Raw genomic sequence first — 57,671 nt, forward strand, 5'->3', positions numbered from 1 at the left:
ACCGTGGCGCAAAAGTCAGTGGCGCCGATCATGCGCTGGGTCGGCGGCGTGCGCGCCAGGTATCAGGATTTTCGCGCCGTGCTGCACATTCATCTACGCAGCAACGTATGCATCTCCTATCCGCGCTTTCGCCCCGGTTACGACGTGCCCAACCTGCAACCCTTCCTGCCGGTGGGCAAGCATCGCTCGCGGTGTGACGTCACCTTCAACACCACCGCTGCACCCGCACCTTTTCGTTATGTGATGCCGCGCATCAACTACATCATCCAGCCCCAGGACAACTCGGTGGTGCGCCCGCAGAACCAACGTTATTTCGAGGTCGACCCACGTCGCGACCTGCACTCGCGCTTCGATACGCCGGGTACCCGTTATCGCTACCAGATGGAGCAGTTGGCCGAACGCCAGCGCGCTGGCCAATTCACCTACGGCGGCGATGCTGAACCCGGGCGCGACATCACGGCCTTGCTCGGCATGAACGACTGACACCAATGTACGAGGAGTGCTGCAATGGATCTGGGTATTGGCGGACGTATTGCTCTGGTGTGCGCATCCTCTCGGGGACTTGGCAAAGCCTGTGCGCTGGCATTGGCGCAGGAGGGCTGTGAGGTGCTGATCAACGGCCGCGATGCCGAGAGCCTGGAACACACTGCGCAGGACATCTTGCGCAGCACCGGCCGGCTGCCGCGCACCGTGGTGGCCGACCTGTCCACCGCCGCCGGGCGACAGGCGCTGCTGGCTGCCTGTCCGGTGATGGATATTCTGGTGACCAACAACGGCGGGCCAGAGCCGGGTCGTCCGGAGGATTGGGATCATGCTGCCTGGCTGGCGGCCATTGAGGCCAACATGCTCTCGGGTATCCTGCTGATTCAGGCGGTGGTCGTTGGTATGCGTGCGCGAGGTTTCGGCCGTATCGTCAATATCACCTCGGCGATGGTTAAGTCGCCCCGGTTGCCATTGGGTTTGTCCACGGCGGCGCGTGCGGGGCTGACCGCTTTTTGCAAAGCTCTGTCGGTCGAGGTGGTGCGGGACAATGTGACGATCAACAATCTGCTGCCGGAGCGCATTGAGACGGACCGTCTGCGCTTTATGACCGAGCAACTGGCGGAACTTCGCCAGCTCAGTTTTGAGCAAGCACGGGTGGAAATGCTCAAGCCGATAGCCGCACGACGATTTGGCCAGCCGAGCGAACTGGCAGCGGCCTGCGCATTTCTCTGTTCGGCGCAAGCCGGCTATATCACCGGGCAAAATTTGCAGATCGACGGCGGCAGCTATGCCGGATTGATTTAGCCACCCCGGCGTTCTTTCCAGTCGGCGGGCGGCACTTCGCTGGCGTCGAAATCCAACTCCACTTCAACCCCATTGGGGTCCTGGATGAACAGCTGCCACGTGCGCTCGGCGCCGGGCGCACGGATCACTTTGAATCGCACGCCGTGCTCACTCAGGTGTTTCCACATCCTCTGCAAGCCCTGGGCATGAAACGCCATATGGTCAAGCACGCCACGTCGCGGCTCCGGCATTTGTGATACGCCCACCACATGCAGAACTGGTTGTTCCTGGGTGTACAGCCAGAATCCGGGAACCGGGAAGGGCGGGCGTGGCCCCTCCACCAACCCGAGTACTCCAACATAGAAATTTCGTGTCGCCTCCAGTTGGTCGGAGACGATGGTGAAGTGGTCCATGCGCAGGATCATCGCAACGCCCTTAATCGGCTTTTAGTGATATTTAGACGAATTGTTATTTATTGTTCATATTCATGCTTATGATTCTATATTCGGAATACTAATCTATCTATGGAATTTATCGCCGATCGCTTAGGGTAACGCCATGGATTCGTTCTGCAGCTCTGCTGCAAAACGCTAAGCGCAGAAGAAGACAGGTGCTGAATGAGCCAGGCAATCCTCGAAGGAATTCGCGTCATCAGTCTGTGTTCCGGCATTGCCGGATCTGCCGCTGGCATGCATCTTTGCGAAGCGGGTGCCGAAGTGGTGATGATCGAGCCACCCGCCAACCGTGCCAGAGAGAAACAGGCGCTGTTTGCTGTGCTTAACCGTGGCAAACGAAGTGTCATCCTCTGCCTGGAAAATGCCGCAGATCGCCAGCAACTGAACTCGTTGCTAGCCAGCGCCGATGTGCTGCTGCATGACTTCACCCCCGCGGTAGCGCAGGCCCATGGTCTGGCAGACGCGCAGCTCACTGCAGACTTCCCTCGATTGGTTATCTCAGCGATCAGCGGCTGGCCCCATCGGCATGCACTGGCGAATTCCATTCCCCGGGAAACGCTTATCCTGGCGCGCCTGGGCCTGTTGGACGAACAGCCGGCGCATCGCCCCGGCCCGGTGTTCGTACGCATGCCATTTGCCAATTGGCTGGCCAGCTGGCTGTGTGTGGTCGGGGTGATGGCGCGGTTACTGGCGCGCGACCGTGACGGCTGCGGCGGCATCGCTCATACGAGTTTGGCTCAGGCAGCCTTGGTGCCAATGACCATGCATTGGAACCGCGCACAAACACCGACCCCGGCCTTTGCCAAAGGTCTGGATAAACACATTCCAATTCCATTGCACCAGTGCGCTGATGGCCGCTGGTTGCATGTGCATTATTCGCCGGACAAATCCCCTTGGATGGCCGCGGCACTCAGTGAGTTCGGCGAAACCGAAGTGGCTCGCTTGAACGCGCTGTGGCCATCGAGCCATGTGGCGCCAAACTTCGGCGCCAACAAGGCGATCATTGCCACACGGTCGGCACAGGAATGGGTCGAGCATTTCTGGCAGCACGACGTTGCTGCGCAAATTGCCGCTCCATTTGGCGATATCTACTTCGACGAACAAGCACGCCTGAATGGCTATGTGGTTGAAGTCGACGATGTGCAGTTGGGCAAAACACTGCAACCAGGCCCTGCCTGGCAGGTGCAGCCACCCGCACGAGTTGGCGGTAGCGCACCTCTGGCAGGTGAGGGGAACGCCGGACTGTCTGGCGCCGATGCTGTGATCCCTTCGCAACTGCCCAGGTCGAGTCCGGCGCCCTTGCCTCCGCTGCACGGTCTGAAAGTACTGGATCTGGGCGCCTATCTGGCCGGGCCGTTTGCCTGCATGTTGCTGGCGGACCTGGGGGCAGAAGTCATTAAAATCGAGGCGCCCAAGGGCGATGCCATGCGCCGCCTGGAGCGGATTTTCAGCGGTACCCAGCGTGGCAAATTGGGCGTCGCGTTGCAGTTGGGCGATCGGCAGACCGAGCCCGCCGTAGAGGCGTTGGCACGTTGGGCCGATGTGGTACACCACAACATGCGGCTTCCCGCCGCACGCAAGCTCAAGGTCGACTACGAGAGCCTCAAAGCGCTCAACCCGCAGCTGGTGTATTGCCATGTCAGTGCCTACGGACCGACCGGACCGCGCACGGATTGGCCGGGCTTTGACCAACTGATGCAGGCCTCTTGCGGCTGGGAAGTCGAGCAGGGCGGTGAGGGCCAGGCGCCCATGTGGCTGCGCTTCGGCGTGGGTGATTTTTTTGCCGGTCTGTCCTCGCTCTACGCCTTGCTCCTGGGGTTGTATGAGCGCAACCGCAGTGGCGTCGGACAAATGGTCAGCTCGTCATTGCTGGGCGCCACGATGCTGTCGATGAGCGAAGCGGTGGTGCTGGAAGACGGCAGCCTCACACCAATCGATCATTTGGACGCGCAACAGACCGGTCTGAGTGATGCCCATCGTTTGTATCGGTGTAGCGATTCCTGGCTGGTGGTGGCAGCGCTGCAACCGGATGAGGTGCAACGTTTCGAGAGGCTGGTGGATGATCAGCCCGAAACCTGGTTTGCCGATCAGACCCGGCAAGCGGCGCTCGCCTCATTGGTCGCAGCGCAGGTTCCTGCACAGGCAGTGCTGGAAGCGCAGATGGATGCCTTTCTCGACAGCCCCGAACACGCCGAAGCGGGTCTGCACGCTCATTACTCACATGCTGTTTACGGTGACCTGCAACAGATCGGCGCGTTCTGGGACTTCGGCAACTTGCCGTTATCGCTGCAGCGTCCGCCACCCGCCCTCGGCCAACATACCCGGCAAGTTCTGGAAGGCCTCGGCTTTACCGGCAGCGAGCTCGAACGATTGGCCTCGGTTGGCCTGGTGGCGCTGTAACGGTGGGCCTATTGCCCGACAGGATTTTTCGACAAGCACAAGGAATACCCATGTACGAGTTGGATTTCAGCGGTAAAACCGTGCTGGTAGTTGGCGGGTCCAGTGGCATCGGCAATGGCATTGCGCAGAACTTTCGCCTGCGCGGTGCCGAGGTGCATGTCTGGGGTACGCGTGCCTCGGCGGCGGCCTATAACGACTCACCTGACTCTAATCTTGAAGGCCTGCATTACGCCCAGGTAGACGTCGCGGATGCGGCATTGATCGAAGGGGTCTGTGTGCCATTCACCCGCCTGGATGTGTTGGTGCAGGCACAAGGCACGGTGCTCTACGACCGTCAGGAATTTCTCACCGAGGGTTTCAAGCGAGTACTCGACGTCAACCTCACCAGCCTGATGGTGTGCGCGCAGAAATTTCACCCACTGCTGATGCAGGCCAAGGGTTCGATGATCACTGTCAGCTCCGCTGCCGCCTTCCACTCCACGCGTGGCAACCCGGCCTACAACGCCTCGAAAACCGGTGCTTTCGGACTGACTCGCACCCTGGCCGAAGCCTGGGCACGTGACGGCATCCGGGTGAATGGCATTGCCCCCGGTTTGGTGGAAACCAAGCTGACGCGGGTGACCACCAGCAACCCCAAGCGCCTCGAAGGCGCATTGCGCGCCATTCCTCAAGGGCGCTTGGGCACGCCCCAGGACATGGCCAACGTGGCCCTGTTCCTTGCCTCGCCGCTGGCCAGCTATGTGCTCGGCCAAACCCTGTTGGTCGACGGCGGCATGCTGCTGGCCTGATCGCTATTTGCTAGGAGACACACCATGGCCTGGGACTTTCAGACCGACCCCGAGATACAGGCGGAACTGGATTGGATCGAGCAGTTTGTACGGGAGGAAGTCGAGCCCCTCGATCATGTGCTGGGCAGCCCGTGGAATATCCACGATCCGTTGTTCAAGCAACTGGTCAAACCGCTGCAAGCGCAGGTGAAGGCTCGCAAGTTGTGGGCGTGTCACCTGGGCCCGGAACTGGGCGGGGCAGGGTATGGCCAGGTGCGCCTGGCATTGATCAATGAAATTCTCGGCCGCTCGCTGTTCGGCCCGATTGTGTTTGGCTGCCAGGCCCCCGATTCAGGCAACGGGGAAATCCTCGCCCATTACGGCACCCCGGCGCAGAAGCAGCGCTACCTGCAACCGTTGCTCGATGGCGATATCGTGTCCTGCTTCGCCATGACCGAGCCGCAAGGTGGCGCGGATCCTGCCGTGTTCACCACCGAAGCGGTGCGCGATGGCGATGACTGGCTGCTGAACGGCGAAAAATGGTTCGCCTCCAATGCCCGCTACGCAGCGTTCTATATCGTGATGGCGGTCACTGATAAAAGCGTATCGGTGTATGAAGGCATGTCGATGTTCATCGTCGCCGCTGACGCGCCCGGGGTGAGCATTATCCGTAACGTCGGTATCGCCGATGACCCCGCCGCCACCCATGCTTACCTGTCATTCGACAAGGTGCGAGTGCCTGCGGGCGACATGCTCGGTGCGCCCGGCCAGGCATTTGTCGTGGCTCAGGTGCGGCTCGGTGGTGGCCGCGTGCACCATGCCATGCGGGTGATCGGCCAGGCGCAAAAAGCCCTTGATGCACTCTGTGAACGATCCCTGTCGCGTAGTACCCAGGGCAGCCGCCTGGCGGACAAGCAGATGGTCCAGGAAAAAATTGCCGATTCGTGGATCGAACTGGAGCAGTTTCGCTTGCTGGTGATGCGTACGGCGTGGCGCATCGATCAGTATCAGGACTACAAGCGGGTGCGCAAGGACATCGCTGCGGTGAAAGCCGCCATGCCCAAGGTGTTGCATGACATCGCCGCGCGCGCCCTGCATGTACATGGCTCGTTAGGGGTATGCGAAGAAATGCCGTTTACCGGGTACATCGTCCGCTCCTTCCAGATGGGGCTGGCCGACGGGCCCACCGAAGTGCACAAAGTCACGGTGGCCAAACAGCTGCTGCGCGACTATCAGCCCTGCGACGAGTTGTTCCCCGATTACCATCGGCCCACCGCCGCGGCCCGCGCCCGGGAAAAATACGCCGGCGTGCTGGCCAGTCTCGGCGAGCGCGACGTATGAACGATTGGCAGGATCTGGTCGACCTCGAGCGCCTGGCCGACTGGATGGACACCCAAGACCTGGAAAGTGGCCCGATCAAGGCTGCGGTACGTTTAGCCGGCGGCACGCAGAATCTGCTGCTGCGCTTTCGGCGAGGCGTGCGTGAATTCGTGTTGCGCCGGCCTTCCCTGGAACTGCGCGAAGTCGGCGGTAAAACCATCGTCCGTGAAGCGCGCCTGCTCAAGGTATTGGCCGGATCGCAAGTGCCCCATGCCGGTTTGATCGCCGACTGTACTGACCAGGCCGTTCTGGGCTCCAGTTTTTATTTAATGGAACCAGTGCAGGGCTTCAACCCCAATAGCGCCGCAGGATTGCCAGCACCCCATGCTGAACGGCCGGCGCTGCGCAGGCGCATGGGCTTTGCCATGGTGGATGCGCTATTGCGTCTGGGCGACATTGACTACCAGGCGGTGGAGCTGGCGGACTTTGGCCGCCCGGACGGTTTTCATCAGCGTCAGGTCTCACGCTGGCTGGCACACTTGGACAGCGTCAAAGACTACCCCGGTTGGCCGGGGGCGAGCAGCCTGCCGGGACTTGCACGTTTGGCCAATTGGCTGAGCGATCATTGCCCGCAGCAGTTTGAGGCCGGTATTCAACATGGCGACTTTCACCTGTCCAACGTCATGTTCCGGCATGACTGCGGGGAGTTGGCCGCGGTCGTCGATTGGGAGCTGGCGACCATCGGTGATCCGTTGCTCGACCTTGCCTGGCTGGTGGTCACCTGGCCCTGTGCCGACGGTCGTGGTGCCGGCACCATCGAAGTGCATCCCTGGGACGGCTTTTGCAGCAGCGACGAACTGGTCGCCCATTACCACGCCGGCAGCTCGCGCTCGTTGGCGGACTTCACCTGGTACCTGGTGTTGGCGGGTTTCAAACTCGGCATCTTTCTCGAAGTCAGTTACGCCCGTGCGTGTGCGGGTAAAGCCTCGATGGTCACGGGTGAAAAACACCACGCCTCAGCGTTGCATCTATTCGCTACGGCGTTGCAGCGCATCGATCAAACCGCCTGATAACCAGAGGGAAAGCCCATGCAACTGGCCGGTAAACGAATCATCGTCACGGGAGGCGCCAGGGGTATCGGCGCGGCAGTGGTCAAAGCATTTGTGGAGGAGGGAGCCTATGTCGTCAGCCTCGACCTGGGCGAAGCCGCCTTGATGACGGGGGACGGTGGCGGGTGGGCGCATACACGAGTCTGCGATATCGCTGACAGCCAATCCGTGGATGCCGCTTTCGCCTGGGCCAACGAACGGCTCAATGGTCTGGATGTGCTGGTACATGCTGCGGGTATCGCGCCGAATGCCAGTGCCGACAGCATCACGCTGGACGAGTGGGAAAAAGTCTTTGCGGTGAATACCCGTGGCACATTCCTGACCAACCGCGCGGCCTATGAGCTGCTGAAGGGCAGCGGTGGGCGGATCATCAACTTCGCCTCTGCGGCAGGCGTCATCGGACAGCCCGGCAAAGCCCATTACGCGGCCAGCAAGGGGGCGGTGCTGGCGTGGACGCGCACGGTGGCGCGGGAATGGGGCCCCTTGGGCATTACCGTCAACGCTATCGCCCCGGCGATGTGGACGCCGATGTACGAGGCGACTCGCGCGAGCATGAGCACCGAGCAATTGCAGCAGCACGATGCCTACATGACAAGGCAAGTGCCCATCGGCGGACAGCTGGGTGAACCGACCCGGGATCTGGCGCCTGTGCTGGTATTTCTTGCCGGAGACGGTTCGCGATTTGTCACCGGGCAAACGTTGATGATTGATGGCGGCATGCTGATGCTCAGTTGAGTTGAAGGTGGGGCGCCTGGCGCCTCTCCTAGCGACCGCGGATCAACTGCAAAAACTCCTGGCGGGTGTTGTACGACTCGCGGAACGCGCCGAGCATTACCGAGGTGCTCATCACCGAGTTCTGCTTCTCCACACCGCGCATCATCATGCACATGTGTTTTGCCTCGATCACTACCGCCACTCCGGCGGCATCGGTCACTAGGGAAATCGCGTCGGCAATCTGCCGTGTCAGGTTTTCCTGAATCTGCAAACGGCGAGCGAACATATCGACAATGCGGGCCACTTTCGACAGCCCCAGCACCTTACCAGTGGGAATATAGGCGACATGGGCCTTGCCAATAAACGGCAGGAGGTGGTGTTCGCAGAGTGAGTACAGTTCGATGTCACGGACGATGACCATCTCATCGTTGTCCGATTCAAACAACGCGCCGTTGACGATCTGTTCGAGGCTTTGCTGATAGCCATGACACAGGTACTGCATGGCTTTCGCCGCGCGTTTTGGCGTGTCCAGCAAGCCTTCTCGCTCTGGATCTTCGCCCACTCCGTGAAGAATCTCCCGGTAGTTTCTGGCCAGCTCTTCGTTCATGGGTCGACCTTATTGTTTTAGCCAACTTCCCGGGCGGCATCGCATGCAACCCGGGTCCTGGCACCTGGCCCAGGGCCGGGATATTTACAGTTGAGTGATGGCGATTTTGCCGGTGACCTGGCTGGCATCGTGAAACGTGACACTCGGACCATTACGCCATTGCTCAAGCAATTGCGCCTGGCGCTTTTCGGCGTGGCCGAGGAAACGCTCTTTCACCGGACCATAACCGCGAACGCTGTCTGGCAACTCCGCCAACTCCTGAGCAAGGCTCAGCTTGTCGGCCGTCAAGCCAGTGAGTACTTCATCGAGGACGCGTTCGTAACTGGCCAGCCAGTTGCGTTCCACCTTGCGTTCATGGGTACGACCGAACGGATCAAGCCAGGTATTACGCAGGAACTTGAGCCTGGCCAGCAGCTTGAAGCCTTGCAGCATCCACGGGCCGAAGCTGCGTTTTTTCGGTTCGCGACCGGAGCCGTTATCGTTCAGCAGCGGTGGTGCCAGGTGGAAGCGCAGGCGGTAGTCGCCCTCGAAGCCGGCCTGGATTTTTTCCAGGAATTGTCCATCGGTAAACAGGCGCGCCACTTCGTATTCATCCTTGATCGCCAGCACTTTGAAGTAATATCGGGCGACACTCGCCGACAGCTTGCCGGGTTGTCCGAACAGTGCGGTTTCCGCCTTGATGAATTGCTCGACACGAAACCGGTAGCGTTGGGCATAGGCGTAGTTCTGGTACGCAGTGAGAAACTCCATGCGCCGTGCCAGCGTTTCTTCCAGGCTTTGCGACAGTAAGCGGTCCGGGCTTTGCACCTTGCCGGCTTCCAGTTTGCGTAAAACCCGTGGCAAGTCATGGGCGCTGCACCGGCCCCAGTCAAAGGCCGAGAGGTTGAAGGGCACCGCGGTGCCGTTCAGTTCGATGGCCTGTAGCAGCGCCGCTTTACCCACCGGCAACCAGCCTTTCTGGTAGGCATAGCCGAGCATGAAGGTGTTCGTGGCTATCGAATCACCCAACAACGCCGTGGCAATTTTGCTGGCGTCGACAAAGTCCGCCTGGTCGGAGCCCACTGCTTCGACAATTTGTGCCGACATGCTCTGGGTCTGGAATTTCGGGTCCGGGTGTTTGAGCAAATCACCACTTTCCGCTTGCTGGGCGAAGGTGCGCACAAAAGCGCTGGTAATGCTTTCCTCGCTGTTGACCACGGCATGGGTGACGCCGTGACGCAGCTTGGACAAGGTTTCGGTGTTGGCACTGACCACCAGGTCGCAACCCAGCAGCAAGCCCGCTTCACCCTCGGCAATCCGCGGTGCAAACAATTGTTCCTGGTGCGCGGCGATGCGGATGTGCGACCACACCGCGCCGCCTTTTTGCGCCATGCCGGCCATGTCCAGATTGAGCGTGCCTTTACCTTCGATGAACGCCGCCATCCCCAGCAGGGCACCGATGGTCACCACGCCCGTACCGCCCACGCCAGTGATCAGGATGCTGTAAGGCTCATCCAGCGCGACGGTCGCGGGCGTCGGCAAATCCCACACGTCATCCTTCGCGGCCGCCAAGGCCTTGGGTTTGCGCAAGGTGCCACCTTCGACCGTGACAAAACTCGGGCAAAAACCGTTGAGACACGTGAAGTCTTTGTTGCAAGAGGACTGGTCGATTTCACGCTTGCGGCCGAACTCGGTTTCCACCGCCACCACCGACATACAGTTGGATTTGCTGCTGCAATCGCCACAGCCTTCACACACTGCTTCATTGATTACGACACGGCGTGCCGGATCCGGAAACTTGCCGCGCTTGCGACGCCGACGCTTTTCCGCAGCGCAGGTCTGGTCATAGATGATTGCGGATACGCCCTGGAACTGGCGCAGCTGTTCCTGCACTTCGTCCATCTGGTCGCGACGCAGCACCGGCACGCCGTCTGCCAGATCATGGATGTGCTGATACTTCTCGACATCTTCGCTGACCACCACCACACGCTGCACGCCTTCTGCAACGAGTTGCCGGCTGATTTGCGCCACGCTGAGGCTGCCGTCCACTGGTTGGCCGCCGGTCATGGCCACGGCGTCGTTGTAGAGAATCTTGTAGGTGATCTGCACCTTGGCCGCGATGGCAGCCCGAATCGCGAGAATGCCGGAGTGGAAATAGGTTCCGTCACCGAGGTTGGCGAACACATGTTGAGTAGTGGTAAACGGTGCCTGGCCGATCCACGCCACGCCTTCGCCCCCCATCTGACTGAACGTCTGGGTCTGCGGGTAGATCCAGGCGGCCATGTAATGGCAGCCGATGCCGGCCAATGCGCGACTGCCCTGCGGGACTTTGGTCGAGGTGTTGTGCGGGCAACCGGAACAGTAGTGGGGCACGCGTTCCATCAGGTTACTGAACTGGTCTTTGCTCGCCAATTGCGCATCCAGCACCGCCAGGCGCACTTGCAGCGGGCCACTTTGATGCAGGCGCAAAATGCGTTTGGCCAGCGCCCGGGCGATCATAGCCGGGGTCAGGTCGTTGATGGCGGGTAGCAACCAACCCGTGTGCGGCAGGCTCCACTCACCCTTGTCGTCAAACTTGCCGACGATGCGCGGGCGCACATCCTCGCGCCAGTTGTAGAGTTCTTCCTTCAACTGGTACTCGATCATGTGGCGTTTTTCTTCCACCACCACGATTTCTTCCAGGCCCTCGGCGAACTGCCGGACGCCTTCAGCCTCCAGCGGCCAAACCATGCCGACCTTGTAGACCCGCAGGCCAATCTGCTGGGCGAGTGTTTCGTCGATGCCGAGGATTTTCAGTGCCTGGCAAACGTCGAGGTACGATTTGCCTGACGTGATGATGCCGATGCGCGCTTTCGCTGAGTCCATCACGACACGGTCGAGGCGGTTGGCCCGTGCATAGGCGAGGGCAGCATATAGCTTGTGTTCCAGCAGGCGCTGTTCCTGTGCCAGGGGCGGGTCCGGCCAACGGATATTCAAGCCACCTTCGGGCAGCGGGATATCGGGAATGATCGGTTGTACGCGATGAATGTCGATGTCGACGACGGCCGCGCTCTCTACGGTATCGGCCACCGCCTTGAGGGCGACCCAGCAGCCGGAATAGCGCGACATGGCCCAGCCATGCATGCCGTAGTCGAGGTATTCCTGCACCCCCGATGGCGCCAGCACCGGCATCATCACCGCTTTGAAAATGTGTTCGGTCTGGTGCGGTAGCGAGGAGGAGCGTGCGCCATGGTCGTCGCCGGCAATGGCCAGCACGCCGCCAAATTTCGAGGTGCCGGCGGCGTTGGCGTGGCGGAACACATCGCCGCAGCGATCGACGCCCGGACCCTTGCCGTACCACATGCCAAACACGCCATCGTAGGTGGCGCCTTCGAAGAGATTGACCTGTTGCGTACCCCAGATTGAGGTAGCAGCGAGGTCTTCGTTCATGCCTGGATGGAACACCGTGTGGTGTTCCTTGAGGTAGTCGCGCGCCTTCCACAATGCCTGGTCGAAACCACCCAGCGGCGAGCCACGGTACCCGGAAATAAAACCGGCGGTATTCAAGCCATTGGCCAGATCGCGTTGGCGCTGCATCAGCGGCAGACGCACCAGCGCCTGAATCCCGGTGAGCAAAACTTTTCCAGTGTGCTGGACGTACTTGTCATCCAGAGACGGGGGCGCACTCATGTTCATCCTCCAGGCTTTATTGTCATGGCGGCGCCAGGAGAGCGGCGTTGCCTAGTTATTGGCTGGAGTCTAGGGAGCAGTTTTGCCATCGTAAAATCACAAAAACAATGGGGCGGTATCGGATATTCAAATACCGCAACGCACACTGTTCTTCACGCTGTTGTAGATAAAGCCGGTTATCGGTCTGGTGTCATTTCACCTTGTTTCGGGCTTGATATCCCCACAGAAAATATCCACGTTGCCATCGGCCGGAGTGGTCCTTATTACTAAGTAATATCCACCAGAAAGCAGCTCTGCCAGCGTCACTGGCGCACTTCGTGAATAGGTCCAGCCGCGCGTTGCAGAAATGCGATTGGTGTTGATCCGGTCATTCATTGCATAGGCGACAGTCCCGGGGCGCTCGCAGCTGCCTTTGTTGATAAAGGTGTAGAGATTCAAGGGCCGAAGGGTGCCGCTTGGAACTCCACTGACGACAAAGGAAAACGCTGTCTCATTGCCCTGAACGGCCAGCGTTGCATTGGCGATCTGACCGCCGTTGCGTGGTGTAGCGTTCAAGGGAACAGTCACTGTCTGGCTTGATGAAGTCGTACAGCCGACGATCATCGCAGCGGCTAGGAGTGTCGCTGTCCGGGTTCCCGATTTCATGGTCACCTCCTGTACTCAAAAAGTACGATCCAGGACCTTTGAGTATAGGTCGGGAGTATTTGACCAATACCAAAATGCATTTCAGCAATACTCCCAATCGTTGTCTCGAACCTCCCCGTCCCGTCTACTTCAGTCCATACCGAAAGCCCACAGACGAGCGCTCATTGGCGCGGTCCAGACGGCCCAACGCTTCGGCTGCCAACAACAATAAAAAGTAATGGGAGTGTTGATGATCGACGCAAAGCTAAAGCCGTTAAGCCTGGCTGTCTGGTTCAGCGTGACCGGGTGTGCCTTGACTGTTGGCGCTGTGCAGGCCGCCGAGTTTGATACCGGCAATCCGGACTGGACCGCGCGCTGGGACAACACCGTACGTTACAACCTGGGCATACGGGCCGAGGGGCGCGACTCCGCGTTGGCCAATAACGCCAGCTACGACGAGTCCGACGCCAAGTTTGATCGGGGCGATGTGGTGACCAATCGTGTCGATTTGATGAGCGAAATGGAGGTCGCGTACAAGCAGTACAACGGCTTTCGCATCAGCGGCGCTGGCTGGTACGACCAGGCATATGAAAACACTGATGTCGAAACCAGCCCCGGCAATGTTTACTACCCAGGTGCGTTCCCCGGTACCAGCACGCCGAGCTACAACAACGGTAAATACTCCAGCTTCACCAAACGCTATCACCGTGGCCCTAGCGGCGAGTTGCTGGACGCCTTTGCGTTTACCCGCTTCGACCTGGGTGAGATTCCGGTCAGCGTGCGTGCCGGCCGGCATACCGTGTACTGGGGCAACGGCCTGCTGATTGCCGGGCATGCGGTGTCCTACTCGCAAGCACCGTTGGATGGGCGCAAGGCGGTGAGCAACCCTGGTACCGAGACCCGTGAAATCTTCCTGCCGCTGACGCAGATTTCAACCCAGGCTCAGGTCACCGACAAGTTGTCGCTGGCAGCGCAATACTTCTTCGAATGGGACACCACGCGCGCGCCTGAAGGCGGTACCTATCTGGCCTCCGCCGACGTCGCCCTGGAAGGGCCGGACCGTTTGCCATTGTTCAGCGGTGTTTCGCGGCCGTTGATTGATCCGGTCAAACCCAAGGACAGGGGCAACTGGGGCGTGATGGGCACCTACAGCTTCGACTTCCTGCATTCGGAGGTCAGCGCGTTCTATCGCGAGTTCGATGACTACAACCCGTGGGGCCTGCAAGTAGCGCCGACCTTCGCCCGTTACGTGTACGCCGAGAACGTCAAGCTCTATGGCCTGGGTTACTCCGCAGGTCCGGTATTGGGCGGAGGTTCCCTCGGCGTCGACCTGTCGTATCGCCAGAACACCTCGCTGGTCTCCAGCAACATCAGCACTGCCGACAATCAGGGCGCTCGCGGTGACACGTGGCACATGGTGGTCAACGGCCTGTGGTTGCTGCCGCGCACCGATTACTTCGACACCGGCAGCCTGATCACCGAAATGGCGTTCAGTCATGTGCAACGGGTGACCAAGCACGAGGAACTGTTCAAAGGAGAAGGCTATGGCGGCTGCCCGGCGGGGCAGGACAAGCATTACGGCTGCGCTACCAAGAACTATGTCGGCCTGGCCGTTAGCTTTGCGCCGCAATGGCTTGGGGTGTTCCCTGGCTGGAATATTTCCACGCCCATGAGTGTGGATTACGGCGTCAACGGCAATGCCGCCACGGGCGGTGGCAACGAAGGCAAATACACCTGGAAAGCAGGTGTGAAGGGCACCTACGACGAGCGCGTCGACGTGACTCTGTCGTACATCGGCTACGGCAGCGAACGCAAATATGCAGACGTTGCCGGCGTCGGAAAAACCGTCGTCGGGGGCACCGGCGACGTCGGCCTGACCGACCGCAACTGGGTCTCGCTGACCCTCAGCACTGCGTTCTGAGCCGCGCCTGAACTGCAATGCAGTGATCACCGGACTCGGCGATCACCCATCTGAATGGAGAACGTTATGACGGTTAATGCATATGCGATGGGCCTTGTGGCCATTGCTTTGGCGGGGGCGGCTGTGGCCGATGAGGGCGCTACCACCGCCGACCTGGGCGGTAAGCTCACGAGCTTTGGCGCGATTGTGGCGGGTAACGCGGCAGGCACTATTCCGCCCTACGACGGTGGCCTGAAAGTGCCCGCAGGGCTGGTGCCCGGCGACGGCAACTGGCCCAACCCGTTTGCCAATGAAAAACCCCGCTTGCGCATTACGGCGGCTAACGCCGACCAGTACGCCGACCAATTGGCGGCCGGACAGCTGCAACTGCTCAAGCAGAACCCCGACACTTATTATCTTGAGGTGTACCCCACCCACAGGACGGCAACCTTTCCGGCGAATTTCCTGGCAGCCACCCAGCGCAACGCCAGCCGCAAGGACTGCAAAACCGAGAACGACGGGCTGTCGATCAGCGAAGGGTGCCGGGGCGGCCTGCCATTCCCGCTGCCGCGAGATGGCCGGGAATTGATGTGGAACTACATCCTCAACTATCAGGGCGTGAATGGCTGGGACTGGAACCACAGTGCCTACGTGGTTAATGAAGGCCACGCGACGCTAACCAACACCAATCGGTCCACCGGCGAAAAACCCTTCTACCAGATGGATGTTCCCGGGCGTGATCCGAAAATCGCCCAGCGTATCTGGTCGCGCATCGTCGCGCCGGCCCGTACGGCCGGCCAGGCATCCGGGTATTGGGATTATCTCGACCCGGTCGCCGACTCCCGCTACGCCTGGAGCTACAGCACCGGCCAGCGCCGCGTGCGCAAGGCTCCGGAATTCAACTACGACACCCCCAACTCGGCGTTCGGCGGGGTGGCGTTCTACGACGAAATCTTCCTGTTCTCCGGAAAGATGGACCGTTTCGACTGGAAGCTGGTGGGTAAAAAGGAAATGTTCATCCCCTACAGCAACTACACGCTGAAATGGGGTTGCGACATGGACAAGAAACTCATGCCCAAACACATCAATCCCGCGTGTGAACGCTGGGAACTGCACCGTGTCTGGGTGGTGGAAGCGACCCGCAAGGACGGCGTCCGCCACGCGCAGAAAAAACGCCGCTACTACATCGACGAGGACACCTTTGGTGCTGCGGTCTACGACGCCTGGGACGACAGCGGCGCGCTGTTCCGTACCGGCTCGCAATACAACATCGAGGCGTATGGCATTCCCAATAACCCGCAACAGGATTCCTACTCGTTGTACGACTTCACCCGTGACCAGTACGGCATGTTCGGCAACGGCCCGACGCGCTACCGCCAGGAACCGGTCGCCGAGCGTGAAGCCAATCCGCAGACCATTGCCGGTGGCCAGACCCGCTGACCTCATGCTCCTTTTCGGCGCTTGTCACAGGCGCCGATTTTTTTATCCGTCCCGAGACCCTTTTATGAGCGAGATTGTGCAACGTTTAGACGGCAAGGTCTGCGTCATCACAGGCGCCGGCAGTGGCATCGGCCGCGCCTCGGCACTGCGTTTTGCCCGGGAGGGCGCCACGGTAGTGGTCACCGACCTTTTCGCCGAATCGGCGCAGGCCGTGGCAGCTGAAATAGGTGCCAAGGCAATGGCCATGCAAGTGGATGTTGGTGAGGAAGGCGCCTTGCGGGAGATGGTCGAGCAGACTGTCGAGACCTTCGGTCGTATCGACGTGTTGTTCAATAACGCCGTGTACAGAAACCCGGCCACCACCCGCGATATCGACTTCATCAACTTCAACACCGAGCTGTTCCACAACTGCATGCGGGTCAACGTGTTGGGTGGCGTGTTGGCGTGCAAATACGCCTTGCCGCACATGCTCGCCCAGGGCAGCGGTTCGATTCTGTTCACCTCGTCCACCAGCTCGATTGCCGGCGAAATTTCTCAGTTCAGCTACGGCGCCTCCAAGGCCGCGCTCAACTGGTACGTGCAAAGCATTGCCGCCACCTTTGGCAAACGCGGCATTCGTTGCAACGGCATCCTGCCGGGAGTGATTCGCACGCCAGCCATGGAAAGTTGGGCCAACGAGGCGATGAAGTCGGCCTTTCTCGACCTGCAAAACGTACCGCAACTGGGCGAGCCGGAAGACATCGCCGCCATGGCCGCTTTCCTCGCCAGCGACGACGCCGCCTATGTCAACGGGACGCTGATGCGCGTGGACGGCGGTATGAGTTGCGGCACACCGATGGTGCCGGTGGTGCGCAACTTCCTGCTGCCTCAAACCTCGGTCTGATCCCGATCCATTCACTGCACTGGAGCCCGTTTCATGGCACTCGAACAGGAACGCTTCATCCTCGACATGCTGGCCGCCTGGGGCGATGGCAGCGACGGCAGCCGCCCCGATATCGAACGCATCATGGCCACCTTCGCCGACGACGCCGTCTGGCAACTGTGGGTGCCCGGTGGTCCCGTGATCCGGGGGCGCGATGCGTTACGCCGGGAGATAGAGCGACAGATGAGTTATGTCACGCATAACCGTTGCACCACGCGCCACATCGTCTCTTCGGAGCGCGTGGTGATGACCGAACGCGACGATTACTGCGTCAGCAACGGCGTCCCCATGCCGCACTCGATGGTGGCGGTGTATGAGCTGGACGAACACGGACTGATCTGTGCCTGGCGCGAGTACCTGGACACCGCCGACCTGGCGAAGAAAAAGGGCGTGCCGCTGGAGCAGGTAGGCGGGCCGAACGCTGGTAGCACCAGCACCCATTGAGAGCGGCGCTGGACATCAGCGCCTGAGGAAGACCCCGTATGCCAACAACAATAAATACGACTGTTGATTCGGTCGAAGAAAAGCTGCGCACCTTTGTCGAAGGGCTGCTGGGCGGAAACATCACGGCCATGCAACGCCTGCTGCGCTGGCGTCCGGCGTGGAACCTTGAACTGCAACGCGATGGCGAAACCCTTCAATTGCATATTCGTGGCGAGCGAGGTGGTGATGTCAGCCCATTCCCGGATCTGCGCCGGGAGGCGGATATTCTCACCTTGCTCGGCCAGCAAGGTGTGCCGGTGCCGCGTATCTACGGCTTCTGCGAAGACCCGCAAGCCATCGTGATGGAGTTAGTGCCGGGCAGTCGTGATATCAGCACGGCGATCAGTGATGCCGAGCGCCATGCTGTCGCACGCCAGTGGGTCGACGCCATGGCGCGCATGCACCAATTGCCGTTGCAACCCTTCATTGAGCAGGGCATTCACCTGCCGACCAGTGCCGAGGACATTACCCTCGCAGGTCTGGAAGCTTACTACCCGCTGTATGCACGCAATAAAACCAGGCCTCAGCCGCTGGTTGAATTCGCCCTCGGCTGGTTGCGCCGCAATGTGCCGCAGCACCGTATCCGGCCTGCTTTCGTGCAGTACGATTCAGGGCAATATCTGTTCGAGAGCGGACAGGTACAGGGTCTCTACGATTTCGAATTTGCCATGATCGGCGATCCCTTGGCCGACCTGGCGTCGGCGCGCATGCGTGACAATTACGAGCCGCTCGGGGACAGCTTCGCCGCCCTGTATCGCTACTACCAGCAAGTAACCGGCGAACCGGCGGAGCCCGATGTGGTGCGTTACCACACGGCACTGTTTGCCACCGTCAGCACGATGCAGTTCTCGGCGTCGGTGGCCACGCCACAACCGGGCGACCCACATGACACCTACACCGAGTTTGACATCGCCCTGCGCCGGGTGGTGGTGCATGCGCTGGCCGAAGCCATGGGTGTGCCTCTGCAAACGCCGAAACTGGACATGGTCAGCAGCGGCCCGAATGCCCAGTTGCTGACCATGCTCGCCGATGCCCTGGCGCAGGTGGAAGTCGGCAGTGACTTCCAGAAAACCAAGCTGCGCGCCGTGAGCAAACTGGTGGAGTACCTGGGCCGTGGCGATGCCATGGAATTGCACTTGCGCGAGCTGGAACAACAGGAGGCGCAAGTCCTGCTGGACCGCACCTTCAGTGACTACAGCGAGATTGATGCAGCGCTGGAAGCCTTTGTCAAAAGCGCCGGGCCTGAATACGACGGGCCTTTGCTGCGCCTGTTCATGGCGCACATCGAGCGGCGCGTCCTGGTCTACGGCAGCACCGCCATTGGCGCCTCCGCCCGCCACATCGACCTGCCACCCGTGGCCTGACAGGGTGAAACCTTTCTCGCCCGGTGGCTGGTCGCCGGGCCTTCGTATTCGGAGTGTTTATGTCTGTTCCTGATAATGCCTTCCTGCATCGGTATGGTCCGTGGGCGGTGATTGCCGGTGCCTCCCATGGTGTGGGCGCGGCGTTTGCCCGTGCCCTCGCCGAGCGTAGCCTCAACTGCGTCCTGGTGGCGCGCCGTGGCGACGCCCTGGCGCAATTGAAAGGCGAATTGGAGCAACGTTACGCCATCGAAGTGCTGGTGGTAATCCAGGACCTTTCTCAGCCCGATGCCTGTGAGCGATTGCTCGCGGCTGTCGGTGAACGTCAAGTTGGTCTGTTTATCTACAACGCGGGTGGCGATCCCTACATCACGCGCTTCCTCGATACCTCGACCGAGGACTGGGGCGCGTTGCTGCGCCTCAATTGCTTGACCGTGATGCAATGCAGCCATGCCTTTGGTGCCGCGATGCTGGAGCGCGGGCAGGGCGGCTTGCTGTTGGTGGGTTCCCAGGCTGCATTGGGGGGTATTCGCAAACTGGCGATGTACACCGCCACCAAAGGGTTTGCGCTGAACCTCGGCGAATCGTTATGGGCGGAGTGGAAAGACCGTGGCGTCGACGTGCTCAATTTGGTCATCGGCACTGTCGACACACCCACCATGCGCGATGCCATGGTCAAACTGAACATTGCCGACGCCCTGACCATGACCTTGCCCAAAGCAGATGACTTGGCGCTTCTGGCGCTTGAGCAACTGGGTAATGGCCCGACGCTGATTCACCCCGAAGACACCCTTGTTCAGGTCGAGACCGCACCTGGCCCGGCACGTCGTGCCCAGGTACTGAGCAAGAGCGCGCAAGCGGCTGTGTTTATTGGCAACGACTGAGGTCACACACCATGAAAGGCTTTGATAACGCAGAATTCAAACGCGGCTGGCGGGTGCTGATTCTGGCGCTGGTGGGCGTTGCCACCAGTTCCAGTTCGTTGCTGCTGTACAGCTTCAGCTCCATGGTGATTCCGCTGGAACAGGCCATGGGCTGGGGCAGGGCGGAGTTGCAGGCGGCGATCACCGCGTTATCGCTGGGCACCATCGTCGCGTCGCAATTGGCCGGCTGGCTCAACTCGCGCTACGGCTTGCGCCGGGTCACGTTGCTGTCGCTGCTCGCGTTGTCCCTGAGTGTCTTCACCCTGACCTGTATCAATGGCTCGATCTGGACCCTCTACCTTGGCTTTTTCCTGGTGCCGCTAGCCGGGCTGGGTACGTTGCAGGTGACCTGGTCGCACCTGGTGAACTTGTGGTTCGAGGAAAACCGTGGTCTGGCGCTGGCGATCATCCTCAGTGGCTCCGGACTGGCGGCCATCATGCTTCCGCTGATCACCGCCTGGGCGATCAGCCGGTGGAATTGGCAGGCGGGATTCCTCGCGCTGGGTGTATTGCCGGTGCTGCTGGCGTTGCCCTTGGCCTTACGCTGGTTGTTGCCGACCACCAATGTCAGCCACAACTCGACGCAACTCCCCGCCACCAGCGAACAAACCGGCGGTCTACTGCTGCGCGAGGCGATGCGCTCCTGGCGTTTCTGGGTGTGCAACCTGTCGATGACGTTGGTGGTGTCGTGCGTGGTGGGCATGGTCACCAACATTGTGCCGTTGCTGCAGGACCGTGGCCTGAGCGCCCTGCAGGCCAGTCAGATTTTCGCCAGCTTCGGCGTGTCGCTGATCCTTGGCCGACTATTGGTGGGCTACCTGATTGACCGGTTGTGGGCGCCCGGTGTTGCCTCTGTCGCGCTGCTGATGCCGGCATTTGCCTGCGGCATTTTTGCCTATGGGGATTCCAGTATTGCGATGTACACCCTCGCCACGTTGCTGGTCGGCGTGGGTGCCGGTGCCGAGTTCGATATCGCTGCTTTCCTGATCGCCCGTTACTTCGGCATGCGCGACTACGGCCGCTTGTTTGGCGCGCACCTGGGCTTGATTACCGCAGGTGCGGCGATCTCGCCGTTACTGTTCGCCGGGTTGTTCAAGCTCACCGGTGGCTACTCGGCCATGCTGCTGTTCAGTTTTATCTGCTTTGTCGTCGGCCCATTGCTGCTGCTGACATTGGGTGGGTATCCGCGATATCAGTCCGAGCCATTAGTTGCCAGTTAGAGAAGCTGCCGAAGTAAATATAGACAAATAACAGAATAATGTTCAATTATTGCCTCGAGTGCAGCCTGACAATAAAACAGACAAGGAGAATGCCATGCGTGCAGCAATCATTTCCGAGCGCAATGCGCCGCCGGTAGTGGGCGAGTTTCGTGATCCGCAGCCGCTAGACGGCTCGGTGCTGATCGATGTCGATACCGCTGGCCTTGGTGGCTGGGATGTACTCGGCGCCTACCGTCTGGGTGTTGAATATCCCTGTGTCATTCGCGGAGAAGGCGTTGGCCGTGCGCCGGATGGCCGCCGGGTGTATTTCGGCGAGCGCTCGGTGTTGCCGTTTGGTGCCTGGGCAGAGCGCACCCTGGTGCCGCAAGCCGAAGTATGGAATGTGCCGGACGACGTGGACGATAAAACCGCGATCAGCATGGGCATCGCTGCGACCGGCGCCATCGTGCCCCTGGAAAAAGCCGCGATTCAGAAGGGTGAGAAGGTGCTGATCCTGGGCGCCACCGGCACGCTCGGCCAGATCGCCCTGCAACTGGCGCGCGGTCTGGGTGCAGGCAAAGTGGTCGGTGCTGCCCGGTCCGCTGAAGCACTGGGGCGGTTGAAGTCGCGAGGCCTTGCCGATGAAGTGGTGACCCTGGGTGGCAGCGATGACGTCGCGGCGCTCAAGGATGCGGCCGATGGCGGATTTGATGTGGTGCTCGACCTCGTGTGCGGTCAACCGATGTTGACGTCGCTGAAGGCCACCAACTGGGGCGCACGGATCATGACCATTGGCACGGGAGCCGGCCGCCAGCTCAATCTGGATATTGCCGATCTGTTGTTTCGCAATCTGTCGTGCATCGGCACTGGCCAGCGCCCGCCCGCAGACCGTGAACAGATCTGGCTGCGTCTGCTGAAGATCGCCAAAGAGCAGCAGATTCAGGTGGATTACCTGGATTTTACCCTCGATCAGGCGGCTGAAGCCTGGGCCGCGCAGGTCAATGGGCCACACGCCAAAATCACCGCCACGATTCGTCGTTAAAGCCCGTATTGCTGGAAGGCGCCCTTGTCCGGGTGCCTTTCAGCGCTGGCGCTGGTGGCGAAATTCCTCGGGTGTGACACCGAGCTCTTTACGGAAGGCCGCGCTGAAAGCGGCGGCGTTGTTGAAGCCGGCCTGATAGGCCACTTGTTTGATCAGCAACCGTGGGTCAGCCAACAGCGCCACGGCTTTTTGCAAACGGGTTTGCGCGGCGTACTGGCGCAAGGTCATGCCGGTGGTGTTTTTGCAGCGACTGGACAGGGTCCGCAACGGCAGTTCGCAGGCCCGCGCCAAGTGGCCCAGTGAGCGGCCTTCGTCACTGGCGCTGTCGAGCAATTCACGCAGGATGTTGAGTTGACGATGGCTGAGTTTTTCAGCGCAGTGTGAGGAACAAGTGGCATCGTCGGGCGCGTCGATAAATTCGCGGCGCAGGTCCAGGGCAATGCTGGTGAGCAGGCACTCGGTGTGCAGCTCGCTGGCGAAGCCGGGGTTGGCGACTTCTTCGGCCAGCCGTTGCAACGAGGCGTGCAAGTAGCCGCTTTGCAGGTTGAGCATGGCTGCGCTGACGTTGTCCTGCCAGTTCCAGCGATAGCTGCCCAGGACGCCGAGTGAGGAGGGGTCGAATAGACACACAAGGGCCTTTTGCTCTCCGGCATCGTGACGCAGGTGGAACTCGGTGCCATGGGGAATGAACAACAGCTTGCCCAGGGGTTGGAATTGAGGCGCACCGTGGCTGGAAAAACCGCCGCAGTTAGGCTTGATCTGCGAGCTGGCCGGCAGCATCAAGCGCAACAGGCAACTGTCGCCGGTTTCTATCAAGGCAGTGCCAGTGTTGGACCATTGCGCGTGTTCAACCCGGATGTCGAAGCCTTGCCTGGCCAATGAAGCTTCGGTCAGGAAATTACCTGACGCTTCACAGTCGTACTCGCTGTAGTGGATCGCGTTCATTTTTCAACCTTCAGCCATTTTTATTATTGGCGCTGAAATTCGAAGGATAACGATACGTCAGGGCAGCTACCCGGTCTCGAGTGTAACCAGCCCGTGGACCGAGCTGTTTCATATATTCAGGCGGCAGGTATCAGAAAATCAGATGACGAAAGGCAAAGATATTTCCATGCGCCAACTGCGCTATTTCGTTGCCGCCGCCGACGCCGGCCAGTTTTCCCAGGCGGCGCTGAAGGCGCATGTATCGCAGTCGGCGATTACTGCGGCGGTGTTGCATCTGGAACAGTCCTTGGGCGTCAGCTTGTTCGACCGCTTGCCCCATGGCGTGGCGCTGACCGCTGAAGGCAACAAGTTTTCCCAGCATGCGCGGCACATTCTCGACACGCTGCAGGACGCTCTCAGTGAACCGCTGTTTCTCGGCCATGCGATGCAAGGAACCGTGCGTGTGGGTGCCTCCTACACGGTGCTCGGTTACTTTCTGCCAGCGCTGCTGGCACGCTTCAAACGTAGCTACCCTCAGGTAGAGATCGACCTGATCGACATGGACCGCCAGAGCATTGAAGCGGCCCTGAGCAATGGCGACCTCGACTTGGGCCTGGCAATTGTCTCCAATACGCCGAACTTGCACGGTTTCGCTCACCATGTGCTAATTCGTTCGCGCCGCCAACTCTGGCTGGCAAGTCAGCACCCATTGATGTCTGCCACCTCGATCAATCTCGAAGACGTCGCCGAGCATGCCTATATCCTGGCCACGGTCGATGAGGGGGAGACCTCGACCATGCGCTATTGGGAATCCCGCGGACTGGCACCCAAGGTGGCTTTTCGTACCTCATCCATGGAGGCATTGCGCGGGCTGGTGGGGCATGGTTTCGGTGTGACCATTCTCTCGGACATGCTGTACCGGGCCTGGTCTCTGGAAGGCAAGAAGATTGAAATCCGGCCGCTGGTGGATGTGATTCCACCCATGGAACTGGGGCTGATCTGGCTGCCGGATAACTGTTTGTCGGCACCGACCCAGGCATTCCGACAGTTTCTGATCATGGCCTGCGCCTCTTGATCCCGCTACTGGCGCACGTTGTTGTCAGGCGGCCAGGTGCCGTTGTTCATCAGGCTGTCGAAGGTTTCGGTCATTTCCCGCGCCGGGTTCGGATAGTCGTGGCGCACCCACCACAACCACAGCCCCACCAGGGCACCGACGAAACAGCGCACGGCGGCCTCGCCACGCAGTTGATCGATTTGGTACAGGCCCTGTTTCCGGTAGTGTTCCCGGACCTGGATGATCAGGATATTTTCCAGGTGCGCGAGAATCACGTTCTGTCCCGGGCCGCTGAAGAACGCCGTTGTCAGTGCCGCATGACGTTCGGTGGCGCTGAACAGCCAGGCCGAAACATCCAGCAGGACACGGCGGTCGCCATCAACTTCGGTGACCTTGGTCGAGGGAACGCCAATGGCTTCGTACCCGGCGACGATCAGGTCCTCCTTGTCGCGAAAGTGCGCGTAGAAGGTGGAGCGCGCGACCCCTGTACTGTCCAGTAATTGCTGGACCGTAATTCCTTCGTAGCCCTTTTCCAGCGCCAGGCGATACATGTGGTCCAGCAACAATTCCCGGGTGCGTTGGGAACGCAAGGCGTGGCGTTGACTGGCGTGATTTTTATCGGCTGTTTGCACGGAAGCTAGGTGAGACATTCTTAACCTCGGCAGCGCTTTTTATTGGTTTCATGACGGCGGGTACAAGAGCTTCCCGGCGGTGATCAGAACACAATGACAGAGGATTTTTTGCACCAGCAGGATTATTTTTAGAACATATTCGGCGAAAGTGTTAATTAATTCCGTCTATGCCGTACAGATTTGCGCTTCTGTTCGTTGTGGCTTTGCGTCTGCGGCCTTACCGTTTCTCCAGTCCGATAGAGACCTGGAGAACAATAATGAATAACGCTCCTGAAACGCCTGCACCTGTTCCTGCGCACATTCCCAAGCACCTTGCCCGCGATTTCGATCTATGGGCAGAGCTCACCGCCCACGGCGAAAACGCCTATCAACCAATCCGGCTGCGTAGGTCATGCCCGCTGCAACAACGTCGCGCCCGCGCTCTATCCACTCGATAACAACGGCTACATCGCCAGCAACGGCTTAAGTGTGCCGATTGGGCAAGAGCGGCTGGCAACCCGCGGTGCCCGTGCCTGCCCGGAACGGGTCATCGAGGTTCGCGATACATCCGACGAACACCGGTGAGTGCCGCCTTGGTAATGGAAGACTTTCAGCAACCCGCAAAAGAAGAACAACAATGAGCAAAACCTACGACTACATCATCATCGGTGCGGGGTCATCCGGCTGCGTCCTGGCCAATCGCTTGTCTGCCGACACGAACGTTTCGGTGCTGCTGATCGAGAGCGGACCGGATCACACCAGTCCGTTGATTGCCATGCCCCGTGGCATTGGCAAACTGCTCAGCCCCGGCAATCCGCATGTGTGGAGCTACAAGGCTGCACGCGGTGAGGGTATGAGCGATGAGCAATGGCTCAAAGGCAAAACGATTGGCGGCTCCAGTTCGGTCAACGGCATGGTCTATGTACGGGGAGCACCCGCTGATTATGATCATTGGGAAGCGCAAGGCTGCGCGGGCTGGGGCTGGAAAGACATGGGCCGGCAGTTTGTCGCCCTCGAAGACCACCAGTTGGGCAAGAGCCAATGGCGCGGAGTCGGTGGCCCGCTCAAAGTCACGGTGCACCCATCGGGCCACGCCCTGTGCGATGCCGTCATCAGCGCGGCCGGTGAGCTGGGTGTGGCGCGCACTGAAGACACCAATCATATCGACTCGGTCACTCAGGGTGGCTTCGGCTATCAGCCGCAAACCACCTGGAAAGGCCAGCGATTCAGTGCCGCCAAGGCCTTTCTCGATCCGGTGCGCGCACGTCCGAATTTGACGTTAATGACCGGCACGGATGTTCAACGCATCGAGTTCAGCAATCACCGTGCCTGTGCCGTGCAGGTCAACAACAGCGCCGGCAAGGAACGCTTCGAAGTGCGCCGCGAGGTGTTGTTGTGCGCCGGTGCCATTGAATCGCCGAAGCTGTTGCAACTGTCTGGCATCGGCCCGGCCGCACTGTTGAACTCGCTGGGTATCAGTGTGCTGCACGACGCCCCCGAGGTCGGGCGTAACCTGCGTGAGCACGTGTACATGGCCATGCAGTATCGGGTCACCCGTGGCAGCTTCAATCACTGCTTCCATGGGATTGGGTTACTCGGTGCAGTGGCCCAATACTTTTTGCGCAAGAAAGGACCGATGACCCACGCCGCTCACGAGGCCGGTGGTTTCATCAAGACGCGCCCGGAGCTGGATCGTCCGGACGCGCAAATCGGCGTCAGCCTCTATTCCATGGATGGCGACGGTAACAAGGTCGAAATCGACAAGGAGCCCGGCCTGACCATCGGTGGCTATTTCCTGCGTCCGCAGAGCCAGGGTGAGGTGCGCATTCAATCGGCGGACGCCACGGTTCCACCCCGGATCAACGCCAATTATTTGAGCGCCGAGATCGATCGCACTTCCGCAATTGCCTTGTTTCGCTGGTTCCGCCGTCTGGCTGCACAGCCGGTGCTCAAGCCATTCATTGTCGGCGAGCTGACACCGGGACCGGAGGTAGAAAGCGACGCGCAAATTCTTGCTGCGTTCCGCCGCTTCGGCCAGACCGCCTATCACGTTTCCGGGACCTGTCGCATGGGTGCCGACAGCGCGTCGGTGCTCGATCCGCAACTGCGTGTGCGCGGCGTCGAGGGCCTGCGTGTGGTCGACACTTCGGTGATGCCGTGCCTGGTTTCCGGTAACACCAATGCCCCGGCCATGGCCATTGCCATGCGCGCTGCAGAAATTATCACCGGCAAAGTCTCAGGAGATCCAACACCATGAGTGTTCCCTTTACCCAGCTGGACAAGCTGTACATCGATGGCGCGTGGGTGGATGTTGACGGTCCGCGCGAAGCAGTGCTCAACCCGGCCACCGAAGCGGTCATCGGTCATGCACCGAATGGTGATCTGCAGAGCGCCGACGCAGCCATCGCCGCCGCACGCAACGCCTTTGATAACGGCCCTTGGCCCTGGTTGAGCATGGCCGAACGGGCCGGGTACATGCGGCGGATGCACGCAGCTTTGGTGGCAAAAAGGGAGGAAATTGCCGCGCTGATTATCGCTGAGGTCGGCTGTTCCCAAGGCGTGACTTATGCCATGCAGGTGGACATGCCGCTGGGCCATGTGCTGACCGCGATCGAGCAGTCTGTGCACAGCGACAGCTTGCAGATTCCGGTGCAGGCCAATCCCAATCCGTTCAACCCGGCAGGGCCGATGATTCTCGGCAGCGGCACGGTGGAGCGTGAGGCCATCGGCGTGGTGGCCGGCATCACCGGCTATAACTTTCCGTTTCTTCTTAACCTGGCCAAGGTGTTTCCGGCCTTGCTGGCCGGCAACACCCTGGTGCTCAAGCCTTCGCCATTTACCCCGTACTCGGCGCTGTTGTTCGGTCAGATCGCTGAAGAAATCGGCCTGCCCCAGGGCGTACTCAACATTGTCACCGGCGGTATTGAAGTGGGCGGCTTGTTGAGCAGCGACCCGCGGGTGGACATGGTCTCGTTCACCGGTTCGGAAACGGTCGGCATGAGCATCATGAGTCAGGCGGCGCCGACCCTGAAGCGCGTGCATCTGGAACTGGGCGGCAAATCGGCGTTGATCGTGCGCGCCGATGCCGACATTCAGGCCACCGCGCTGGGAGCTGTCGCCGGGCTGGCGGTCAACGCGGGGCAGGGCTGTGCATTGCTCACCCGCTTCGTTGTGCATCACTCGGTACGCGAGCAATTCGTGCAGTGCGCCAAAGCCATTGCCGGGCAGTGGAAGGTCGGTGACCCGGCGGACCCGAGCGTGATGATGGGCCCGCTGATCCGCGAGTCGCAGCGCGCCAAGGTCGAGCATTTCATCGCCAGCGGCCGCGACGCCGGGGCCACGCTGGTCTGCGGTGGTAGACGACCTGCGCATCTGCGCCAGGGCTTCTTCAGCGACATCACCCTGTTCGATGACGTAAGCAACGACATGCTCATCGCCCAGGAGGAAATCTTCGGGCCGGTGGGGGTGGTGATCGGTTTCGACAGTGATGACGAGGCGGTTGCCATTGCCAACGATTCGCGGTTTGGCCTCAACGCCGCTGTTTCCTCTGCAGATGCCGCCACCGCCTATGCCATGGCTCGACGAATTCGTGCCGGCAGTGTGTACCTCAATGGGGGTAGCGGCAGCTTGCCTTATGCGCCCATCGGCGGCTTCAAACGTTCAGGACTGGGCCGTGAGTTCGGGCCGAACTGGCTTAAAGAATTCACCCAGGAGAAATCCATCATCTACCCCATCGGCCGCTAGCCATGACACCCCGCGAGCGGGGAGCAGACAAAACGACTGACAATAAAAACAAAAGGTGGTTTGCATGAAAAAGATGAGCAAACAGGGACGCATGCGAGCCCAGCGGGCCATGGTACTGCTGGCGGTAGGGAAAATGGCGTTTGGTTACGGTGGAGCGGTGATGGCTGCGCCGATCGAACTGGCTAATCCAGACTTTCATCTGCGTTGGGATAACACCCTGCGCTACAACCTGGGGATGCGAACGGAGGGGCAAGACCGGCGCATCATGAACAACCCTAACTACGATGAATCGGACGGCAAGTTCGACAAGGGTGACATCGTCACCAACCGCATCGACTTGCTCACTGAACTCGATTTTGCCTACCGTAAAGACTGGGGGGCACGCCTCAGCGCCGCCGGCTGGTACGACCAGGCGTACCACAATGACACGGTGCGCAGTCATGTTGCCGGGTACCAGACCAGCTACGACAACGACCACTACAGCTCTGAAGTGAAGCGTTACGTCGAAGGCCCTTCAGGGGAAATCCTCGATGCCTTCGTCTGGAAAAACCTGCGCCTGGGCGATGCTTCGGTGAACGTCAAGATCGGCCGGCATACCAATTACTGGGGCGAGGGGCTACTGTTCGGTGCCCATGCGATTTCCTACTCGCAAGCGCCTCTGGATGGTGCCAAGGCAGTGACCAGTCCTGGCATTGAAACCAAGGAAGTGTTCTTGCCCATCGGGCAGATATCCGTCAAAGCTCAGGCCACCGACAACCTGACACTGGCCGCTCAATATTTCTACGAATGGGACTACACGCGCATTCCGTACGGCGGCACCTACTTCGGCGCAGCGGACCCGTTCTTCGAAGGCCCGGACCGTTTGCCTGTAGCACCTGGTTTTTCCTTTAACCGGGAGAAGTCCAAATACGGTCGTGACTCCGCCAACTGGGGCGTAATGGCCAAATACGACGTCGAGGCGATTCAATCGACGGTGGGCGCTTACTACCGCCAGTTCGATGACTACCAACCCTGGTTGGCGCCAGAAGTTTCGGCCGCTACCGGCAGCTACCGCCTGGTGTACCCGCGCAGCGTCAAACTGGTCGGCCTGAGTCTTTCGACCGTGCTCGACACGGTGTCGATCGGCAGCGAGATCTCCTATCGCAAGGGCGGTGCGTTGAACGCGGTCGGCGTTGATCCTTCCGACAACGAAGGACCGCGTGGCGATACGTACCACTTCGTCGCCAACGCTGTGTATGGCGTGCCGCGTAACTTTATCGCCAACAACGCCACGCTGATCGGCGAGTTCGCCTACAGCCACCTGCGCAAAGTGACCGAGCACGAAGAGCTTTATCTGGGTGAAAACAACAATAACTGCGTTGACCCCCGCGTCGGCACACCCGGTTCAGGGGACAAGCGCGACGGTTGTTCGACCCGGGATTACGCGGCCATCGCCGTCAATTACACACCGCAATACCTGTCGGTACTCCCGTCCTGGGACATGACCGTACCGTTGACCGTCAATTATGGCCTGTCGGGCAACGCAGCCAGTGCCGGCGGTGGTAACGAAGGCGCGCTGACCTGGTCTGCCGGCGTGCAGATGACGTATGCCCAGCGTTATGAATTTGGTTTGCGTTATTCCGATACAGACGCTCAAACGAAGAACATTCCCGGGGACACCGTCGGGGGCAACGGCGCCGTGGGCGGAACCGACCGTGGCTGGCTGGCCTTCACCTTCAAAACCTCCATCTAAAAAAGCCAAGAAGCGGAGTATCTGTTTATGAAAGGACAATTTGCATGGGCGGTGGCGCTGTTGAGCATCGCCACCGCCAGCCTGGCTGCGGCACCGGCCGACCAGGTTGCACAGATCGGAAAAACCCTGACGCCGTTCGGCGCAATTATCGCGGGCAATGCCGATGGCAGCATTCCTCCCTATACCGGCGGCCTGACGCAGAGCCCGCCAGGCTTCAAGCCCGACAGCGGCTTCTGGGCCGACCCCTTCGAGGATGAAAAACCGCTGCTGCGGATCAACTCGAAAAACATGGAGCAATACGCCGACCGCTTGAGCGGCGGGCAAAAAATGCTGCTGAGTAAATTTCCCGACTACTACCTGGATATTTACCCGACCCACCGGACCGCGGCGTACCCGCAAGCGTTGCTCGATGCCTCTGTGCGCAACGCCAGTAACTGCCGCACGACCAAGGACAACCTCGCAGTCGATCCGGCATGCCGAGGCGGGCTGCCGTTCCCGCTTCCGCAGAACGGCAATGAAGTCATCTGGAATCAACAACTGCGCTACAAGGGAACGGGTTACACCACCACGGCTTCGTCCAACAGTTGGGTAGTGGATTCTCAGGGTTCGGTGACCAAGACCGCCGAGTCCGCGACCATGGAGGAGGCGCCGTACTACCAGACTCAACAGACCGATCGCGATCCGCAGTTGTACTACCGCGCCTGGGCACTGGACAGTTATCCGGCCCGCAGCGCCGGGCAACTGATCATCCTCGCTGACTACCTCGACCCGCAAAGCCAGCCACGGCGTGCCTGGAGCTACACCCCAGGCATGCGCCGCATCAAGTTGGCGCCGGAGTTCGCCTACGACACGCCGGTGCCCAACCAGGGCGGTGTGAACCTGTTCGACGAATTGCAGATGTTCTCCGGTAGCCAGGACCGTTTCGACTACAAACTGGTGGGCCGCAAGGAGATGTATATCCCGTACAACGCCTACAAGTTCTACTTCAGTTGCGGCCAGGAAGAACAGTTCAAGCCGCATCATGCCAACCCGGCTTGCGAGCGCTGGGAACTGCACCGGGTGTGGGTGGTGGAAGCGACTCTGAAACCGGGCAAACGCCACGTCTACAGCAAGCGCACCTACTACCTCGACGAAGACACGTTTGGTGCCGGCCTGTATGACGCCTGGGACCAGGGCGGGGTGCTGTATCGCGCGCTGTTCCAGAGTGGCGTGCAGCTGTACGACAAAAACCTGCCGTACACGGTAAAAAACGTCAGCTATGACTTCAACAAAGGCATGTGGTCTTTGCTCAACGATGGCCTCAAGGGCGGATATCGGGTGCACGACACGCCGTTATCGGAGCGTGACATGAAGCCTGAGTCGATTGTTTCTCAGGAGACCCAACGCTGATTTCATCGGTTGAACACGCATTTGCGGCCTGAGAGGGCCGCTTTTTTTTGTGCGGATTTTATAAAAGGTAGCCCTGCGACTCATATTTAAATGAACACATATTAGAAATGTGTTTATATTATTGAGGGTGCAGTTATCCCTTAAATTGATCCGGATGCCCTGCGAGCGGGTCGTTCGGTCTGCTGGCTAATTACAACAAGGAGAACGCCATGCTGATTGATGTCCACGCCCACTTGCTGACTGAGGGCATGCTGAACCGTCACGAGTTCTGGGGGCCATTCATGAAAGTGCAGGGGCTGACCGTGGGGCATTTTTCCCTCGGCACCAAGCAACCGGTCAAAGCCGCGACGGATGCCGAAGCGCAGGCCAATATCCTCGCGCGCATGAGCCACGCCAGCCGTCGCCAGCTGATGGCCGAGCGGGGTGTCGACAAACTGGTGATGTCCACGCCGTCTCATTGCTTTATGTATTGGGCGGGAGATTTCGCTAACGAATACGCGCGCATCTGCAATGACGAGTTGTCGGCATTTTGTCGGGCTGATCCCGACCACTTCGATTTCTGGTGCCACGCCAACCTCGCGGATCCGCTGAATGCGGCCAAGGAAATTGAACGCGCAGTGACTCAGTTGGGCGCCAAGGGTGTGTGCGTCGGCGGGGCCAACTTCAATGGCCTGGAGGCTCACGACGAACGCCTGTTCCCCGTCTGGGAAAAACTCACCCAGCTGGATGTACCGATCATGGTGCATGGCTTCAATCAGTCGATTTACTGGGGCGAAAAACACACGGACGACAAGTTTGAAACCACCTCCATCGTCGGTGACTGCGTCGATGAAACACTGTTCTTCTGGTACCTGATCTGCGGTGGCGCGCTGGATGTTTTCCCGACCTTGAAAACCTACATCACCCATGCCGGTGGCATGGCGGTTTTCCAGTTGGGGCGCCTGAGCGAACTGAACCGGGCCATGGCACCGGACTCGCGCAATCAGCGTCCGTTGATGGATTACCTGCAGAACTTTTACTTCGACCTTGACGTTCATGCGCCGGGCTTGCGTCGTGGCGTTGCCGAGGTGGTGGGGGCGGAGCGCCTGTTGTACGGCACTAACTTTGGCGGGGCCTACGACCATGGCGATCTGACCGAAGGCATCGGCTTGTCCGCTGAAGAGCGCGAGCGGATTCGCAGCGGTAACGCGATCGAACTGCTCAAGCTGAAGGTGCCGGCCAACGCTGGTCGGGTGCTGACGCCGTGACGGATAGCTCGCTGGGGCGGCCCTACCCGCAGCGCAGCGGACGGTTGCCACGGCACCTGAGCGAAATTACCGCAGCCTGGCTAACTCAGCTATTGCAGCCGCGTTATCCGGGCGTCGAGGTGCTGGCGTTAACGGCAGTGGAAGTTCGAAACGGTCACACCACCAAATTCCGCGTCAGGCTTGAGTTGAATGAGGTCGGTCAGCACGCGGGTATTCCTGCGCACGTGTGCCTGAAGTCGAATTGGTCCGAGGGTTTCGAGAGCGGCGATATCTGTGAGCTGGAAGCGCGCTTTTATCATTTGGCGCACGGCTGGTCCGATGCGCCACTGCCAGACACCTATCTCACCGACTGGGACGCCGATGGCGGCGGTCGAGGCGTGGTGATGATGGAAGACCTTGGTCTGGCCGCCGGGAAATTTGGCCATAGCACCGATCACCTGGGCGTGGATGGCGTCGCTCGGGGGCTGGAGTCACTGGCGACGTTGCATGCTGCCACCTGGAACAGTCCGCAGCTACGGGGCCAGGGCTGGCTGCCGGTGTCGATGGCCAACCCGGTGGACTGCGACGGCCTGCTGCGTATGTACAACTACATCAAGGTCAATCTGCGCAAACCGGAGTACCAACGCCTGTTGCCGAAATGGATGTATGAGACACCGGAGTTGTTCAGCCATGCGTTTGATGAATTGGCAGCTTTCGAGCGCGAACAGTCGTCACCCAGCTGCCTGATCCATGGTGATTCGCATCAGGGCAACAGTTTTTTACGCAGCGACGGCCAACGTATCTGGCTGGATTGGCAACTGTCGAGGCGTGGCCGGCCATGGCGCGATATCGCCTATTTTATGCTGGGGGCCTTAACCGTCGAGGAACGGCGCGCCGATGCGCAACGCCTGCTGCGGGTGTACCGCGAAAAACTGATCAGCCTCGGTGCCGAAGGCGTGCTTGACCAGGACGCTGCCTGGGAACAGTTTCGCCGTTGGCCGGTTTGGGGGATGCAGACCTGGATGTCGAATATGGATGACTGGGGGCAGGACGGTTTGCCGATGGTGGAACGTTTCTTCGCCGCTGCAGAAGATTTTGATACCGTGCGTTTGCTCACACATGGGCGTAAGCCTCGCCGTACGCCGACACTGGGGCAGGGCGCGCGTCCGTTAACGCAGGCCTATCAACATCTACTGGAGGATTGAGAATGGTCGGGCAGGAAGAGTTGCGCTTGCAGGGTGCGGATAACTTTCGCAGCCTCAAAGGTATTCCCACCGGTTGTGGTCGTCGTATCGGCGACCATTACCTGTTACGGGCAGAACAGCTGGATCGACTGACCGCTGAAGACTGGCAGACCTTGCGGCGGATCGGCCTGACAACCGTCTGCGATTTACGCAGCGCCGCAGAGCGTGAGCGTTACCCGAGCGGCGTACCCGATTCGGCTATCGCGCAACTCCACCTGGAGGTGCTTGGTGATGTTCGTGCCGACCCACGGATTGCCGCCATGCTCGCTGATAATCCAGAGACTCAGGGCGCGCGAAACATGATGTTGGAGGTCTACCGGCAACTTCCGCACCTGTTGGCGCCGTTGTTGCCAGCGCTGTTCGAGCTGTTCTCTACCCGCAATGCATCGGTGCTCATTCATTGCACGGCGGGCAAGGACCGCACCGGGGTCGCGGTGATGTTGCTGCTGCACGCACTGGGCGTCGCACCGGAGCACATCATGGCCGACTATGTGCTCTCGGCACGTCGCTTCAGTCAGCTGGAGGTGGCGCGTCAGCAGGCCATGAGCACCACGGTGAGCCACCTGGTCGGCCAAGCGGTCAGCGAGGCGGCCATTGATGCAGTGCTGGATGCCCGTCCCGAGTACTTGAATGCTGCGTATGCAGTGATCGACGCCGAGTACGGTGGACTGGATCTTTACCTGCAGCGCTTCAGTGGTTTGAGCCAGAAAGGCTTGCAGACATTGCGCGATACCTTGCTGGTCGCCTAGGTCACGACTTCGGTCACTACCCGCGCGGGTTTCCATTGCGCCAATCCAATTCCCAGTAAAATCAATCCGCCTCCGACCGCGTGGTACAGGTGCAATGTTTCCCCCAGCAACACAATCGCCAACACCGCGGTAAATAACGGGACCAGGTTCATCAGCACGGCGGTTTTTTCTGGCCCCAGGGTTTGCAAACCACGCATCCACAAGCCGGGCGCCAGCGCTGAGGCAAACAGACCCGCGAACAACACCAGCGGGACATTTGCGGTTGTCAGGGCTATCGAAGGGGCCAGCACAAAGGGCGGCACCAACAGCAGGGTGCCGCAGATTATTTGCACGTAAAGGCTTTCCCAGGTCGGCAGGGGAATCTGCCAGCGCTTGACCAGCACGCAGTACAACGCGTACGACAGCGAGGCCAGCAACATCATCAATTCCCCTTGGCCAACCCCGTGTGCCCAGAGCGAGGGCAGGTCGCCTGCGGCCAGCAACCACGTCAGCCCGGCAAACGACACCAGAGCACCGACCAATAACGTCGCGGTCGGTTGGGTATTGAGCAGGGGAAAGGCGAGCAGCACGGTGAGCAGGGGCATGGTCGCCAGGATCAGGCCCATGGAAGTGGCGCTGACAGTGTGCGCGGCGAAATAGGCCAGCGACTGGTACAGCGACATGCCGAGCAAGCCCAGCAGCCACAACTTGGGCAGGTGCGGCCGAATCTGCTGCCGCAACCGCCAGACCTTGGGCAACATCACCGGTGACAACACCAGCAACGCGACCAGCCAGCGGTAAAAGGAAATGGCTGCGGGGTCAATCACCCCAACCGAAAGGCGATTGACCACGGTACTGGCGGCCCAGATCAGCGTGGCAAGAACAGGGAACAGCAAGTTCATCACGGGGGCGCCAACGTTGAGGGTGCGCACTACGCACCGGAGAGTTTGTCGATATGTTTTGGTGTTATTCGCTGGCAGCGTTACGTGCCGCAATCGTCGCGGCAAAATCGCGTTTGAGGGTTGGAAAGTAGGCAATCTGCCCACCCATGCCGCCGGCAATGTCAATCGAGGCGGCGCTGATGAAGCTGGCATATTCACTGGCCAGGAACAGCGCCATACCGGCAACGTCTTCAGGTTTGCCATAACGCCCGAGCGGTACCACCTTCATCACCATGGCGTCGAACTCCTCGCGACTGACGCCAGGTCCCATTTCCTTGTAGTGACGATCCCATTGACCGGTATCGATCCAACCCATGTTCAGGCTGTTGACCAGGATATTGTCTTTGGGCAGTGACATGCCCAATGAGCGGGAGAGGGCGATGCACGATGCGCGATTGATTACTGAGGGAATTCCGTCGGGCGTCGGAATCACCCCGGCCAAGGCGTTGATTTCGATGATCCGTCCCCAGCGCTGTTCACGCATGAACGGCACCACCGCCTGCACGAATCGGAAATGCCCCATCTGCAGAATGTTGGCATGTTCGAGGATGACTTCCGGAGTGAGGGTGTCGAGGTTGCCGCCACGGCCTTGACCGGCGTTGTTCACCAACACATCGACCCCGCCCCACGCGTGTGCAACTTCAGCAACAAACGCCTTGACCCCCTCACTGTCCGTCACGTCGACAGCCCGGGCAATCACCGCCTGGGCGTGTTCCGCAAGTTGCGCGCCGACTTCCCGGACGTCTGACGCACTACGGGCGCATATCGCTACCCGCGCCCCTTCAGCTGCGAATGCCCGGGCGATGGCCAGACCAATGCCCCGCGAAGCGCCCGTGATGATCACGCGTTTGGCACTCAAATCAATATTCATGGTGGCTCCTCTTGTTTTTCTTCTGGCGGTTCACTGCCGTTTTACCCGCGCAACGCCAGGCGTTCTGTGGGATGGCAGGGGCTATTGAAAGCCCAAAGCACAAAAGCGTCAAAGTTTATTTGAACGTTTATCTGTTTTGTGTGCAGTATTTACCGGCGAAACGCCTTTGCTGGAACGATTCTTCACCTTGACGGGTGTGAAATTCTATATGGAGAATGCAAATCTTTATGTGGAATTTTATTTTGTGATCCGTTACGGTGACTTTCAACTGAGGAGGAAAGTGGGTCTGGATGCGTGCCAGACCTCTTCAGCGGACTGTCCAGGCGAGACATTCAACGATATTGTGGGGTAGCGCATATCGCTGGAGCGACCGTTTGAACGCACATAGCGACTGAAAATAACAATAAAAGGTAGTGTGTATGAATCATAAGACCAAGCAGAGTCGGCTGGTACTGGCTCAAGGTGCGCTTACGCTGATGATGGTTGGCGGCTCTCAAGGCGTCATGGCGCTCTCTTTCGATCTGCCGAACCCTGATTATCGCCTGCGTTGGGACAACACGGTCCGCTACAACCTGGGCATGCGGACTGACAGTCAGGACAGTCGCATCATGAACACGCCGAACTTCGACGAGTCCGACGGCAAGTTCGATAAAGGCGACATTGTTACAAATCGTCTCGATGTGTTGAGCGAACTCGACTTTTCCTACCTCAACGAGTGGGGTGGACGCCTCAGTGGTGCCGGCTGGTTTGACCAGGCCTATAACGATCACGATGTGAAAAGTAACGTTCCCGGCTACGCCACCAGCTATCACAACAATCGTTACAGCGACGAAGTGAAGCGCTACATGAACGGCCCGTCGGGAGAGATTCTCGATGCCTTTGTCTGGCGCAACTTCAACATCGGCGACACACCGGTCAACGTGAAAGTCGGTCGTCACACCAACTATTGGGGTGAAAGCCTGTTGTTCGGCGCTCACGCCGTGTCCTACTCCCAGGCCCCCAGCGATGGCGTGAAAGCCTCGACCAGCCCGGGTATCGAAACCAAGGAAGTGTTTCTGCCGGTGGGGCAGATCTCGGCCAAGGCCCAGGTCACTGATCACCTTTCGGTTGCCGGTCAATACTTCTACGAATGGGAGCCCACGCGCATTCCTTATGGGGGTACCTATTTCGGCGCGGCCGACCCTTTGTTCGAAGGTCCGGACCAACTGCCGGTAGCGCCTAACGGAGCGACGTTGCAGCGTCAGGATTCGCGCTTCGGTCGCGATGGCAAAAACTGGGGCGTGATGGCCAAACTCAACGTTGAAGAAGTCGAATCGACGTTCGGCGCCTACTATCGCCAGTTCGACGACTACCAGCCTTGGCTGGCCCCACAGGTCAAGGCAGCGCTGGGTTCGTACCGGGTTGTTTACCCGCGTGGCGTGAAGCTGGCAGGCGTCAGTTTTGCTCGGGTTTTCAACACGATTGCGGTCGGCTCTGAACTGTCCTACCGCATGAACGGTGCCTTGAATGCCACTGGCGTCAGCGCGCTGGACGACGAAGGCCCGCGCGGCGACACCATTCACTTTATTGCCAACGCCGTTTACGGCGTGCCGCGTAACTTCATTTCGAACAACGCGACCCTAGTGGGTGAGTTCGCCTACAGCCACCTGGATCGCGTGACTGAACACGAAGAGCTCTATAAAGGTGTCGGAAAAGCCGCTTGTACCAATGCCAGAACGCCAGGTATCGCCGGGTCCGGCAGCGAGTCGGATGGCTGCTCCTCGAAAGATTATTATGCGGTCGCGGTCAACTACACTCCGCAATACATCTCGATCTTCCCCTCCTGGGACATGGATGTACCTCTCACCGTCAACTACGGCCTGCATGGCAACGCACCAACAGCCGGTGGCGGCAGCGAAGGCGCGCTGGCTTACTCCGTCGGCGTCAAACTCACTTATGCCCAGCTGTATGAGTTCGGCCTGCGTTATGCCGACACAGCGGCCCAACCGAAGAACCTGGCCAATGGCACCGTCGCCGGTAACGGCAACGTAGGCGGTGAAGACCGCGGCTGGCTGGCTTTTACCTTCAAGACCTCCTTCTGATAAATCAAACAAGAATCGGAGAACGTGTTCATGAAACGTCCACTTGCATTAACTGCCGTCCTGATGAGTTTTGCGACCTGTAGCCTCACAGCCGCCGCTGCTGGCGACGCCTCGGACCTGGGTAAGAGCCTGACGCAGTTCGGAGCGATTCAGGCCGGTAACGCCGATGGCACGATCCCCGCTTACGAGGGCGGCCTTACCACCGCTCCGGCGGGTTTCAAGCCCGACAGCGGGTTTTGGGTTGATCCGTTCAAAGATGAAAAGCCACTGTTTCGCATTGACGCCAAAAACGTCGACAAGTATGCGGACAAGCTCAGTGAGGGGCAGAAAACCCTGATCAAGAAATACCCGACTTACTACATCGACATTTACCCAAGCCATCGCACGACTGCCTATCCCAAAGCGGTACTCGATGCCACCGTGCGAAACGCCAGCAGCTGCGCGATCCAGAAAGATGGCCTGGCCGTTGATCCATCTTGCCGTGGCGGCCTGCCGTTCCCGATTCCGAAGACCGGCAATGAAGTGATGTGGAACCAGCAGGTGCGCTACAAAATCGGCACCGGCTACTCGACCACGACTTCGTCCAACAGCTGGGTAGTCGACGCCAACGGCTCGATCACCAAGACCGCTGAACAGGCGACATTCGAAGAAACCCCGTACTACCAGGTGACTCAGGCGGATCGCGATCCACTGATGTACGCACGAGTGTTCTCGCGCAACGACTATCCGGCGCGGCGCTCCGGTGAAGTGGTGGTGCTCACTGACTTCCTCGATCCATTGGCGAAGGCCCGTCGTTCGTTCAGTTATTCCCCAGGCCAGCGCCGGGTAAAACTCGCACCGGAATTTGCCTTTGATACACCCGTTGCCAGCCAGGGTGGCGTGACGCTGTTCGACGAACTGCAAATGTTTTCCGGGAGCCAGGACCGCTTTGACTACAAGCTGGTCGGTCGCAAGGAAATGTACATCCCGTACAACGCCTACAAATTCTACTTCGGCGTCGGCAAGCAGGAAGACCAGTTCATGCCGCACCACGCCAACCCGGCGAACGAGCGTTGGGAGCTGCATCGGGTGTGGGTCGTGGAAGCCACGTTGAAGCCGGGTATGCGCCACGTCTACAGCAAACGCACCTACTACCTGGATGAAGATACTTTCGGCGTCGGCCTGTATGACGCCTGGGACAAGAGCGGCGCGTTGTATCGCTCGATCTTCCTCAGCGGCGTCCAGCTCTACGACAAAAACATTCCCTATAACGTGAAAAACGTCGTGTATGACTTCAACAAAGGCATGTACGCGTTGCTCAACGATGGTTTGAAGGGCGGCTACAAGTTCATCGACAAACCACTCTCCGAGCGTGACATGAATCCTGAAGCCATTGTGGCTCGGGTCACCCAGCGCTGATGTGATTTCGCCTGTCCTGCCTGCCGGTTTGCGCATCAAGCCGGGCAGGCAGAACAGGTGTGTTTGCCACGCGGGATGGTTAAGGAATAAAAATAATGACTAGCCCTTGCCCTGCTTCTTTTCTTCTCTGCACTTCGCGTCTGCTCCTGGCAGTCGCGTTTGCGGTCGGCGCGAGCTCATTGCTGACGACGCCTGCCTACAGCGCCGTCGCGTTGTCGGCCGATTCGCTCGACGTGCCGGCGCAGCGGATCGATGAACACCTGCCCGCACCCTTGCTGTCGGTCGCCACAGCGGGCGACGCGATGATTGGCGTCGGCCTGCACGGGTTGATCCAGCGCTCCATCGATGAGGGCCGCACCTGGCAACAGGTCGATAGCCCGGTGTCCAGCGATCTTGTGCAAGTGCGGTTTCGCGACGAGCGTCATGGCTGGATCGTCGGTCACGATGCGGTGGTCATGCACACCACCGATGGCGGTCAAAGCTGGCAAGTGCAGCTCGACGGGCGCCGCTTGTTGACCTTGCTCAACGCTTACTACGGCCCACGGGCCGAACAAGGTGATGAAGCCGCAGCCCAGATGCTTAAGGAAGTGGCTATGGCCGCCAGTACCTCGGCGACGCCGGACGTGTTGGCCGCACCCTTTCTCGATGTGATGTTCGATGAGCACGGCAACGGATTTGCCGTGGGTGCCTTCGGCATGTTGTTGCACAGCACGGATGACGGCCAGAACTGGCAGCCGTGGACCGAGCGCAGTGATAACGATCGGCGCATGCACCTGTATGGACTGGCGGAACAAGCGGGCACTTTTTACATCGGCGGGGAGCAGGGTTTGCTGCTGCGTCTGGATGGTCCGCAACAACGTTTCGTGAAAATCGATACGCCCTACACCGGCACTTACTTCGGCGTCCGCGCCTTCGACGGTCTGCTGCTGGCGTACGGGCTGCGCGGCAACCTGTTTGCCAGCCGTGATGACGGCCAGCAATGGCAGCCTGTGGCAACCAATCTCAATAGCAGCCTGGTCAGCATTGTCGAGCAGGGTGATGCCTTGATCGTCGTGAGCCAGGGTGGGCAACTGGTCAGCGTTGACCGGCAGAGTTTGCAGGTCACCCCGCTGGCAGATGCGCGGGTAGGCGAGGTGTATGCAGCCAGTGCCACCAAACAGGCTGGGAGCCTGCTTGTCACGCGCTTCAGCGGCGCCAAGGTCATCGATATCGCCCAGGCCAACTAAAGCCCCCGGCACGATTCCCCTACGAGAAAGAAAAAATGGTCGAGCAAAAATTCAACAGCGGGATGCCAGTGATTGCCAACCTGGAGGACTTTGACAAAAACTCCGGTGGCTGGTTTGAACGGGTCATATTCCGTCATCGCATGGTGGTCGTCGTTGCCTGCTTGCTCGCCACTGTGGTGCTGGGCTTCTTCGCTACACGGCTGCAAGTCAATGCCAGCTTCGAAAAAATGATTCCCAGCTCCAGCCCTTACATCAAGAATTACCTGGCGTATAAAAACCAGTTGCCAGGCCTGGGCAACAGCATTCGCGTCGTGGTGGAAAACAAATCCGGTGATATCTACGACGCCGACTATCTGCTGGCGCTGCAAAAGGTCAACGACACCCTGTACCTGATTCCAGGCATCGACCGCTCCTGGATGAAATCGCTGTGGATGCCCATCGTTCGCTGGAAAGAAGTGACGGAGGAGGGCATTGATGGCGGTGCGGTCATGCCATCGGATTACGACGGCAGTGACAAATCGATCACGGCCTTGCGCCGCAACATTATGCGTTCCGGGATCATTGGCAACCTGGTGGCGAACGACGGCCGGTCGAGCATGATTGTCGCGCCGCTGCTCGATACCAATCCGCAGACCGGACAACCCCTGGATTACGGTGATTTTTCCAAGCAACTGGAAGCGCAGATTCGCTCGCTGGAAAGTGACAAAGTGGGCATCCACATTGTGGGTTTCAGCAAGCTGGTGGGCGACCTGATCGACGGCCTGTATTCGGTCATGCTGTTCTTTGGCGCATCGGTACTGATCGCCGGGTTGTTCGTCTATTTCTATACACGCTGCCTGCGCAGTACCTTGCTGCTGGTGAGCGTGGCAGTGGCGGGGGTGGTGTGGTTGCTGGGTTTGATGCAACTCCTCGGCTACGAACTGGACCCTTACTCCATCCTGGTGCCGTTCCTGATTTTTGCCATCGGGATCTCCCACGGCACGCAAAAAATGAACGGCATTCTTCAGGACATTGGCCGTGGCACCCATAAATACATTGCTGCGCGCTATACCTTCCGCCGCTTGTTTCTCACTGGCTTGACTGCGCTCCTGACCAATATCGTTGGTTTTGCCGTGCTGGTGATCATTGATATTCCGGTGATTCGCGACCTGGCACTGACCACCAGCATTGGTGTCGCCGTGCTGATTTTCACCAAGTTGCTGCTGATTCCGGTGGCGTTGTCGTACCTGGGCGTCAGTAAGAAAGCCGCGCGTATCGCCATCGCCAAAGATCAGGCCGGCGCAGAAAACCGCGGTTTTCTCGGGCGTCTGTGGAGCGGCCTGGATCGCTTCACCGAACGGCCGATGGCCACGGCGGTGATTGCCGTATCGCTGGTGGTGACGCTGATTGGCAGCGTGGTGATGATGCACCTCAAGGTCGGTGATCTGGATCCCGGTGCACCGGAGTTGCGTGCGGATTCGCGCTATAACCGCGATAACGCCTACATCACCAGCCACTACGGACTTTCCAGTGACCAGTTCGTGGTCATCATGAAGACCAACGAAGACAGCTGCCGTCTGTACCAGTCGCTGCAAAGCATGGACAAACTGGCCTGGCGCCTGCGCCAGACGCCTGGTGTACAAACCACCCAGTCGCTGGCCGAAACCGTGCGCATGATCAGCTCCGGCATGGCTGAAGGCAGCCCGAAATGGTTGAGCATCAGCCGCGACCAGGCGATCACCAACTCGGCGGTGGATGCCGCGATGATTTCTGCACCGGGCATCACCAACCAGCAGTGCTCGGTCACTCCATTGATCGCCTACCTGGCTGATCACAAAGCCGACACACTGAGCCGGGTGTTGAAAGTTTCTGAAGAGTTCGCCAAGGAAAACAACACACCCGCTGGCGCCGAGCAGCCTGTGGAATTCCTCCTGGCTGCGGGTAATGCCGGGATCGAGGCCGCCACTAACATTGAGGTAGAGAAGGGCATCATCACCATGTACCTGGCCGTGTATGGCGCTACGGCCTTGCTCTGCCTGCTGACCTTCCGCAGTTGGCGCGCAACCCTGGTGGCGCTGATTCCTTTGCTGATGACTACGATCATCTGCAAGGCGCTGATGGTCTGGTTGGGGATCGGCCTGAAAGTAGCCACCTTGCCGGTAATCGCCGTGGGTGTCGGTGTCGGCGTGGACTACGCGCTGTATCTGCTCAGTGTGCAACTGGCGGTGCAGGAACGCGGTGGAAGCCTGGCGGTTGCGTATCGCCGCTCGCTGGATTTCACCGGTCGGGTCGTGGCGCTCGTTGGCCTGACCATGGCCGCCGGGGTGATTACCTGGGCCTGGTCGCCGATCAAGTTCCAGGCGGACATGGGCATTCTGCTGACCTTCATGTTCCTGTGGAACATGCTCGGTGCGCTGGTGCTGATCCCGGCCCTCTCGCATTACCTGCTCAACCCGAAAGGCAACTCCAAGGCCGGCGTGACCCTCGATCTGGAGGACGCGCGCGCCCAACAGGAACCGCGCAAACCCGCGGCCAGCGCACCTGCACCCCAATTGACCGAGCTCGCCTTACCCCGGCGTGTCCGCTGACTAATAGCCGGGCACAGACCTGGCTGGCAACTGCAAGGAGAGAACAATGTTCGAGTTATTGATGAGTGCCGACATGATGGTTCCGGACCCGGACGGCATGACGGAAATGTTGGTCGACAAGCTCGGCATCTACAAACACGAACGCTGGCGCCAGGCGTTCGATAATCACCCGTATATTGCGCATTTCCTGCGGGTACACAAATCCCTCGCGGTGTCGCCTACGCGCATCGAACCGCAGTGGCACCTGGATCGGCCGAACCCCGGTGATCCGTTGTTCCATGACTTTCTGGAAAGCCTGAAGGATTTCCAGGGGCATCATCGGCCGATGATCACGCACTCCATCGTGCTGGCCCTGCACGGGGACAAGTTCGACGCGCTGGTAGACAAACTGATGCGTCGTCGCTTGCCTTTCCGCATGGCGCAGCGCACCCCGGAAATGCCCTTCGACCGCTTATGGCTGGGTGCCACTCCCGAGCAACCGTATTACCAGCCCACGGTGGATGGCGGTTTGTGCATTGAGATCATGCCGACCGAGCCTTTGCAGATGCCGCCGGAAACGTATCAGTTGCCACCGATGCAGCCGCGTGATCTCAAGCCCGGCGACATGGTCCGCGTCACCGCCCGTGGCTTCCTGGTACGCGACCTCGATGAAACCCTGCGTAAGGTCTCGACCAACCTCGATTGGGAACCGAGCGGGCCGGTCGAGAGCATCGGCAGCGAAGGTTACCGCCGTGCGCGTATGGGTTTCACCGTGCCGAACAGTGCCACCCTCGATGTCCTCGAGGCGACCTACTGGAACACCGACGCCGGCCACTACGTCAATAACTGGGGGCCGGGTCCGTACTACATCCGCATCGGTGTCAACGATCTGGCTGCCAAGGCCGAGGATCTGCGGTCACGCGGCACGCGGTTCCAGTGGATCGAATCCTCCGAGGCCGTCGGCGGCCGTGCGTTGATCAAGATCGACCCACAAGAACTCAATGGCCAGGTCTTCGAGTTCGAGGAGTGCCCTGTATGAGCACAGCGCAAGAACCGCAGTCTCCCGTTTTGATCAACGATGCGGTGCGCCTTGAGCGTGATGCCATGGTGGGTTGGGTGGTACTGACCCGGCCCCGGCAGATCAACGCCATCAACGACGATATTCGTCAGGGCGTGCCGCAAGCACTGGCGCTGTTGCAGCAAGACCCGGACATTCGCGTGATCGTGATTCGCGGGGAAGGTGAGCGAGGCTTTTGTGCGGGTGCTGATATCAAGGAGCGTCGTGGCCCGGAATCGAGCCTGCAAGTGCGGCAGCGCATGGAACAGGTGCGCTGGATCGAAGCGCTGGATGGCATCAGCAAACCGGTGATCGCTGCCATTCATGGTTATTGCATGGGCGGTGGGTTGGAACTGGTGCTGGCGTGTGACATCCGCTTCGCCGCGCCCGATGCCGTGTTCGCCCTGCCGGAAACCGGCCTGGGGCTGATTCCCGGCGGCGGCGGTACGCAACGACTGTCCCGAGTGGTGGCGCCGGGTCAGGCATTGGACATGTTGCTCACCGGTGACCGGGTGGGCGCCGAACAAGCGCAGCGCATTGGTCTGGTCAGCCGCCTGGCCAGCGACAACGCCAGCCTGCTGGACGAAGTACGGGCCTTTGCTCAGCGCATCGCCGTCAAACCACCCACCGCGTCGGCGTTTGTCAAACAGGCAGCACGGGCGGCGCTGGACATGGACCTCAAACGTGGCCTGGACCTGGAGCTTGATCTGTTCGCCTTGCTGGCCCCGACCAAGGATGCCCGCGAGGCGGCCCAGGCGTTCAGTGAACGGCGCGAACCGCGATTTACCGGCGAGTAAAGCGCCACTCAAAACAATAAGGAACAGAGCATGAGCACAGGAAAACTGGCAGGACGAGTGGCCATTATTACCGGCTCCGGTGGCGGCCTGGGCGCTGAGTGCGCACGGGTGCTGGCGTCGCATGGTGCAAGTATTGCGGTGGTCGATATCAATTTCGAGGGGGCCACAGCTGTGGCCCAGTCACTCCTCGCCGAGGGGCATCAAGCCTTGGCGATCGCCACCGACGTCTCCTCGGAAGACGCCGTGCGCGCGATGGTTGCTCAGGTTAAACAGCATTTCGGCCGTATCGACATTCTGCACAACAACGCGGCGATCCTGAACGCCGAGCAACGTCAGCTAGACCGCGATTTCGTCAACCTCGACATGCAGGCCTGGGACCGCGCCATCGCCGTCAACCTGCGTGGCGCGGTGCTGTGCACCAAGCATGTGATTCCGGTCATGCTGGAGAACGGCAAGGGCTCGATTATCTTCGCCACCTCGGGTCTGGGCATGCAGGGCGATATGTCCCTGACCGGCTACGCCACCTCCAAGGCGGGGCTGATGATGCTGCCGCGCATGGTCGCCTCGCAATACGGCAAACAAGGCATTCGCGGCAACGCCGTGCAGATCGGCCTGGCGCCTTCGGAACACGCCATGCCTGAACCCTTGCTCGACATCCTGCGCGACAACCACTGCACTGCCGAGCTGGGCACGCCTCGGCAGATTGCCGATGTGGTGGCGTTCCTGGCCAGTGACGAATCCTCATTTGTCACGGGCACCACGCTGGTCGCTGATGGTGGTTTCAGCAGCCACACCCCCTCCCTGGTGGCGATGCGCGCGCTGTTTGCGCAGATGGGCCGCACCGGCATGTAACCCTTGCCCGGCGCATCCCGTGCGGTGCGCCGCGGCTGATCTTTGCCGCCATAGCCGCCGCGCGCCGCTGTGGTTGAACTCGACTTGGAATTAATTGATGAACCAGAACCAAAATGCGAGCACTACGGATTTTGATGTGATCATCGTCGGCGGTGGCACCAATGGCCTTTCGGCTGGCTGCTACCTGGGCCTGGAAGGCAAGAAGGTGCTGGTTCTGGAGGCATTGGACAAGGTCGGCGGGATGGCCTCCTCGGGTTACCTGATACCCGAAGCGCCGCAGCATCTGGTTCATCCCTGTGCCCTGGACATGATGTCGATGCGCGTGCATTCCCATGTGCCAGCGGAGCTGGGACTTGATCGACACGGTTTCAAATCGATAGAGCTTGCGCCGGGGTATGTGTACTTGCATCCGGATGGCCAATCTCTGATCTTCTGGCGCGATCGCGAGAAAACCGCCGCCGAGATCCGCCGGTTCAGCAGCAAGGATGCCGAGGCGTTTCTGCAGTTCATGAAAGTCATCGACATGTTCCTCGATATCGCGCTGCCGATGATGCGTGTCGACCCGGCCAAAACAAACCTCGGCGTGAAGCTGAAAATGCTTGGCACCGCCATCAAACACAAAGCGCTGAAACCCGAGCTGATGGCGCTGATGACAGGCTCCGCGTTGCAGGCGGCACGTGAGCGCTTCGAGCATCCGGTGACCATTTCCGCGATGTGTGCACTCACTGGGCTGGCAGGGGATATCAGCGCCGATGGCGGTGGCATCTATTACGCCTTGCTCGGTTTCCTTCATCGTTTTGGCGTGGGCCGGGTATTGGGTGGCATGCAGCAGTTGAGCAATGCCATGCAGACTCGACTGGAAGAGCTGGGCGGGCAAGTGCTGGTGTCGGCCAGCGTCAGTGAAATCGTTGCCAGGGACGGTCTGATCAAAGGCGTGAAACTGGCTGATGGTCGTCAGTTCACCGCACGTGCGGTCATTGCCGGCTGCCACCCCAAGCCGGCGTTGGACATGGTTACCCGTGGTGAAATCCCTCAACACCTGCTGACCCGTATCGCCATGGCACCTGCTAACGGCAGAGGGTCGGGACCATTGAAGGTGGATGTTGCCCTGCGTGGGCAGATTTCTTTGCCGCGTTTTGCTGCCATTCGCGGCGATGGCGTGGATTTGCGTAAAACCGTCATGCTGATCGGCACCGAAGAAGCCGTGCTGGAAAACTTCGCCGCCTGCGCCCGTGGTGAAGTACCGAAGTTGCCCTATATCACCGTGGCCGCACCCAGTGCGGCCGACCCTTCACAAGCGCCAACCGGGCAGGATGTGTTGTACATCTATCCGCCGGTGATGCCGGTGAATCCCAATGAAGGTTGGGACGCGCTGCGTGAGCGGGTGGCCGACCAGGTGCAGGAACAGCTGTATGACTACATCGATGGGATCGAGGGGCAGGTGATTGGCCGACATATCGAGGCTGCTCCGGATTTTACTGCGCGCTTGAACACGGTGAATGGCTGCGTGGTGCATATCGACACCACCTCGATGCGCTCGAGCACCATGCGCCCGGCGTACGGTTTGGGAGGCGATACCTTGCCGGTGGCGGGACTGTATTTAGGGAGTGCCGGCATTCATCCGGGCGGTGGGGTAAACGGCATGGCCGGGCGGTTGGCGGCCAAGCGGGTGAGCAAGTATTTGCGTAAAAAGGCTGACTGAAGCGGGTCGCTGATTCCAAGCCCCTAAGCAACCCCCCCCTGTGGGAACAAGCCTGCTTCCACAGGGAAAGCTCATTGGGCGAGAGTGTGTGAACGGTGCTTAAACGCCGTCGACGTTTTTTTCTGCGCCCAGCGAAATACTCGCCAGCACAAAATCCGCCGAGTACTGACGCCAGGTGGCCATGCCTTGCTCCGAGTCCGTATCCAGCCCGGCAAGTGCCGACATCGAATAGCGGTTGGTGAACCAGCCAGTAGTCACCAGCGAAGCGCTGGCCAACAACAGGCGCGGGTTGATGTCTGCGCGAAAATCACCACTGGCCGCACCCCGCAACAAAATCGCGTCGAGCTTGGCGATCAGCTTCGGTGCCATTTCCAGAAAATGGTTGCGAGGTGTTTCGTGGGTGTCATGGTAGCGAATGCCTTCCAGCGCCAGGCTGCCGAGGAAGGGGTCCAGACGGTACTGGTCAAAAAAATGGTTGAGCACGGCGCGCATCGCCACTGGCGGTGAAAGCTCTTCGACATTGAGGTTGACCAGCTCGGACATGATGTTGTCCGAAGACTCATCCAGTACCGCTACAAACAGGCCTTCCTTGGAGTTGTAGTAGTGGTAGACCAGCTGTTTGGTAACGCCGGCTTCCCGGGCAATTTCTTCCACGCGCGCACCGGCCAGGCCTTTTCTGGCGAACTCCACGCGCGCTGCCGCGAGCAGGCGATTCATCGTATTGCGTTTGCCCTGTTCGCCACCTTCTCCTGCCTTTACCGCCACCTCGTCCTCCTCATGCCAGTTTTGGCCAGGTTATTCACACCTTGAAGCATTTCCCCGGGGGCCTTCGTTTGACCCCAAGTCAAACGAAGCGGACTACCGGCGCAGACACAACCACATACCATGGGTCGGCAGCCGGACAATCTTGGTGTGCAAGAAGAATAAAAACAAGACAGGAGCTCCTGATGAGCAACGAAAGCGCAGCACTGGACCTGGCAACCGCATACTCCGCTGTGTCGGAAATGTATCGGGGCACCGACCTGGATATTCACGCGGTGTGCCGCGAGCAACGGCTGAAATCGCCCATCTATGAAGGCGACTTCATCACCCAGTTTGGCGTGCCGACGAATGCCGGCACCCAGCAGGGCACTCGCCCGACCTTCGCCTTGTTCAAATACCAGGATGTAATGACTGTCCTGCGCGATGGTGCGACCTATACCAGCGGTTTTATTGCCGAAGGTCTTGGCGCGTTTTTCGATGGTTTGATCATTCTTGCCATGGACGGTGACGAGCACCGTAAGGTGCGCGCCTTGCTGCAACCGGCCTTTATGCCGGAGACCGTGAACAAGTGGCGCCCGCAGATCGATCAAGTGATTCGCGAGGAGTACATCCAGCCGATGTTGCCGGCAAAGAAGGCCGACTTGATGAAGTTCGGCCTCGAGCTGCCGATTCGCGTCATGTACGCTTTGATGGGCTTCCCCTCGGATGAGCCCTCCAAGTACAAGCAATACGCCGCGTGGGCCTTGGCCATTGTCGGCGGCAACCAGATTGACCCGAGCAAAATGGTTGAAGCGCGACGTCAGGCCGGCATCGCTGTCAAAGGTCTGTACGACGCGCTTGCCGAGGTGGTGGTGCAACGTCGTGCCGAGGGCAGCCAGGGCGATGATGTGGTCGGGCGTTTGCTGCGCGCGGAGTACGAAGGGCGCACGCTGGATGACCACGAGGTGATCACCTTCACTCGCTCGCTTTTGCCAGCCGCGGGCGAAACCACCACGCGCATGTTTGGCTCGGTAATGACTTTGCTCTTGACCACGCCCGGCTTGCTGGAACGCGTCAAGGCCGACCGCTCATTGATCGGCAAGCTGATGGACGAAACCACGCGCTTTGAACCCGTGGCCACTTTCAAGGTGCGCGAAACCGCCCGGGAAGTGGAATTTCACGGCGTGAAAATCCCCAAGGGTTCGTTCGTCCAGTGCATGGTGGTGTCCGCCAACCGCGACGAAGATGCGTTTGAAAACCCTGAGGTATTCGACATTGATCGCAAGCCAAAACCCTCCTTTGGTTTTGGCTTCGGCCCGCACATGTGTATCGGTCAGTTCGTCGCCAAAGTGGAAATCAGCTGCGCTGTCAACGCCATCCTCGACCTCTTTCCCAACTTGCGACTCGACCCGAGCCAACCCGTCCCGCAGATCGGCGGAGCGCAATTGCGAGGCGTGTCCACGCTCCCGGTGATCTGGGACTGAATCACGCTGTAATCCCGTTTCCCTGCCTCAACAAAAACAACAGAGGGCATCATGAGAACGTTTAAAACCATTCCAGAACGCGGTGATTTCGGCTTTCAACAACTGGTTGGGCCGCACAAGGTCACCGGCGCTTCGATGTCAGCCGAACGCGGCTTCTTCGGCCTGCACCTGAGCAAAAGTTCGCCGTTCGGTTCTGTGCGCGATGAGCAAGGCAACATTTACTCATTCGTACGGTCGCTGATGGCGCCCAATGGCACCCCCAACCCAACCAAGTTCTTCTACCTGAACAATCACGTCGATAACGTCAACCTGCGCATGGACCACGAAAAAATGGCCCGCCAGGCGCTGACACCACTGCCGGTACACAGCCTGGAAGGCGATGTCGCACGTTGGGCCAGCCACCCGGGCGAACCCGGCAACTCTTGGGAGATCACCGCCAGCAGCGAACGCCTGACCTGGAAGGAAGAAGGCCTGTTTCACCTCGAAGGCCGACTGCTTGGCCCAGGTTTGCAGTGGTACCTGCCAGGCGTGGAATGGGGCACCTTTTATGTTTCGCAGTTGTGGGATATCGCCGGTGTCTGCGAGGGGCGTCCGGTGAAAGGCGCCATGGCGCTGGACCAGTTCTACATGGCCGAAGGCGGCGCCATTCACTTCAAGAAAGACTTGGTGGTGAACAACAACAAGCATGTGATCTGGTGGTCCTTCGTCACCGTTTATAAAGATGGCACCTGGGATACCGGCTCTTTCATGGTCGGTCACGACCACTTGGGCTACGCCATTTTCAACAATGAAAAAGGCGAGGTTCGGGTCACCACCGATATCGAAGGAAACACCGAACACAAGGACGGAAGCTACTTCCTCAAATCCGCGAAAATCGTGCTGGAAGGCAAGGAAGAGTGGGAGTTTTTGCCTGATGAGAAGGGCGAGATGATCGACTTCGTCGGTGGCTTCCCGATCACTGCGCAGCAGGAAGGCCGTTGGCGTCGGGTTGGCGATACCCGTGAGCCTTCACACTGGCTGGGCTGGGGTGAATCGGACCGGCGTAATGGCTCGGCCCGCAATGTGCCAGGCAAAGACCTGTAAACAGTTGACCGAAACCTTTACCCCTGTAGGAGCTGCCGAAGGCTGCGATCTTTTGACTTTGACTTTTGAAGGCAAGATCAAAAGATCGCAGCCTTCGGCAGCTCCTACAGGGGAGCGTACGCGTTGTATCAGTAGCCTCCACCAATAACAACAATGAGGAATCACGATGAAATTCCGCGACAAAGTCGTGCTGGTCACCGGTGCAGGTCGAGGCATGGGTCGCGCCATTGCCCTGGCCTATGCCCGAGAAGGCGCCAAGGTGGTGGTGTCGGCACGCACCGCTCGATACGGTGAAGAAACGATCGCACAGATCAAGGCCCTGGGCGCGCAAGCCTGCCTGGTCGGTGGCGACATCGCCGACCGCGAGGCGATCAAGTCAATGGTGCAAGATGGTGTAGAGCACTTTGGTGGCCTGGACATCGTGGTGCATTGCGCTGCCGATACCAGTCACGGGCTGATCGCCGAAATGGCCGATGATACGTTTGATCACATCGTTCGCAGCAATATTCAATCGTTGTTCTGGTTGGCCAAGGACTGCGCACCTTATCTGTCGAAAGCAGCCGACAAAGGCCGGCTGATTTTCATCTCGTCCGGCGAAGCCAACCGCAAATACACCCCTCGCCTGATTGCCTATGGTTCCAGCAAAGCCTTCATGAATGCCTTCGCCCGCGGCCTGGCGGTGGAATTCGGTGCCATGAATATTCTGGTCAACGTCGTCGAGCCCGGACTGATCGGCACTGATCACATGCTCGAAACCCTGGGCAATGAACTGCCGCATAAACTCGCTGCACATTTCCCGGTAGGGCGTCTGGGCGAGTCCGCCGACATTGCCAACGCCGTGCTGTTTCTGACCTCCAACGAGGCTTCCTATATCACTGGCACTTCGCTGCTGGTGGATGGCGGCGCCACCATGATCGCGCTGCCCAAGGTCGAAGAAATCCTCAAGGGCCATTAATCAACCCGCACGTCCGCGATGGGAGTCAGGTCATGACATCGGATACACGCAGTAGCAACACCACGGCCCACGCCGGCAATGATTTTTCCGAGTTCAAGCGCGGCTGGCGCGTGGTTGTCCTGGGCCTGTTTGGCATCTGCACCAGTATTACCGCTGCGTTGCTGTACGCCTTCGGCACCCTGGTGATTCCGCTGGAACAGGCGTTCGGCTGGAGCCGGGGCGACTTGCAGGCCTCCATCACCTTTCTGTTCGCCGGTGTGGCGATTTCCACGCAACTGGTCGGCTGGCTGTACCGTCGGTTCGGGCTGCGCCGGGTAGCGATTGTTTCGATCGTGCTGCAGATCGTCGGTTACTTTGCGATCACGCGGATTGAGGGTTCGATCGGCTGGTTGTACCTGGCGTTTTTCAGCATGCCGATCATTTGTGCCGGAACCATTGCGATCACCTGGACGCAACTGGTCAACCTCTGGTTCGAGCGTAACCGTGGTTTGGCGCTGGCCGTGATTCTGTGTGGCACCGGGCTGATGGCGATGATTCTGCCACCGCTGTTGTCGCGGCTGATTGCCGCCTACGGTTGGCAAGCCGGGTTTATTGCGCTGGGGGCGATGCCTTTGTTGTTTACGTTGCCCTTGTCATTGATGTGGCTGCGCATGCCGGCGCTGCTCGCCAGTCCTGACGCGACAACGCAGAAGGAACTTCCGGAGCTGTCCGGCATGTCCTTCAAACAAGCAGTGCGCTCAGGGATGTACTGGGGCTTTAACGTTGCATTGATATTGTCGGTGTCGTTGACCGTCGGCATGGTCACCAACATGGTGCCGATGCTGCAAAGCAAGGGCCTGAGTGCGCAGCAAGCCAGTCAGATCTTCAGTACCTTTGGTATTTCCATCATCGGCGGGCGCTTGTTGGTGGGTTATCTGCTGGACCGCTATTCACCTTCAGTAGTGGCCGCCGTGAGCCTGGCGCTACCCGCATTGGGCTGCGCGATCTTTCTCTTTGGCGGGGCGCAAAACACACCGTTGCTGGTGCTGGCGACCCTGTGCATCGGCGCCAGTGCCGGAGCTGAGTTCGATCTGGCGGCATTCCTGATGGCGCGCTATTTCGGCTTGAAAGACTACGCGCGGATATTTGGTCTGCACCTGTGCCTGATCACCATTGTCTCCGGTCTGGTACCCATGCTGTTCGGCCATCTCTATGACCTGTACGGCAGCTATTCCGCTGTGCTGGTGTGCTGTTTCTGCTGCGCCATTGTCGGCCCGACCATTCTGCTGTGGTTGAGAATGGAGCCAAAATTCCTCGCCCGTCAGCAAAACCTCCAGCTACGACCACATGCCTGAACCCACTTGAGGATGAACGTGAAATGAGCATGGACAAACACACCATCGAGCACTTTCTGCACGGGCAGATCGACTGCTGGAACCGGGGCGACAAAGACGGCTTTTTCGCTCACTACCGCAGCGTCTCGGCCAACGGCTTGAGTATCGAATACGTCGGCAAGCCCCAGGCCGATGCCTGGCAGGTACTGGAAGGCATGTGGGCGCAGCAGCAACCGAAGATTCGCGTTGAAGTGCGCCAGTGCATCGTCAATGGCAATGAAGCGGCGTGCCATCACCTGAACGCCTTTCGCGAGCAGGAAGGCGGTATCGAGACGATCGAGTTGTATCGGTTTGAAGAAGGAAAGTTGTCCGTACGTTACTTCATCAACCAGTAATCGTTGCGCACAGCCTTGTCAGAAAGGCTGTGCGCGTCGTCGCCTAGACGCCATCGGTGGAATGGGACAGCTGCTGCCATTGCTCGATTTCCGCGAGCATCCTGTTGAGCTTGTCGCTGACCTGCTGATAAGCGTCTGAACCCGCCAGGTAACGCAACGGTGGATGTTCGCTGTTGGCCAGGAGCACCAGCGCATCGCCCAGTTTAGCCGGGTTGCCGGTTTGCTGATGGTTGTAGGCGGCCGAAGCGCCTTTGACCTTGGCGGTGAATGCAGCGTAATCCTCCAACCCGCGTGTACCGAAGACCGCGGAGCTGGGGTCGAGAAAGTCGGTACGGAAAACCCCGGGCTCCACCAGCGTGACCTTGATCCCGAACTGCGCCACTTCCTGGGCCAGGGATTCGGAAAAACCTTCCACAGCAAATTTAGACGCGCAGTACAGCGCCGCACCACCCATCCCGACCATGCCACCCATTGAAGACACGTTGAACACCCGGCCACTGCGTTGCTGACGCATGACAGGCAGCACGGCGCGGCAGACGTTGAACACACCGAACACATTGGTCGCGAACTGCTGGTCGGCGTCGCTGGCGAAATTGTCTTCAAACGGCGCCAGTTGTCCATAACCGGCGTTGTTGACCAGCACATCGATTCGGCCAAAACGCGCCACGGCAGTTTCTACGGCAGCCAGTGCCTGGGCTTCGTCGGTCACATCCAGGGCCACTGCCAGCACGCGTTCGCCGTACTCGGCAAAGACAATTTCCAGCGGTTCGATACGCCGGGCGCTGACCACCACGCTGTCACCATCAGCCAATGCGGCTTTGGCAATGGCAGCACCCAAGCCTCGGGCCGCACCGGTAATAAACCAGACTTTGTTCATTGCATCGCTCCAGTCGTTGTGCAAAAAAATGCCGCGTCAGCTTTAAGGCGGGCGCGGCAGCGGGTGTGAAAGATCAGTACGACGTTCAGTCGCGGTTGGCCGCTTCCCAAGCTTTCAGATCGAACCCGTCAGTGGCGGCCTCAACTGCCGTCAGCTTGGGCACGCGAGCAAGAATCTTGCGCGCCGCCATGTGATCGCCCATGCGATTGCAGGACTCCACGGCCACCAGACGGTCATTGCGGAAACACAGCACAGACGCTTGATGTTCTTCGACTGAACCGAGCACGACGGTACTGTCATAGCCATGCGAGAGTCCGGCGATCTGCAGTTTCAAGTTGCCTTGATCGGTCCAGAACCAGGGCAGGGCGCTATAAGGTGCCGGTTTACCCATCAAGCGTGCAGCCACTGTGCGGGCCTGGTCGATGGCGTTCTGCACCGACTCGAGGCGGGTGTGTAACTCATTGTTTTGCAGGCACGGGAAGCTGGCGACATCGCCTACCGCGGAAATTTGCGGGTCAGAGGTCAGCAGGCTGGCGTCCACCTTGATGCCGTTCTCGATGTCCAGACCGACTTCAGTCGCCAGCTGCGCATTGGGAATCACACCGATACCAAACACCACCAGGTCAGCAGGGAGTGCACGTCCGTCACCGGTTTGTACCGCGCACACCTTGCCGTTATCGCCGTCGATGCGGCTTAAACCCTGGCGGAAGTCAAAATGGACGCCCCACGCTTCATGGGCCTGGCGAAACAATTCCGACATTTCCCGCGACACGGCACGAGCCATGGGACGCTCGCCCAGCTCCAGTACGTGCACATTAGCCCCTAGGGCAGCGGCCACCGCCGCAAACTCGAGGCCGATAAACCCGGCTCCAATCACCACCACGTTGCGCGCTTCTTTCGCCAGCGGCGCCAGGGCGTCGGCATCGGCTTTGGTTTTGATACCGAACACTTGCGGCAACTCTGCGCCGGGAACCGGCAGGGGGCGGTTGTGGGCTCCGGTCGCCAGTACCAGATGGTCGTAACTGACAGCAGCACCCGAGGCTAACACCACGCGTCGGTTCAGGCGGTCGATCGCGGTCGCCTGGTCATGCAGCAGTTCAATGCGCTGGGTGGTGTAGAAATCAGCAGGACGAAACAGCAGATTGGTCGCCTGGATCTTGCCGAGCAGATAGGCTTTGGACAATGGCGGGCGCTGGTAGGGCAGGCCTGGCTCATCGCCGATCAGGGTGATGCGCCCGTCAAAGCCTTCCTGGCGCAGGGAGGCAGCGACCTGAAATCCGGCCTGGCCAGCACCGACGATAACGACTGAGGCGAGGGTCATGGGAACTCCTTCACGCGCATTCAGAATTGCGACGACGGCAGGTGCAAAACCATGCCGTCCATGTCTTCGCTGATGATCATTTGACAGCTCAAGCGGCTGCTGTCGCGACGTTCGAAAGCGTACTCGAGCATGTCGTTCTCCATGCCTTCCGCCGCTTGCACCTTGCCCAGCCAGGCCTCGTCGACATAGGTGTGACAGGTGGCGCAACTGCAGGCACCACCGCAGTCGGCAGAAATACCCGGCACCGAGGCGAAGGTCGCGGCTTGCATCACCGACTGGCCGATGTCGCCTTTGACTTGATGGGCGGTGCCGTTGTGTTCAATAAATGTCAATGTGGGCATGTTCTGCTCCGATTCTTGTTAAGGGGCTCAGGATTGGCTGGGAATGGTTTGCACGTTGAAGTGCGGCACTCGCCCAAGGGTCAGTAGCAACAGCGGACCGATCAGGCAGCAGGCGGCGCTATAAACCAGCATGGCGTTATACGATCCGGTGCGCGCCAGCATGTACGCAAAGAGCAACGGCGCCAGCGCCGAAGCCACGGTATTGAGGCCCTGATGCACGCCGAACAGGCGGCCGTATTCGCGCAAGCCGAAGTAGCGGGCAATCAGGAACGCGGCAATATCGAACTCCGCCCCGGCGCCAAAACCAACCAGCACCGCCGCCAGCATGAGCGGGGCAAATTCGGTGGTCGGGCTCAGGTAGATGAAACAACCGATAGCGGGCAGCACCAGGCTGATCGCAGACACAATCGGCGGCCACAGACGATCGAGCAGATAGCCGATAAGCATGCGGCCGAAGATCAGCGAAATACCAAAGCAGCTGAAAATGGTGGCCGCGTCCCCCGCGGATAGGCCTCGGGCTTGCAGCATGGGCACGGTGCTGGTGACCATGCCGACAATCGAAGAAATCACCAGGCTGAGCGCCAGGTTACAGGTCCAGAATTTCAGCGAGCCCATGCCTTCACGAAAAGACATGCCGGGCAATTGCTCCAGCGCACGCCCGCCGTCACGGTGACCGGCAACAGAGGGTAGTTTGAACCACAGCAGAATCAGCGGCAGCAGCACCAACAGATTGAGCAGCGCGAGAATCACGAAGGCCGCGCGCCAGTCCCATTGCTCGATGCCCCAGGCCATCAGCCGGGGAATGATGGCGGCAGTGACACCAGTCCCGGACAGACCAATGGCGAGCGCCAGGCCGCG

General features: G+C 59.6%; 50 protein-coding genes (2 of these 50 only partly in view). 37 read left to right on the top strand and 13 right to left on the bottom strand.

Going from position 1 to position 57,671, the window contains the following annotated elements:
* Together TU80_RS17975 and TU80_RS17980 are read left to right on the top strand one after the other, a co-directional pair.
* Window positions 1-483: the 3' end of an aromatic ring-hydroxylating oxygenase subunit alpha gene (locus tag TU80_RS17975; RefSeq protein ID WP_057005026.1), read on the top strand. 546 nt of this gene lie to the left of the window's left edge; 483 of the gene's 1,029 nt are visible here — the last part of the coding sequence; its start codon lies beyond the left edge, outside the window; its stop codon occupies window positions 481-483.
* Between the two features lie 24 nt (window positions 484-507).
* Window positions 508-1,287, top strand: coding sequence for an SDR family oxidoreductase (locus tag TU80_RS17980; protein ID WP_057005027.1), 780 nt, complete (start codon window positions 508-510; stop codon window positions 1,285-1,287).
* On the opposite strand, the gene TU80_RS17985 is transcribed toward TU80_RS17980, so the two are convergent.
* Window positions 1,284-1,691, bottom strand: a complete 408-nt coding sequence (locus TU80_RS17985) for a VOC family protein (RefSeq protein WP_057005028.1) — start codon at window positions 1,689-1,691, stop codon at window positions 1,284-1,286. The two genes, TU80_RS17980 and TU80_RS17985, sit on opposite strands and share 4 nt — an antisense overlap.
* Before the next feature lie 192 nt (window positions 1,692-1,883).
* On the opposite strand from TU80_RS17985, the gene TU80_RS17990 reads away from it, so the two are divergent.
* From TU80_RS17990 to TU80_RS18010, 5 genes are read left to right on the top strand one after another with little or no spacing between them, the layout of a single operon-like run.
* Entirely contained in the window at window positions 1,884-4,121 is a 2,238-nt protein-coding gene (locus TU80_RS17990; protein ID WP_057005029.1) for a CoA transferase, read from the top strand.
* A 50-nt stretch (window positions 4,122-4,171) separates the two neighbouring features.
* Window positions 4,172-4,909 carry an SDR family NAD(P)-dependent oxidoreductase gene (locus TU80_RS17995; RefSeq protein ID WP_057005030.1) on the top strand — a complete coding sequence of 246 codons (738 nt, stop codon included), beginning with the start codon at window positions 4,172-4,174 and terminating at the stop codon, window positions 4,907-4,909.
* 24 nt (window positions 4,910-4,933) lie between these two features.
* Window positions 4,934-6,229 carry an acyl-CoA dehydrogenase family protein gene (locus TU80_RS18000; protein WP_057005031.1) on the top strand — a complete coding sequence of 432 codons (1,296 nt, stop codon included), beginning with the start codon at window positions 4,934-4,936 and terminating at the stop codon, window positions 6,227-6,229.
* Window positions 6,226-7,278, top strand: coding sequence for a phosphotransferase family protein (locus TU80_RS18005; RefSeq protein WP_057005032.1), 1,053 nt, complete (start codon window positions 6,226-6,228; stop codon window positions 7,276-7,278). The genes TU80_RS18000 and TU80_RS18005 overlap by 4 nt, the downstream gene beginning before the upstream one ends.
* 18 nt (window positions 7,279-7,296) lie before the next feature.
* Window positions 7,297-8,052, top strand: coding sequence for an SDR family NAD(P)-dependent oxidoreductase (locus TU80_RS18010; RefSeq protein WP_057005033.1), 756 nt, complete (start codon window positions 7,297-7,299; stop codon window positions 8,050-8,052).
* Window positions 8,053-8,080: 28 nt separating this feature from the next.
* Here TU80_RS18010 and folE read toward each other — a convergent pair whose 3' ends face one another.
* The 3 genes from folE to TU80_RS31755 all read right to left on the bottom strand — a co-directional run bounded on the left by folE (window position 8,081) and on the right by TU80_RS31755 (window position 12,931).
* Window positions 8,081-8,638 (bottom strand): GTP cyclohydrolase I FolE, encoded by a 558-nt coding sequence (gene folE / locus TU80_RS18015; RefSeq protein WP_057005034.1) that lies wholly within the window; start codon window positions 8,636-8,638, stop codon window positions 8,081-8,083.
* 84 nt (window positions 8,639-8,722) lie between these two features.
* Window positions 8,723-12,286, bottom strand: a complete 3,564-nt coding sequence (locus TU80_RS18020) for an indolepyruvate ferredoxin oxidoreductase family protein (RefSeq protein ID WP_057005035.1) — start codon at window positions 12,284-12,286, stop codon at window positions 8,723-8,725.
* 195 nt (window positions 12,287-12,481) lie between these two features.
* Complete coding sequence (locus tag TU80_RS31755) at window positions 12,482-12,931, bottom strand: hypothetical protein (RefSeq protein ID WP_082643857.1); 450 nt, start codon at window positions 12,929-12,931, stop codon at window positions 12,482-12,484.
* Window positions 12,932-13,160: 229 nt separating this feature from the next.
* On the opposite strand from TU80_RS31755, the gene TU80_RS18025 reads away from it, so the two are divergent.
* The 8 genes from TU80_RS18025 to TU80_RS18060 all read left to right on the top strand — a co-directional run bounded on the left by TU80_RS18025 (window position 13,161) and on the right by TU80_RS18060 (window position 22,180).
* Window positions 13,161-14,831: a DUF1302 domain-containing protein gene (locus TU80_RS18025; RefSeq protein WP_090234955.1), complete on the top strand. Its 1,671-nt coding sequence runs from the start codon at window positions 13,161-13,163 to the stop codon at window positions 14,829-14,831.
* Window positions 14,832-14,897: 66 nt separating this feature from the next.
* On the top strand, window positions 14,898-16,250 hold the full coding sequence (locus TU80_RS18030) for a DUF1329 domain-containing protein (protein WP_057005036.1): 1,353 nt from the start codon (window positions 14,898-14,900) through the stop codon (window positions 16,248-16,250).
* 64 nt (window positions 16,251-16,314) lie between these two features.
* On the top strand, window positions 16,315-17,133 hold the full coding sequence (locus TU80_RS18035; protein ID WP_020300832.1) for an SDR family NAD(P)-dependent oxidoreductase: 819 nt from the start codon (window positions 16,315-16,317) through the stop codon (window positions 17,131-17,133).
* A gap of 33 nt (window positions 17,134-17,166) precedes the next feature.
* Window positions 17,167-17,616 (top strand): nuclear transport factor 2 family protein, encoded by a 450-nt coding sequence (locus tag TU80_RS18040; protein WP_020300831.1) that lies wholly within the window; start codon window positions 17,167-17,169, stop codon window positions 17,614-17,616.
* Window positions 17,617-17,654: 38 nt separating this feature from the next.
* A complete protein-coding gene (locus TU80_RS18045; RefSeq protein ID WP_057005037.1) occupies window positions 17,655-19,019 on the top strand; it encodes a phosphotransferase family protein in 1,365 nt (454 codons plus the stop codon).
* Between the two features lie 59 nt (window positions 19,020-19,078).
* Window positions 19,079-19,900, top strand: coding sequence for an SDR family NAD(P)-dependent oxidoreductase (locus TU80_RS18050; RefSeq protein ID WP_020300829.1), 822 nt, complete (start codon window positions 19,079-19,081; stop codon window positions 19,898-19,900).
* Between the two features lie 11 nt (window positions 19,901-19,911).
* Window positions 19,912-21,159, top strand: coding sequence for an MFS transporter (locus tag TU80_RS18055; protein ID WP_020300828.1), 1,248 nt, complete (start codon window positions 19,912-19,914; stop codon window positions 21,157-21,159).
* A 94-nt stretch (window positions 21,160-21,253) separates the two neighbouring features.
* The gene (locus TU80_RS18060) at window positions 21,254-22,180 is read left to right on the top strand and encodes a quinone oxidoreductase family protein (RefSeq protein ID WP_020300827.1); all 927 of its coding nucleotides are present in this window, start codon (window positions 21,254-21,256) and stop codon (window positions 22,178-22,180) included.
* 39 nt (window positions 22,181-22,219) lie between these two features.
* On the opposite strand, the gene TU80_RS18065 is transcribed toward TU80_RS18060, so the two are convergent.
* On the bottom strand, window positions 22,220-23,125 hold the full coding sequence (locus TU80_RS18065) for a helix-turn-helix domain-containing protein (protein ID WP_020300826.1): 906 nt from the start codon (window positions 23,123-23,125) through the stop codon (window positions 22,220-22,222).
* A 142-nt stretch (window positions 23,126-23,267) separates the two neighbouring features.
* Between TU80_RS18065 and TU80_RS18070 the strand changes: the two genes are divergently transcribed.
* Window positions 23,268-24,179: a LysR family transcriptional regulator gene (locus TU80_RS18070; protein WP_020300825.1), complete on the top strand. Its 912-nt coding sequence runs from the start codon at window positions 23,268-23,270 to the stop codon at window positions 24,177-24,179.
* 5 nt (window positions 24,180-24,184) lie between these two features.
* Here the strand turns inward: TU80_RS18070 and TU80_RS18075 are convergent, their stop codons facing one another.
* Window positions 24,185-24,808, bottom strand: coding sequence for a TetR/AcrR family transcriptional regulator (locus TU80_RS18075; protein ID WP_032904483.1), 624 nt, complete (start codon window positions 24,806-24,808; stop codon window positions 24,185-24,187).
* Window positions 24,809-25,102: 294 nt separating this feature from the next.
* Between TU80_RS18075 and TU80_RS31765 the strand changes: the two genes are divergently transcribed.
* From TU80_RS31765 to TU80_RS18110, 8 genes are all read left to right on the top strand, one after another.
* Entirely contained in the window at window positions 25,103-25,354 is a 252-nt protein-coding gene (locus TU80_RS31765) for a ferredoxin (protein WP_154220403.1), read from the top strand.
* A gap of 52 nt (window positions 25,355-25,406) precedes the next feature.
* Window positions 25,407-27,026 carry a GMC family oxidoreductase gene (locus TU80_RS18080; protein WP_057005038.1) on the top strand — a complete coding sequence of 540 codons (1,620 nt, stop codon included), beginning with the start codon at window positions 25,407-25,409 and terminating at the stop codon, window positions 27,024-27,026.
* Window positions 27,023-28,513: an aldehyde dehydrogenase family protein gene (locus TU80_RS18085; RefSeq protein ID WP_057005039.1), complete on the top strand. Its 1,491-nt coding sequence runs from the start codon at window positions 27,023-27,025 to the stop codon at window positions 28,511-28,513. Before TU80_RS18080 ends, TU80_RS18085 begins: the two co-directional genes overlap by 4 nt.
* Window positions 28,514-28,577: 64 nt before the next feature.
* On the top strand, window positions 28,578-30,245 hold the full coding sequence (locus TU80_RS18090) for a DUF1302 domain-containing protein (protein WP_020300822.1): 1,668 nt from the start codon (window positions 28,578-28,580) through the stop codon (window positions 30,243-30,245).
* A 27-nt stretch (window positions 30,246-30,272) separates the two neighbouring features.
* Entirely contained in the window at window positions 30,273-31,634 is a 1,362-nt protein-coding gene (locus TU80_RS18095) for a DUF1329 domain-containing protein (protein ID WP_020300821.1), read from the top strand.
* A gap of 209 nt (window positions 31,635-31,843) precedes the next feature.
* Window positions 31,844-32,881, top strand: coding sequence for an amidohydrolase family protein (locus TU80_RS18100; protein ID WP_057005040.1), 1,038 nt, complete (start codon window positions 31,844-31,846; stop codon window positions 32,879-32,881).
* Entirely contained in the window at window positions 32,878-34,065 is a 1,188-nt protein-coding gene (locus TU80_RS18105; RefSeq protein WP_082643858.1) for a phosphotransferase, read from the top strand. Before TU80_RS18100 ends, TU80_RS18105 begins: the two co-directional genes overlap by 4 nt.
* Before the next feature lie 2 nt (window positions 34,066-34,067).
* The gene (locus TU80_RS18110; protein WP_020300818.1) at window positions 34,068-34,853 is read left to right on the top strand and encodes a tyrosine-protein phosphatase; all 786 of its coding nucleotides are present in this window, start codon (window positions 34,068-34,070) and stop codon (window positions 34,851-34,853) included.
* Here TU80_RS18110 and TU80_RS18115 read toward each other — a convergent pair.
* Window positions 34,850-35,734: a DMT family transporter gene (locus TU80_RS18115; protein WP_020300817.1), complete on the bottom strand. Its 885-nt coding sequence runs from the start codon at window positions 35,732-35,734 to the stop codon at window positions 34,850-34,852. The two genes, TU80_RS18110 and TU80_RS18115, sit on opposite strands and share 4 nt — an antisense overlap.
* 64 nt (window positions 35,735-35,798) lie before the next feature.
* Window positions 35,799-36,644 (bottom strand): SDR family oxidoreductase, encoded by an 846-nt coding sequence (locus TU80_RS18120; RefSeq protein ID WP_020300816.1) that lies wholly within the window; start codon window positions 36,642-36,644, stop codon window positions 35,799-35,801.
* Between the two features lie 419 nt (window positions 36,645-37,063).
* On the opposite strand from TU80_RS18120, the gene TU80_RS18125 reads away from it, so the two are divergent.
* From TU80_RS18125 to TU80_RS18160, 8 genes are all read left to right on the top strand, one after another.
* Window positions 37,064-38,725, top strand: coding sequence for a DUF1302 domain-containing protein (locus TU80_RS18125; protein ID WP_057005041.1), 1,662 nt, complete (start codon window positions 37,064-37,066; stop codon window positions 38,723-38,725).
* Between the two features lie 30 nt (window positions 38,726-38,755).
* Window positions 38,756-40,123, top strand: a complete 1,368-nt coding sequence (locus tag TU80_RS18130) for a DUF1329 domain-containing protein (protein ID WP_020300814.1) — start codon at window positions 38,756-38,758, stop codon at window positions 40,121-40,123.
* 95 nt (window positions 40,124-40,218) lie between these two features.
* On the top strand, window positions 40,219-41,349 hold the full coding sequence (locus TU80_RS18135) for a WD40/YVTN/BNR-like repeat-containing protein (protein WP_020300813.1): 1,131 nt from the start codon (window positions 40,219-40,221) through the stop codon (window positions 41,347-41,349).
* 35 nt (window positions 41,350-41,384) lie between these two features.
* Entirely contained in the window at window positions 41,385-43,916 is a 2,532-nt protein-coding gene (locus TU80_RS18140) for an efflux RND transporter permease subunit (RefSeq protein ID WP_020300812.1), read from the top strand.
* Between the two features lie 46 nt (window positions 43,917-43,962).
* Window positions 43,963-44,934 carry a VOC family protein gene (locus TU80_RS18145; protein WP_020300811.1) on the top strand — a complete coding sequence of 324 codons (972 nt, stop codon included), beginning with the start codon at window positions 43,963-43,965 and terminating at the stop codon, window positions 44,932-44,934.
* Window positions 44,931-45,749: an enoyl-CoA hydratase/isomerase family protein gene (locus TU80_RS18150; protein ID WP_057005042.1), complete on the top strand. Its 819-nt coding sequence runs from the start codon at window positions 44,931-44,933 to the stop codon at window positions 45,747-45,749. Before TU80_RS18145 ends, TU80_RS18150 begins: the two co-directional genes overlap by 4 nt.
* Window positions 45,750-45,779: 30 nt before the next feature.
* On the top strand, window positions 45,780-46,601 hold the full coding sequence (locus TU80_RS18155; RefSeq protein ID WP_032904481.1) for an SDR family NAD(P)-dependent oxidoreductase: 822 nt from the start codon (window positions 45,780-45,782) through the stop codon (window positions 46,599-46,601).
* Between the two features lie 97 nt (window positions 46,602-46,698).
* Window positions 46,699-48,303 (top strand): phytoene desaturase family protein, encoded by a 1,605-nt coding sequence (locus tag TU80_RS18160; protein WP_020300808.1) that lies wholly within the window; start codon window positions 46,699-46,701, stop codon window positions 48,301-48,303.
* A gap of 99 nt (window positions 48,304-48,402) precedes the next feature.
* On the opposite strand, the gene TU80_RS18165 is transcribed toward TU80_RS18160, so the two are convergent.
* Window positions 48,403-49,068, bottom strand: a complete 666-nt coding sequence (locus TU80_RS18165; RefSeq protein WP_020300807.1) for a TetR/AcrR family transcriptional regulator — start codon at window positions 49,066-49,068, stop codon at window positions 48,403-48,405.
* A 182-nt stretch (window positions 49,069-49,250) separates the two neighbouring features.
* Between TU80_RS18165 and TU80_RS18170 the strand changes: the two genes are divergently transcribed.
* The 5 genes from TU80_RS18170 to TU80_RS18190 all read left to right on the top strand — a co-directional run bounded on the left by TU80_RS18170 (window position 49,251) and on the right by TU80_RS18190 (window position 54,274).
* Window positions 49,251-50,528 (top strand): cytochrome P450, encoded by a 1,278-nt coding sequence (locus TU80_RS18170; RefSeq protein ID WP_020300806.1) that lies wholly within the window; start codon window positions 49,251-49,253, stop codon window positions 50,526-50,528.
* Window positions 50,529-50,579: 51 nt separating this feature from the next.
* Entirely contained in the window at window positions 50,580-51,611 is a 1,032-nt protein-coding gene (locus TU80_RS18175) for a hypothetical protein (protein ID WP_020300805.1), read from the top strand.
* Window positions 51,612-51,777: 166 nt separating this feature from the next.
* The gene (locus TU80_RS18180) at window positions 51,778-52,566 is read left to right on the top strand and encodes an SDR family NAD(P)-dependent oxidoreductase (protein ID WP_020300804.1); all 789 of its coding nucleotides are present in this window, start codon (window positions 51,778-51,780) and stop codon (window positions 52,564-52,566) included.
* A 32-nt stretch (window positions 52,567-52,598) separates the two neighbouring features.
* A complete protein-coding gene (locus TU80_RS18185; protein ID WP_057005043.1) occupies window positions 52,599-53,900 on the top strand; it encodes an MFS transporter in 1,302 nt (433 codons plus the stop codon).
* A 23-nt stretch (window positions 53,901-53,923) separates the two neighbouring features.
* A complete protein-coding gene (locus TU80_RS18190; RefSeq protein ID WP_020300802.1) occupies window positions 53,924-54,274 on the top strand; it encodes a nuclear transport factor 2 family protein in 351 nt (116 codons plus the stop codon).
* Window positions 54,275-54,317: 43 nt separating this feature from the next.
* Here the strand turns inward: TU80_RS18190 and TU80_RS18195 are convergent, their stop codons facing one another.
* The 4 genes from TU80_RS18195 to TU80_RS18210 all read right to left on the bottom strand — a co-directional run.
* On the bottom strand, window positions 54,318-55,151 hold the full coding sequence (locus tag TU80_RS18195) for an oxidoreductase (RefSeq protein ID WP_020300801.1): 834 nt from the start codon (window positions 55,149-55,151) through the stop codon (window positions 54,318-54,320).
* An 85-nt stretch (window positions 55,152-55,236) separates the two neighbouring features.
* Window positions 55,237-56,472, bottom strand: a complete 1,236-nt coding sequence (locus tag TU80_RS18200; protein ID WP_057005044.1) for an NAD(P)/FAD-dependent oxidoreductase — start codon at window positions 56,470-56,472, stop codon at window positions 55,237-55,239.
* A 20-nt stretch (window positions 56,473-56,492) separates the two neighbouring features.
* Window positions 56,493-56,813: a 2Fe-2S iron-sulfur cluster-binding protein gene (locus TU80_RS18205; protein ID WP_020300799.1), complete on the bottom strand. Its 321-nt coding sequence runs from the start codon at window positions 56,811-56,813 to the stop codon at window positions 56,493-56,495.
* A gap of 27 nt (window positions 56,814-56,840) precedes the next feature.
* Window positions 56,841-57,671, bottom strand: partial view of an MFS transporter gene (locus tag TU80_RS18210; protein ID WP_020300798.1) — the 3' portion only. The gene runs 432 nt beyond the window's last position; the window shows 831 of its 1,263 coding nt (coding positions 433-1,263); the start codon falls outside the window, past its right edge; it ends in the stop codon at window positions 56,841-56,843.

The organism is Pseudomonas veronii (assembly GCF_001439695.1).
GTDB lineage: Bacteria > Pseudomonadota > Gammaproteobacteria > Pseudomonadales > Pseudomonadaceae > Aquipseudomonas > Aquipseudomonas veronii.

Bases quoted from the DNA above. Each gene is read 5' to 3' on its own strand.
- TU80_RS18160 (WP_020300808.1), top strand. From the start codon at position 46,699: ATGAACCAGAACCAAAATGCGAGCACTACGGATTTTGATGTGATCATC.
- TU80_RS18120 (WP_020300816.1), bottom strand. From the start codon at position 36,644: ATGAATATTGATTTGAGTGCCAAACGCGTGATCATCACGGGCGCTTCG.
- TU80_RS18185 (WP_057005043.1), top strand. From the start codon at position 52,599: ATGACATCGGATACACGCAGTAGCAACACCACGGCCCACGCCGGCAAT.
- TU80_RS18130 (WP_020300814.1), top strand. From the start codon at position 38,756: ATGAAACGTCCACTTGCATTAACTGCCGTCCTGATGAGTTTTGCGACC.
- TU80_RS18140 (WP_020300812.1), top strand. From the start codon at position 41,385: ATGGTCGAGCAAAAATTCAACAGCGGGATGCCAGTGATTGCCAACCTG.
- TU80_RS18175 (WP_020300805.1), top strand. From the start codon at position 50,580: ATGAGAACGTTTAAAACCATTCCAGAACGCGGTGATTTCGGCTTTCAA.
- TU80_RS18020 (WP_057005035.1), bottom strand. From the start codon at position 12,286: ATGAGTGCGCCCCCGTCTCTGGATGACAAGTACGTCCAGCACACTGGA.
- TU80_RS18200 (WP_057005044.1), bottom strand. From the start codon at position 56,472: ATGACCCTCGCCTCAGTCGTTATCGTCGGTGCTGGCCAGGCCGGATTT.
- TU80_RS17985 (WP_057005028.1), bottom strand. From the start codon at position 1,691: ATGATCCTGCGCATGGACCACTTCACCATCGTCTCCGACCAACTGGAG.
- folE (WP_057005034.1), bottom strand. From the start codon at position 8,638: ATGAACGAAGAGCTGGCCAGAAACTACCGGGAGATTCTTCACGGAGTG.
- TU80_RS18040 (WP_020300831.1), top strand. From the start codon at position 17,167: ATGGCACTCGAACAGGAACGCTTCATCCTCGACATGCTGGCCGCCTGG.
- TU80_RS18190 (WP_020300802.1), top strand. From the start codon at position 53,924: ATGAGCATGGACAAACACACCATCGAGCACTTTCTGCACGGGCAGATC.
- TU80_RS18035 (WP_020300832.1), top strand. From the start codon at position 16,315: ATGAGCGAGATTGTGCAACGTTTAGACGGCAAGGTCTGCGTCATCACA.
- TU80_RS18065 (WP_020300826.1), bottom strand. From the start codon at position 23,125: ATGAACGCGATCCACTACAGCGAGTACGACTGTGAAGCGTCAGGTAAT.
- TU80_RS18060 (WP_020300827.1), top strand. From the start codon at position 21,254: ATGCGTGCAGCAATCATTTCCGAGCGCAATGCGCCGCCGGTAGTGGGC.
- TU80_RS18155 (WP_032904481.1), top strand. From the start codon at position 45,780: ATGAGCACAGGAAAACTGGCAGGACGAGTGGCCATTATTACCGGCTCC.
- TU80_RS18125 (WP_057005041.1), top strand. From the start codon at position 37,064: ATGAATCATAAGACCAAGCAGAGTCGGCTGGTACTGGCTCAAGGTGCG.
- TU80_RS18135 (WP_020300813.1), top strand. From the start codon at position 40,219: ATGACTAGCCCTTGCCCTGCTTCTTTTCTTCTCTGCACTTCGCGTCTG.
- TU80_RS18025 (WP_090234955.1), top strand. From the start codon at position 13,161: ATGATCGACGCAAAGCTAAAGCCGTTAAGCCTGGCTGTCTGGTTCAGC.
- TU80_RS18115 (WP_020300817.1), bottom strand. From the start codon at position 35,734: ATGAACTTGCTGTTCCCTGTTCTTGCCACGCTGATCTGGGCCGCCAGT.
- TU80_RS18090 (WP_020300822.1), top strand. From the start codon at position 28,578: ATGAAAAAGATGAGCAAACAGGGACGCATGCGAGCCCAGCGGGCCATG.
- TU80_RS17980 (WP_057005027.1), top strand. From the start codon at position 508: ATGGATCTGGGTATTGGCGGACGTATTGCTCTGGTGTGCGCATCCTCT.
- TU80_RS18095 (WP_020300821.1), top strand. From the start codon at position 30,273: ATGAAAGGACAATTTGCATGGGCGGTGGCGCTGTTGAGCATCGCCACC.
- TU80_RS18145 (WP_020300811.1), top strand. From the start codon at position 43,963: ATGTTCGAGTTATTGATGAGTGCCGACATGATGGTTCCGGACCCGGAC.
- TU80_RS18070 (WP_020300825.1), top strand. From the start codon at position 23,268: ATGACGAAAGGCAAAGATATTTCCATGCGCCAACTGCGCTATTTCGTT.
- TU80_RS18205 (WP_020300799.1), bottom strand. From the start codon at position 56,813: ATGCCCACATTGACATTTATTGAACACAACGGCACCGCCCATCAAGTC.
- TU80_RS17990 (WP_057005029.1), top strand. From the start codon at position 1,884: ATGAGCCAGGCAATCCTCGAAGGAATTCGCGTCATCAGTCTGTGTTCC.
- TU80_RS18050 (WP_020300829.1), top strand. From the start codon at position 19,079: ATGTCTGTTCCTGATAATGCCTTCCTGCATCGGTATGGTCCGTGGGCG.
- TU80_RS18005 (WP_057005032.1), top strand. From the start codon at position 6,226: ATGAACGATTGGCAGGATCTGGTCGACCTCGAGCGCCTGGCCGACTGG.
- TU80_RS18170 (WP_020300806.1), top strand. From the start codon at position 49,251: ATGAGCAACGAAAGCGCAGCACTGGACCTGGCAACCGCATACTCCGCT.
- TU80_RS18180 (WP_020300804.1), top strand. From the start codon at position 51,778: ATGAAATTCCGCGACAAAGTCGTGCTGGTCACCGGTGCAGGTCGAGGC.
- TU80_RS18080 (WP_057005038.1), top strand. From the start codon at position 25,407: ATGAGCAAAACCTACGACTACATCATCATCGGTGCGGGGTCATCCGGC.
- TU80_RS18150 (WP_057005042.1), top strand. From the start codon at position 44,931: ATGAGCACAGCGCAAGAACCGCAGTCTCCCGTTTTGATCAACGATGCG.
- TU80_RS18075 (WP_032904483.1), bottom strand. From the start codon at position 24,808: ATGTCTCACCTAGCTTCCGTGCAAACAGCCGATAAAAATCACGCCAGT.
- TU80_RS18030 (WP_057005036.1), top strand. From the start codon at position 14,898: ATGACGGTTAATGCATATGCGATGGGCCTTGTGGCCATTGCTTTGGCG.
- TU80_RS18100 (WP_057005040.1), top strand. From the start codon at position 31,844: ATGCTGATTGATGTCCACGCCCACTTGCTGACTGAGGGCATGCTGAAC.
- TU80_RS18000 (WP_057005031.1), top strand. From the start codon at position 4,934: ATGGCCTGGGACTTTCAGACCGACCCCGAGATACAGGCGGAACTGGAT.
- TU80_RS18195 (WP_020300801.1), bottom strand. From the start codon at position 55,151: ATGAACAAAGTCTGGTTTATTACCGGTGCGGCCCGAGGCTTGGGTGCT.
- TU80_RS18110 (WP_020300818.1), top strand. From the start codon at position 34,068: ATGGTCGGGCAGGAAGAGTTGCGCTTGCAGGGTGCGGATAACTTTCGC.
- TU80_RS17995 (WP_057005030.1), top strand. From the start codon at position 4,172: ATGTACGAGTTGGATTTCAGCGGTAAAACCGTGCTGGTAGTTGGCGGG.
- TU80_RS31755 (WP_082643857.1), bottom strand. From the start codon at position 12,931: ATGAAATCGGGAACCCGGACAGCGACACTCCTAGCCGCTGCGATGATC.
- TU80_RS18055 (WP_020300828.1), top strand. From the start codon at position 19,912: ATGAAAGGCTTTGATAACGCAGAATTCAAACGCGGCTGGCGGGTGCTG.
- TU80_RS18010 (WP_057005033.1), top strand. From the start codon at position 7,297: ATGCAACTGGCCGGTAAACGAATCATCGTCACGGGAGGCGCCAGGGGT.
- TU80_RS18045 (WP_057005037.1), top strand. From the start codon at position 17,655: ATGCCAACAACAATAAATACGACTGTTGATTCGGTCGAAGAAAAGCTG.
- TU80_RS18085 (WP_057005039.1), top strand. From the start codon at position 27,023: ATGAGTGTTCCCTTTACCCAGCTGGACAAGCTGTACATCGATGGCGCG.